At 68.6% G+C, this 57,671-nt stretch carries 48 protein-coding genes (2 of these 48 cut by a window edge); 21 read left to right on the top strand and 27 right to left on the bottom strand.

The features are described from left to right. The 5 genes from ABN028_RS10075 to ABN028_RS10055 all read left to right on the top strand — a co-directional run. Nucleotides 1-769: the end of a molybdopterin oxidoreductase family protein gene (locus ABN028_RS10075; RefSeq protein ID WP_349696411.1), read on the top strand. Its footprint begins 1,388 nt before the window's first position; 769 of the gene's 2,157 nt are visible here — the last part of the coding sequence; its start codon lies beyond the left edge, outside the window; its stop codon occupies nt 767-769. A 62-nt stretch (nt 770-831) separates the two neighbouring features. Beyond that, nucleotides 832-2,304, top strand: coding sequence for an FAD-dependent oxidoreductase (locus tag ABN028_RS10070; RefSeq protein ID WP_349696410.1), 1,473 nt, complete (start codon nt 832-834; stop codon nt 2,302-2,304). Next, nucleotides 2,301-4,955 (top strand): nitrite reductase large subunit NirB, encoded by a 2,655-nt coding sequence (nirB, locus tag ABN028_RS10065; RefSeq protein WP_349325412.1) that lies wholly within the window; start codon nt 2,301-2,303, stop codon nt 4,953-4,955. The genes ABN028_RS10070 and nirB overlap by 4 nt, the downstream gene beginning before the upstream one ends. Before the next feature lie 3 nt (nt 4,956-4,958). Further along, on the top strand, nt 4,959-5,330 hold the full coding sequence (gene nirD / locus ABN028_RS10060) for a nitrite reductase small subunit NirD (protein ID WP_349325411.1): 372 nt from the start codon (nt 4,959-4,961) through the stop codon (nt 5,328-5,330). Then, nucleotides 5,327-6,565 carry a uroporphyrinogen-III synthase gene (locus ABN028_RS10055; RefSeq protein WP_349325410.1) on the top strand — a complete coding sequence of 413 codons (1,239 nt, stop codon included), beginning with the start codon at nt 5,327-5,329 and terminating at the stop codon, nt 6,563-6,565. Before nirD ends, ABN028_RS10055 begins: the two co-directional genes overlap by 4 nt. Here ABN028_RS10055 and ABN028_RS10050 read toward each other — a convergent pair. Further along, nucleotides 6,529-7,335, bottom strand: coding sequence for a nucleoside/nucleotide kinase family protein (locus ABN028_RS10050; RefSeq protein ID WP_349696409.1), 807 nt, complete (start codon nt 7,333-7,335; stop codon nt 6,529-6,531). The two genes, ABN028_RS10055 and ABN028_RS10050, sit on opposite strands and share 37 nt — an antisense overlap. Before the next feature lie 142 nt (nt 7,336-7,477). On the opposite strand from ABN028_RS10050, the gene ABN028_RS10045 reads away from it, so the two are divergent. From ABN028_RS10045 to ABN028_RS10035, 3 genes are all read left to right on the top strand, one after another. After that, on the top strand, nt 7,478-7,966 hold the full coding sequence (locus tag ABN028_RS10045) for a MarR family winged helix-turn-helix transcriptional regulator (protein WP_349325408.1): 489 nt from the start codon (nt 7,478-7,480) through the stop codon (nt 7,964-7,966). Beyond that, nucleotides 7,963-11,820 (top strand): ABC transporter ATP-binding protein, encoded by a 3,858-nt coding sequence (locus ABN028_RS10040; RefSeq protein WP_349696408.1) that lies wholly within the window; start codon nt 7,963-7,965, stop codon nt 11,818-11,820. The genes ABN028_RS10045 and ABN028_RS10040 overlap by 4 nt, the downstream gene beginning before the upstream one ends. A gap of 66 nt (nt 11,821-11,886) precedes the next feature. After that, complete coding sequence (locus ABN028_RS10035; protein WP_349696407.1) at nt 11,887-12,903, top strand: MASE1 domain-containing protein; 1,017 nt, start codon at nt 11,887-11,889, stop codon at nt 12,901-12,903. Here the strand turns inward: ABN028_RS10035 and ABN028_RS10030 are convergent. The 5 genes from ABN028_RS10030 to ABN028_RS10010 all read right to left on the bottom strand — a co-directional run bounded on the left by ABN028_RS10030 (nt 12,873) and on the right by ABN028_RS10010 (nt 18,728). Then, complete coding sequence (locus tag ABN028_RS10030; RefSeq protein ID WP_349325405.1) at nt 12,873-14,234, bottom strand: LCP family protein; 1,362 nt, start codon at nt 14,232-14,234, stop codon at nt 12,873-12,875. The genes ABN028_RS10035 and ABN028_RS10030 overlap by 31 nt on opposite strands. A gap of 269 nt (nt 14,235-14,503) precedes the next feature. Beyond that, a complete protein-coding gene (locus ABN028_RS10025) occupies nt 14,504-15,565 on the bottom strand; it encodes a glycoside hydrolase family 26 protein (protein ID WP_349696406.1) in 1,062 nt (353 codons plus the stop codon). A 204-nt stretch (nt 15,566-15,769) separates the two neighbouring features. Beyond that, nucleotides 15,770-16,552 carry a phytanoyl-CoA dioxygenase family protein gene (locus ABN028_RS10020; protein ID WP_349696405.1) on the bottom strand — a complete coding sequence of 261 codons (783 nt, stop codon included), beginning with the start codon at nt 16,550-16,552 and terminating at the stop codon, nt 15,770-15,772. A gap of 128 nt (nt 16,553-16,680) precedes the next feature. Next, the gene (locus ABN028_RS10015; RefSeq protein WP_349696404.1) at nt 16,681-18,264 is read right to left on the bottom strand and encodes a cation diffusion facilitator family transporter; all 1,584 of its coding nucleotides are present in this window, start codon (nt 18,262-18,264) and stop codon (nt 16,681-16,683) included. After that, nucleotides 18,261-18,728 carry an ArsR/SmtB family transcription factor gene (locus tag ABN028_RS10010; protein ID WP_349696403.1) on the bottom strand — a complete coding sequence of 156 codons (468 nt, stop codon included), beginning with the start codon at nt 18,726-18,728 and terminating at the stop codon, nt 18,261-18,263. Before ABN028_RS10010 ends, ABN028_RS10015 begins: the two co-directional genes overlap by 4 nt. 171 nt (nt 18,729-18,899) lie before the next feature. Here ABN028_RS10010 and ABN028_RS10005 point away from each other — a divergent pair, with 171 nt between their 5' ends. Then, a complete protein-coding gene (locus ABN028_RS10005; RefSeq protein WP_349696402.1) occupies nt 18,900-19,895 on the top strand; it encodes a sigma-70 family RNA polymerase sigma factor in 996 nt (331 codons plus the stop codon). A 254-nt stretch (nt 19,896-20,149) separates the two neighbouring features. Beyond that, nucleotides 20,150-22,168, top strand: coding sequence for a GTP-binding protein (locus ABN028_RS10000; protein ID WP_349696401.1), 2,019 nt, complete (start codon nt 20,150-20,152; stop codon nt 22,166-22,168). Between the two features lie 45 nt (nt 22,169-22,213). Here ABN028_RS10000 and ABN028_RS09995 read toward each other — a convergent pair whose 3' ends face one another. The 5 genes from ABN028_RS09995 to ABN028_RS09975 all read right to left on the bottom strand — a co-directional run bounded on the left by ABN028_RS09995 (nt 22,214) and on the right by ABN028_RS09975 (nt 27,997). Beyond that, a complete protein-coding gene (locus ABN028_RS09995) occupies nt 22,214-22,669 on the bottom strand; it encodes a hypothetical protein (protein WP_349696400.1) in 456 nt (151 codons plus the stop codon). Nucleotides 22,670-22,748: 79 nt separating this feature from the next. Next, on the bottom strand, nt 22,749-24,371 hold the full coding sequence (locus ABN028_RS09990) for an ankyrin repeat domain-containing protein (protein WP_349696399.1): 1,623 nt from the start codon (nt 24,369-24,371) through the stop codon (nt 22,749-22,751). A 194-nt stretch (nt 24,372-24,565) separates the two neighbouring features. After that, nucleotides 24,566-26,953, bottom strand: a complete 2,388-nt coding sequence (locus ABN028_RS09985; RefSeq protein ID WP_349696398.1) for an ATP-binding cassette domain-containing protein — start codon at nt 26,951-26,953, stop codon at nt 24,566-24,568. A 178-nt stretch (nt 26,954-27,131) separates the two neighbouring features. Then, the gene (locus ABN028_RS09980) at nt 27,132-27,545 is read right to left on the bottom strand and encodes a VOC family protein (RefSeq protein WP_349325396.1); all 414 of its coding nucleotides are present in this window, start codon (nt 27,543-27,545) and stop codon (nt 27,132-27,134) included. A gap of 5 nt (nt 27,546-27,550) precedes the next feature. Then, nucleotides 27,551-27,997 carry a helix-turn-helix transcriptional regulator gene (locus ABN028_RS09975; RefSeq protein ID WP_349696397.1) on the bottom strand — a complete coding sequence of 149 codons (447 nt, stop codon included), beginning with the start codon at nt 27,995-27,997 and terminating at the stop codon, nt 27,551-27,553. Between the two features lie 246 nt (nt 27,998-28,243). Here ABN028_RS09975 and ABN028_RS09970 point away from each other — a divergent pair, with 246 nt between their 5' ends. Together ABN028_RS09970 and ABN028_RS09965 are read left to right on the top strand one after the other, a co-directional pair. Next, nucleotides 28,244-28,741: an SRPBCC family protein gene (locus ABN028_RS09970; protein WP_349696396.1), complete on the top strand. Its 498-nt coding sequence runs from the start codon at nt 28,244-28,246 to the stop codon at nt 28,739-28,741. A gap of 15 nt (nt 28,742-28,756) precedes the next feature. Continuing rightward, the gene (locus ABN028_RS09965; protein WP_349696395.1) at nt 28,757-29,335 is read left to right on the top strand and encodes a dihydrofolate reductase family protein; all 579 of its coding nucleotides are present in this window, start codon (nt 28,757-28,759) and stop codon (nt 29,333-29,335) included. A 109-nt stretch (nt 29,336-29,444) separates the two neighbouring features. Here the strand turns inward: ABN028_RS09965 and ABN028_RS09960 are convergent, their stop codons facing one another. The 8 genes from ABN028_RS09960 to ABN028_RS09925 form a co-directional block, all read right to left on the bottom strand. Further along, on the bottom strand, nt 29,445-30,164 hold the full coding sequence (locus ABN028_RS09960; RefSeq protein ID WP_349696394.1) for an alpha/beta hydrolase: 720 nt from the start codon (nt 30,162-30,164) through the stop codon (nt 29,445-29,447). Nucleotides 30,165-30,199: 35 nt separating this feature from the next. Beyond that, the gene (locus ABN028_RS09955; RefSeq protein WP_349696393.1) at nt 30,200-31,291 is read right to left on the bottom strand and encodes a phosphotransferase enzyme family protein; all 1,092 of its coding nucleotides are present in this window, start codon (nt 31,289-31,291) and stop codon (nt 30,200-30,202) included. Nucleotides 31,292-31,815: 524 nt separating this feature from the next. After that, a complete protein-coding gene (locus ABN028_RS09950) occupies nt 31,816-32,115 on the bottom strand; it encodes a DUF6247 family protein (RefSeq protein ID WP_349325390.1) in 300 nt (99 codons plus the stop codon). Between the two features lie 547 nt (nt 32,116-32,662). Then, nucleotides 32,663-32,953, bottom strand: coding sequence for a DUF6247 family protein (locus tag ABN028_RS09945; protein WP_349325388.1), 291 nt, complete (start codon nt 32,951-32,953; stop codon nt 32,663-32,665). Between the two features lie 59 nt (nt 32,954-33,012). Further along, a complete protein-coding gene (gene msrA, locus ABN028_RS09940; protein WP_349696392.1) occupies nt 33,013-33,645 on the bottom strand; it encodes a peptide-methionine (S)-S-oxide reductase MsrA in 633 nt (210 codons plus the stop codon). 132 nt (nt 33,646-33,777) lie between these two features. After that, nucleotides 33,778-35,187: a sulfatase family protein gene (locus ABN028_RS09935; protein ID WP_349696391.1), complete on the bottom strand. Its 1,410-nt coding sequence runs from the start codon at nt 35,185-35,187 to the stop codon at nt 33,778-33,780. Between the two features lie 32 nt (nt 35,188-35,219). Continuing rightward, on the bottom strand, nt 35,220-36,608 hold the full coding sequence (locus ABN028_RS09930) for a sulfatase family protein (protein ID WP_349325385.1): 1,389 nt from the start codon (nt 36,606-36,608) through the stop codon (nt 35,220-35,222). Next, entirely contained in the window at nt 36,605-37,591 is a 987-nt protein-coding gene (locus ABN028_RS09925) for a Gfo/Idh/MocA family protein (protein WP_349325384.1), read from the bottom strand. The genes ABN028_RS09930 and ABN028_RS09925 overlap by 4 nt, the downstream gene beginning before the upstream one ends. Here ABN028_RS09925 and ABN028_RS09920 point away from each other — a divergent pair. Then, nucleotides 37,590-37,754, top strand: a complete 165-nt coding sequence (locus ABN028_RS09920) for a hypothetical protein (protein WP_349696390.1) — start codon at nt 37,590-37,592, stop codon at nt 37,752-37,754. The two genes, ABN028_RS09925 and ABN028_RS09920, sit on opposite strands and share 2 nt — an antisense overlap. Here ABN028_RS09920 and ABN028_RS09915 read toward each other — a convergent pair. The 3 genes from ABN028_RS09915 to yczR form a co-directional block, all read right to left on the bottom strand. Next, nucleotides 37,751-38,548, bottom strand: coding sequence for a sugar phosphate isomerase/epimerase family protein (locus ABN028_RS09915; protein ID WP_349325382.1), 798 nt, complete (start codon nt 38,546-38,548; stop codon nt 37,751-37,753). The genes ABN028_RS09920 and ABN028_RS09915 overlap by 4 nt on opposite strands. 16 nt (nt 38,549-38,564) lie before the next feature. Continuing rightward, a complete protein-coding gene (locus tag ABN028_RS09910) occupies nt 38,565-39,512 on the bottom strand; it encodes a phytanoyl-CoA dioxygenase family protein (protein ID WP_349696389.1) in 948 nt (315 codons plus the stop codon). Between the two features lie 194 nt (nt 39,513-39,706). Beyond that, complete coding sequence (gene yczR / locus ABN028_RS09905; protein WP_349696388.1) at nt 39,707-41,233, bottom strand: MocR-like transcription factor YczR; 1,527 nt, start codon at nt 41,231-41,233, stop codon at nt 39,707-39,709. Between the two features lie 63 nt (nt 41,234-41,296). On the opposite strand from yczR, the gene yczE reads away from it, so the two are divergent. From yczE to ABN028_RS09880, 5 genes are all read left to right on the top strand, one after another. Next, complete coding sequence (yczE, locus tag ABN028_RS09900; protein WP_349696387.1) at nt 41,297-42,034, top strand: membrane protein YczE; 738 nt, start codon at nt 41,297-41,299, stop codon at nt 42,032-42,034. A 117-nt stretch (nt 42,035-42,151) separates the two neighbouring features. Beyond that, nucleotides 42,152-43,303 (top strand): cystathionine gamma-synthase, encoded by a 1,152-nt coding sequence (locus ABN028_RS09895; RefSeq protein ID WP_349696386.1) that lies wholly within the window; start codon nt 42,152-42,154, stop codon nt 43,301-43,303. A 119-nt stretch (nt 43,304-43,422) separates the two neighbouring features. Further along, nucleotides 43,423-43,821, top strand: coding sequence for a VOC family protein (locus ABN028_RS09890; protein ID WP_349696385.1), 399 nt, complete (start codon nt 43,423-43,425; stop codon nt 43,819-43,821). 93 nt (nt 43,822-43,914) lie between these two features. Then, entirely contained in the window at nt 43,915-44,244 is a 330-nt protein-coding gene (locus ABN028_RS09885) for a MazG nucleotide pyrophosphohydrolase domain-containing protein (RefSeq protein ID WP_349696384.1), read from the top strand. Nucleotides 44,245-44,478: 234 nt separating this feature from the next. Continuing rightward, nucleotides 44,479-45,360, top strand: coding sequence for an LLM class F420-dependent oxidoreductase (locus tag ABN028_RS09880; protein ID WP_349325375.1), 882 nt, complete (start codon nt 44,479-44,481; stop codon nt 45,358-45,360). A 98-nt stretch (nt 45,361-45,458) separates the two neighbouring features. On the opposite strand, the gene ABN028_RS09875 is transcribed toward ABN028_RS09880, so the two are convergent. The 3 genes from ABN028_RS09875 to ABN028_RS09865 form a co-directional block, all read right to left on the bottom strand. Then, complete coding sequence (locus ABN028_RS09875; protein WP_349696383.1) at nt 45,459-45,848, bottom strand: DUF2784 domain-containing protein; 390 nt, start codon at nt 45,846-45,848, stop codon at nt 45,459-45,461. Nucleotides 45,849-45,958: 110 nt separating this feature from the next. Further along, nucleotides 45,959-47,236, bottom strand: coding sequence for an o-succinylbenzoate synthase (gene menC, locus ABN028_RS09870; protein WP_349696382.1), 1,278 nt, complete (start codon nt 47,234-47,236; stop codon nt 45,959-45,961). A 22-nt stretch (nt 47,237-47,258) separates the two neighbouring features. Beyond that, nucleotides 47,259-48,107, bottom strand: a complete 849-nt coding sequence (locus tag ABN028_RS09865; protein WP_349696381.1) for a GNAT family N-acetyltransferase — start codon at nt 48,105-48,107, stop codon at nt 47,259-47,261. A 379-nt stretch (nt 48,108-48,486) separates the two neighbouring features. Between ABN028_RS09865 and ABN028_RS09860 the strand changes: the two genes are divergently transcribed. After that, nucleotides 48,487-52,110 (top strand): hypothetical protein, encoded by a 3,624-nt coding sequence (locus tag ABN028_RS09860; protein ID WP_349696380.1) that lies wholly within the window; start codon nt 48,487-48,489, stop codon nt 52,108-52,110. A 152-nt stretch (nt 52,111-52,262) separates the two neighbouring features. Here the strand turns inward: ABN028_RS09860 and ABN028_RS09855 are convergent, their stop codons facing one another. Next, nucleotides 52,263-53,162, bottom strand: a complete 900-nt coding sequence (locus ABN028_RS09855; protein WP_349696379.1) for a hypothetical protein — start codon at nt 53,160-53,162, stop codon at nt 52,263-52,265. 417 nt (nt 53,163-53,579) lie between these two features. On the opposite strand from ABN028_RS09855, the gene ABN028_RS09850 reads away from it, so the two are divergent. Then, complete coding sequence (locus tag ABN028_RS09850) at nt 53,580-54,539, top strand: ROK family protein (protein WP_349325369.1); 960 nt, start codon at nt 53,580-53,582, stop codon at nt 54,537-54,539. A gap of 162 nt (nt 54,540-54,701) precedes the next feature. After that, the gene (locus tag ABN028_RS09845; RefSeq protein ID WP_349696378.1) at nt 54,702-56,033 is read left to right on the top strand and encodes an AI-2E family transporter; all 1,332 of its coding nucleotides are present in this window, start codon (nt 54,702-54,704) and stop codon (nt 56,031-56,033) included. Nucleotides 56,034-56,129: 96 nt separating this feature from the next. On the opposite strand, the gene ABN028_RS09840 is transcribed toward ABN028_RS09845, so the two are convergent. Further along, nucleotides 56,130-57,671, bottom strand: the 3' portion of a protein-coding gene (locus ABN028_RS09840; RefSeq protein ID WP_349696377.1) for an MDR family MFS transporter. Its footprint extends 147 nt past the window's final position; the window shows 1,542 of its 1,689 coding nt (coding positions 148-1,689); its start codon lies beyond the right edge, outside the window — the gene reads right to left on this strand; the stop codon is at nt 56,130-56,132.

Below are 57,671 nucleotides of genomic sequence, written 5' to 3'. Positions count from 1 at the left end.
CCGCCGCCGACGGCTCCGCCCGCCGCCGGGCGAGGTCCGCACCGACCTGGAGATTCTTGCCGGCCTCGCGGACCGGCTGGGATGTGGTGGGGCGATCAACCCGGACCCGGAGCGGACATTCGCCGAGCTCGGGCGGGCGAGTGCCGGGGGAGTGGCGGACTACTCCGGCATCACCTACGCCCAGCTGGACGCCTCGGACGGTGTCTTCTGGCCGTGTCCCGGCCCGGGGCATCCCGGGACGCCGCGGCTGTTCCTCGACAGGTTCGCGACGCCGGACGGCCGGGCGCGCTTCGTCCCCGTCGAACACCGAGCGGCCGTCGAGGACATCGACGCCGACTATCCCGTCTACCTCACCACCGGCCGGGTGCTCGCGCAGTACCAGAGCGGCGCGCAGACCCGGCGGATCGACGCCCTGCATACGGCCGCGCCTGGCGCGTTCGTCGAGTTGCACCCCGATCTCGCCGAGCGGTACGGCATCGCCGACGGCGACGACGTCCGGGTGACGAGCCGCCGTGGTACGGCGACCGCACCCGCGCGGGTGACCGAGACGATCCGTGCCGACACGGTGTTCATGCCGTTCCACTGGGGTGGTGCCGGCCGGGCGAACACCCTCACCAACCCGGCGCTCGACCCCACGTCGCGGATGCCGGAGTTCAAGGTCTGTGCCGTACGCCTGGAACGCGTGGCCGGCCGTACGCAACGAGAAGCAGGCGCTGCCGCCGACGCCGGCGCCTTCGAGAAGCTCACGACAGCGGAGGTGCACGGGTGAGCGAGCGGAGCGAGCGAACCAGTGAGCACAGCACGCGGGTTCGCAGCGAAGCAAGAAACCGCGTGAGCGTTGTGGTGGTCGGCAACGGCATGGCCGGTGCGAGGTTCGCAGCGGAGCTGCGGTCCCGCGAGCCGCGCCGTCCGGTCGTGGTGTTCGGTACCGAGCCGGGTCGGGCGTACAACCGGATCCTGCTCTCCAACCTCCTTGCCGGAAAGGTGGGCGAGGAGGACCTCGCCCTGGCCGAGCCGCCCGGGGCGCTCGACCTCCGGACCGGCGTCGACGTCGACGCGATCGACCCGGAGGCGAAGACCGTGCATGCCTCCGACGGCACGACGACGCGGTACGACACCCTCGTCCTGGCGACCGGCAGCCGCGCCATCGTTCCCCCGATCGACGGGCTCTGGAAGGACCCCGAGACCCTGATCGACGGGGCCGAGACGTTCCGCACGCTCGCCGACTGCCGGCGGATCCTCGCCGAGGCGGAGCAGGCGCGCAAGGTGGTCGTCCTCGGCGGCGGCCTGCTCGGGCTGGAGGCCGCCCGTGGGCTCGCGCAGCGCGGTCTGGAGATCGAGGTGGTCCACGCCCGCGGCCACCTGATGGACCGCCAGATCGACCCGGACGCGAGCCGAATCCTCATCTCGACCCTCGCCGAACTCGGGGTGTCCGTACGCCTCGACGCGGTGACCGAGGAGGTCATCGCTACCGAACCCGGTGGTGGCGGCCGGCTGCGCGGCGTGCGCCTGGAGGACGGCACGGAGATCGAAGCCGACCTGCTGGTGATCGCCTGTGGCGTACGACCGAACCCCGACCTCGCCGCCAAGGCAGGCCTGCTGGTCAACCACGGCATCGTGGTCGATGACCGGATGCGCACGTCGGACCCGTCGATCTACGCGATCGGCGAGTGCGCGGAGCATCGCGGCAAGGTCTACGGCCTGGTCCAGCCAGCGTGGGAACAGGCCAGGGTGGCAGCGGAGGTCATCGGCGGCGGCGGTGCGCACTACACCGGCTCGCGCCTGGTCACCAGGCTGAAGGCGTCCGGGGTGGACCTCGCCTCGATGGGTGATCCGCACGTCGACGCGGACGGCGCGGAGGTGGTGACCTTCGCCGACCCGACCAGGCGTACGTACCAGAAGGTCGTCATCCGCGACCAGCGCGTCGTCGCGGCGATCCTGCTCGGCGACAGTCCCACTGTCGGGACGCTTACGCAGGCGTTCGACCGGGAGACACCGGTGCCGAGCGACCCGCGGTCGTTGCTGTTCACGCGCGGCGGTGGGCAGGCGGCCGAGCCGGGCATGGTCTCCGCGGCCACCACACTGTGCCGCTGCAACGGGGTGACCGCCGGGGCGATCGTCCGGGCCTGGATGGGCGGCGCCCGCACGCCGACCGAGGTCGTTGGGGCGACCCGCGCGAGTACCGGATGCGGGAGTTGCCGGGACACCATCGCGAGCTACGTCACCGCTCTCGCGGCCGATGCCCAGCAGGGTGGCTCGGACTCCGCCGCGTCGGCACCGCAACCGGAAGGGGTCGTCGCATGACCGGGCGGAGTGAGGACATGCATCAGGACAGCATGGGTCCGGCACGGCGGAAGCTGGTCGTCATCGGCAACGGCATGGTGGGTCAGCGGTTCGTCGAGGCCCTCCGCGCACGCGACGAGGAGGGCACCTGGCAGGTCACGGTGCTCGCCGAGGAGAGCCGTCCGGCGTATGACCGGGTGGGGCTGTCCGCCTACTTCGAGGGGACCACGCCGCAGGAGCTTTCCCTTGTCCCTGAGGGGTTCTACGACGACGATCCGGCCGTCACGCTGCGGCTCGGCGAGCCGGCGGTCGGGATCGACCGCGAGCGCCGCGTGGTGGCGACGGCGGTGGGGGAGTATTCCTACGACGCCCTGGTGCTCGCCACCGGCTCGTACCCGTTCGTCCCTCCGGTGCCGGGGCACGACCTGCCGGGTTGCTTCGTCTATCGCACGATCGACGATCTGATCGCCTTGGAGTCCTACGCCGCCGGGCGCCGGGTCGGGGCGGTCGTCGGTGGCGGGCTGCTCGGTCTGGAGGCCGCGAACGCCCTACGCCTGTTGGGACTGCGTACACACGTGGTGGAGTTCGCGCCCTGGCTGATGCCGACGCAGCTCGACGAGGCGGGTGGTGCGATCCTGCGCCGGCACGTCGAGGCGCTCGGTCTCGACGTACACACCGCGACGAAGACCGAGCGCATCGAAGCCGGTGCCGACGGCTCAGTCGCCCGCATGGTGTTCTCGGGCGAACAGAGCGGGAGCGACGACGACGTGGACGCCTCGCCCGCGATCGACGTCGACATGGTGATCTTCGCGGCCGGCATACGCCCACGCGACAACCTCGCCCGTGAGTGTGGTCTCGCGATGGGCGAGCGCGGTGGCGTGGTGGTCGACGAGACCTGCCGAACCTCCGACGACTCGATCTACGCGATCGGCGAGGTCGCCTGTGTCGGCGGGCGGGTCTACGGCCTCATCGCACCCGGCAACGCCATGGCGGACGTCGTGGCGCAACGTCTCCTCGACACCGACGGGAGCTGCGAAGCGAAGGTCGAACGCATCGACACCTCGACCAAGCTCAAGCTGCTCGGCATCGACGTCGCGAGCTTCGGCAACACGACCGGGGAGCTGGATGTCGTCTACTCCGACCCCGCCCATGGCATCTACGCCAAGCTCGCCTTGACAGACGACGCGCAGACCCTGCTGGGCGGAATGCTGGTCGGTGACGCCTCTGCCTACGCGACGCTTCGGGCAAGTGTCAACAGTCCCTTGCCGGGCAAGCTCGCCGACTTCCTGGGCTCGGGTGAGGTCAACGGAACCCTGCCTGGTACCGCGCAGGTCTGCTCGTGCCATGCCGTGACCAAGGACGAGATCCTCACCGCGGTCGGCGACGGTTGTGCGGACGTGCCCGCCTTGAAGGAGTGTACGAAGGCGGGTACCGGGTGCGGCTCCTGCGTTGTCCTGCTGAAGTCCCTGCTCGCAGAGGCCGGAGTCGAACAGTCCAAGGCGATGTGCGAGCACTTCGACTACTCGCGCCAGGAGCTGTTCGACATCATCAAGGTGCGTGGCCTGCGGACGTTCTCGGAGACCGTGGCGACGCACGGCCGGGGGCGCGGTTGCGATATCTGCAAGCCGGCGATCGCATCCATCCTTGCCAGCTTGGGAAACGGACACATTCTCGACGGCGAGCAGGCCGCGCTGCAGGACACCAACGACCACTTCCTCGCCAACCTGCAACGCAACGGGACGTACTCGGTGGTGCCGAGAATTCCCGGCGGCGAGGTCACTCCGGACAAGCTCATCGTCATCGGCGAGGTCGCCCGCGACTTCGGCCTCTACACGAAGATCACCGGTGGGCAACGGATCGACCTGTTCGGCGCGCGGGTCGAGCAGCTGCCGAAGATCTGGAAGCGGCTCGTCGACGCCGGCTTCGAGTCAGGGCACGCCTACGGCAAGGCCCTGCGTACCGTGAAATCCTGCGTAGGAACGACCTGGTGCCGTTACGGTGTGCAGGATTCGGTGGGACTCGCCGTCGCACTGGAGCTGCGCTACCGGGGTCTGCGTTCGCCGCACAAGGTCAAGGCAGCAGTGTCCGGGTGCGCACGCGAGTGTGCCGAGGCCCGGAGCAAGGACGTCGGCGTCATCGCCACCGAGAACGGCTGGAATCTCTTCGTGGGCGGCAACGGCGGCTTCAAGCCGCGGCACGCGGACCTGTTCGCCACCGACGTCGACACCGAGACACTGCTGCGCTACATCGACCGGTTCCTGATGTTCTACGTCCGTACGGCCGACCGCCTGCAACGCACGGCGACCTGGATCGAGAACATGGACGGCGGCCTCGACCACCTGCGCGAGGTCATCATCGACGACTCCCTCGGCATCTGCGCGGAGCTGGAGGAGGCGATGGAACGCCATGTCGAGAACTACGTCGACGAATGGCGCGCGACCATCGAGGACCCGGACAAGCTCCGCCGGTTCGTTTCGTTCGTCAACGCGCCCGACACCCCGGACCCGTCGATCCAGTTCGTGAGCGAACGCGGGCAGCCGATCCCGTCCGACTCGCCCACCCTCATCGCCGGACCCACGCTGAACATCGGTGCGACCAACGCAGAGCACGCCCCGACCAACGGAGGGCGTGGCCCGGCCGGCCGCGTCGAGACGTCCGCAACAGGAGGTTGACAGATGACCGCAGTACTCGGAAACGGGACGCAGAGCCTTGTCCGGCAGTGGGTTCCCGTGTGCAGGTACGACGACCTGATCCCCGAACGCGGTGTCGCGGCACTCGTGGGTGAGGTCCAGGTCGCGATCTTCCGTACGTACGAGGGGGAGGTGTACGCCGTCGGCAACGCTGATCCGTTCTCTGGTGCGTGCGTCATGTCGCGCGGCATCGTCGGCAGCGCGGGCACGACGCCGACCGTGGCGTCGCCGATGTTCAAGCAGGCGTTCGATCTGCGGACCGGCCAGTGCCTGGCCGAGCCCGGCGTCGCCATCCCGGCGTATCCGGTCTCGTGCGAGGGCGGCATCATCAGTATCGCCGTCGAGGGTCCGTCGTGACCACGACCGACCCGGTGGCACCGGTGGCGGGCTCGATCGGGCCGCAGGGCGGTTCGCAGGGCGCCCCCGGCGGCGCGTCGGATGCCGTACCCCATGGTGGGTCCAAGGGTGGCAGGGATGGGCTGAACGAGCTGCCCCCGCTCACGGGGTTCACCGTCGGGGTCACCGCCGCCCGACGACGGGAGGAGCTGGTCGCGCTCCTGGAGCGCCGAGGTGCACGTGTGGTGGAGGCACCCGCGATCCGGATCGTCCCGCTGTCGGACGACCAGGCGCTGCAGAAGGCGACCCGCGCCTGCGTGGTCGGTGGGCTGGACGTCGCTGTCGCGACCACAGGGATCGGCTTCCGCGGCTGGATGGAGGCGGCCGAGAGCGCGGGTCTCGCCGACCGGCTGTACGCCACGCTGACCGACTGCAGGTTGCTCGCCCGTGGGCCCAAGGCACAGGGGGCGATCCGCGCCGCCGGCCTCGCCGAAGAGTGGTCACCCGCATCGGAATGCCTGAGCGAGGTGCTGGAACACCTGCTGGCGGGTGGCGTACGCGGGCTGCGGATCGCGGTGCAGCTTCACGGTGAACCCCTGCCGGACTTCGTGGCGGCGCTGCGGGCCGCCGGCGCGACGGTGATCGAGGTGCCCATCTACCGCTGGGTCCTACCGGAGGACGTGTCCCCGCTGGTACGACTGGTCGAGCTGATCAAGCTGGGCTACGTCGACGCCGTGACCTTCACGAGCGCTCCGGCGACGGCCGCGCTGCTCGAGGTGGCCGGCGCGGACCGGAACGCGGTCCTCGACGCGTTCCGCGGAGACGTGCTCGCGGCCTGCGTAGGACCCGTTGCCGCCGGACCGCTCCTCCGCCATGACATCCCGATCGTGCAGCCTGCGCGCGCCCGGCTGGGCGGCCTCGTCCGGGCACTGACCGACCGGCTGCCCACCCACCGGACGCGTACCGTCGATGTCGCGGGGCACACTCTGGAGATCCGCGGCCATGCGGTGGTGGTCGACGGCGCGATGAGGACGCTCGCCCCCGCGCCGATGACGTTGCTGCGGGTCCTCGCCGAGCGCCCCGGATGGGTCGTGTCGCGGGCCGAGCTGTTACGTGCTCTGCCGCGAAGCGCGGACGGGCACGCCGTCGAGATGGCGATCGCGCGGCTGCGGGCAGGACTGGGGGACTCGCGGATCATTCGTACGGTGACCAAGCGGGGTTACCGACTCGCCGTCGAAACCGCGGAGGTCTCCTGAGCGGAGCGGTCGACGTCGACCGTGCCTGCCAGCACGAGGTCTGCGCGGGTGCGCGTGGCCGCGATCAGCTCGGCGTTGCGTTCGTCGCTGCCGAGTGCCCAGGCGCGGGCGTCGTCCGGTGACTTGCCGTACGCCTGGTGCCGGGCGATCAGTCGTTCATGACGTACGTCGGCCGGCGGGTCGAGAAACCACACCTCGTCGAGGAGGGTACGCACGGACGACCAGGGCTCGGCGGTCATGAGCAGGTAGTTGCCCTCGGTCACGACCAGTCCGACGTCGTGGTGGACCCCGATCGCCCCCGCGATGGGTTCCTCGATCTCCCGGTGGAACCGAGGCGCGTAGACGAGTTCCTCGCGCTCGTCCCGTAGCCGTCGGAGCAGGGCGACGTAACCGGCCGCGTCGAACGTGTCGGGCGCACCCTTGCGGTCGCGGCGACCCAGGCGGTCGAGCTCGGCGTTGGCGAGATGGAATCCGTCCATCGGGACGTAGTGCGCGGCGTGCTCGCCACCTCGTTCGACCAGCGCCGTGACGAGGCCGGTCGCGAGCGTGGACTTCCCCGCACCGGGCGCGCCGACGATGCCGAGGAGGGTGCGGGTGCGGCGCCCGGCGGCGTCGCACGCGAGCGCCTCCGCCCGGTCGACGAGCTGCTCGAAGCGCAGCGGTGCGGCGCTTGGGTCGTTCACGTCGGTCGCGTCGTTCCCATCGGTCGCGTCGGTCGCGATCTCGTTCCCGTCGTCGGGTTCGAACGGTGGTGAGGGTGTGAGGTCCACGGGTCCCTATCCTCGCCCTTCGTCCGTCGGGTGGCCAGCTCCTGCCAACAGCCGGCACACGCGGCCATAGCGCCACAAAACGTTCATGATCACCGGGGGAGTGTTCGCCGGGTTGGCGACAAGATGGTTAAGCTATGGAACTGTGTCTGAGGAAGAACCATCGGGAGCGGTCGACGCGGAGCCGTCGGTCGAGCGGGCCGTCCGCACCCTCGTCCGGGTGGCCCGCCTCTTCAAACGCGCCGACGCGGGCCTCAGCCTCGCGCAGTTCCGCACCCTCGAACTCGTCTCACGCGGCACCGAGCGGTCGACCCAGATCGCGAGCCGGCTCGCCACCAGCAAACCCGCGGTGACGGTCGTCGTCGACGGGCTGGTCGCGGCCGGGCTCCTCACGCGCAGCAGCCTGGCCGGTGATCGGCGGGTGATCCGGCTCGCCCTCACCGACGAGGGCCGTGCCGCTCTCGCCCGCGCCGAACGCGCCTACTGCGAACGGCTCGAGCCGCTCCTCGACGAGGTGTCCGACCGCGACCGCCTGCTGGCGCTCCTCGCCGAACTCGATGACGTGATGGACGCGCGTTGGGCCACCCGCCGCAGCCCCGCACCGACCACCCCGGAGGTATCGCACACCAGATGACATCAGCCACCGCGACCGAAGCCAGTACGGCCACGACCACCAGTTCATCCCAGTCAGCATCTGGCCCCGGCGGCACGTCGGCCGCCGGATCCGGGCGTACCGACTCCGACCGATGGATCCGCCGGCTCGCGGCCTACTGCCTGAGGTCGAAGTGGCTGGTCTTCGTAGCCTTCGGCGGCGCGATCGTCGCGATGGCGGCCCAGGCGTTCGTTCCGCTCGTCCAGCGGCACATCGTCGACGACGTCATCCTCACCGACCGGTCACCGATGCTGCCCTGGGTCGGCGCGCTGCTCGGCCTGGGCCTGGTGACCTTCGGAGCGGGGTTCGTCCGCCGGTACCTGGGTGGACGGCTTGCGCTCGACGTGCAGCACGCGATCCGCGGTGACCTGTTCAAGGCGTTGCTGCGGCTCGACGGAGCGCGGCAGGACGAGCTCCACACCGGCCAGGTGGTCAGCCGGTCGATCAGCGACATCATGCTGGTGCAGGGTCTGCTGCAGATGCTGCCGATGCTGACCGGCAACATCCTGCTCTTCGTCATCTCGTTGGTCGTCATGGCATGGCTGTCGCCATTGCTCACCCTGGTCGCCCTCGCCGTCGCACCCGCGCTGCTCCTGATCGGCTACCACAGCCGTAGCCGCCTCTTCCCCGCCACGTGGGAGGCGCAGCAACAGGCAGCCGAGGTCGCCGGCATCGTCGACTCCGCCGTCTCCGGCGTACGCGTCGTCAAGGGATTCGGCCAGGAACGCCGCGAGCTGTCCCGGCTCGAGCAGCAGGCCCGGCGGCTCTTCGCGTCGAAGCTGCGGTCGGTCCGGCTGAACAGCAGGTACGGCCCGACGCTGCAGGCGGTCCCGCTGCTCGGCCAGGTCGGCATCCTCGCCCTGGGCGGGTGGCTCGCGATCCAGGGCCAGATCACGCTGGGCACGTTCCTGGCGTTCTCGGCCTACCTCGGTCAGCTGATCGCACCGGTCCGGATGCTGTCGAACTTCCTCGTCATGGGCCAGCAGGCCAGGGCGAGCGTGATCCGGGTGTTCGAGGTCATCGACTCTGAACCGCTCGTGCTCGAGAAGCCCGACGCGATCGACCTTCCGCAGGGTTCAGGAGCGGTGGAGCTGCGCGACGTGACGTTCGGCTATCTCGAGTCCGACCCGGTGCTGCGCGACCTCTCGCTCGAGGTGGCGCCGGGGGAGACCCTCGCACTGGTGGGCACAGCGGGTTCGGGCAAGTCGACCATCTCCCACCTGCTGCCGCGGTTCTACGACGTGCAGCGGGGCAGCGTGCGGGTCGACGGCTACGACGTACGCGACGTGACGTTCGCCTCGCTGCGGTCGCGGATCGGCCTGGTCTTCGAGGACAGCTTCCTCTTCTCCGACAGCGTGCGCGCCAACATCGCCTACGGCCGGCCGGACGCCACCGACGAGCAGATCCGGGCCGCGGCCGCCGCAGCCGAGGCGACGGAGTTCATCGACGAGTTGCCCGACGGGATCGACACGGTCGTGGGCGAGCGCGGCCTCACGCTGTCCGGCGGCCAGCGGCAGCGGGTGGCCCTGGCGCGGGCGTTGTTGAGCGACCCGACGCTGCTCGTGCTCGACGACGCGACGTCCGCGGTCGACCCCGAGACCGAGGCCGAGATCCACACCACGTTGCGCCATGTCATGGCCGGGCGTACCACGATCATCATCGCCCACCGCCAGTCGACGCTGCAGCTCGCGGACCGCATCGCCGTGCTCGACGCCGGGCGGCTCCGCGACGTCGGTACGCACGAGGAGCTCACCGAGCGCTGCGCGTTGTACCGGTTGCTCCTGTCTGGTCCGGGCGACGACGCGGAGGGCGTCGACGCCGGTGAGCTGGAGGCGTTCCTCGCCTCGGAGACGTCCGCCGACGGGATCCGTTCGCCGTGGATACGCACGACACCGGAGGAGCCGAGCCACCTCACCCGCGTCCAGACGCCGACCGGACTCGGCGGTGGCTTCGGTGGCGGAGGCGGCCGTGGAGGCGGCGGCGGAGGCGGCGGCTGGCTGGCGAGCATGCCGCCCACACCGGCACTGCTGGAGAAGGTGGCGAAGCTCAAGCCGGCCACCGATGTGCCGAAGGTGAGCGTGGCCGACGCCGCGCAGCCGGACCCGGGCTTCTCGTTGCTGCGTACACTTCGGCCGTTCCGGACCCCGTTGCTGCTCGCGCTGCTCTTCGTGGCGCTCGACGCGGTGGCGACGTTGTGCCTGCCGCTGCTGATCCGGCACGGCGTCGACGCGGGCGTGACGCGGGATGCCTTCTCGGTGGTGCTCATCGCGGCGGCGGTGGCTCTTGGCGTCGTGATCGCCGACTGGTCCATCATGATGGCGCAGACCCGCGTCGCCGGCCGGACGGGTGAACGGGTTCTCTACTCCCTGCGGGTCAAGCTCTTCTCCCATCTGCAGCGGCTCGGTCTCGACTACTACGAGCGCGAGATGGGCGGCCGGATCATGACCCGCATGACGACCGACATCGACGCGTTGTCGTCGTTCCTGCAGACGTCGTTGCTCACGGCGGTGGTGGCGATCCTGCAGTTCGTCGGCGTCCTCGTCGCGCTGGTGTGGATCAACGCCGAGTTGGCGCTGGCGGTCCTGGCGCTGATGCCCATCCTCGTCGTCGCCACGCTGATCTTCCGGGCGAAGTCGTCGGTCGCCTACCAGGAGGCCCGCGAGCGGATCAGCGTCGTCAACGCGGACCTGCAGGAGAACGTCGCCGGTATGCGGGTCTCGCAGGCGTACGGACGCGAGGACCACAACGCAAACCGGTTCGATGCCAAGAGCGAGGCGTACCGGGTCAGCCGGCTCCGGGCGCAGCGCTACATCGGTACGTACTTCCCGTTCGTCCAGTTCCTCAACCTGGCTGCGGCGGCGGTCGTTCTCGGCGTCGGTGCCGGGTTGGTGCGCAATGGCGCCTTGACGGCCGGTGCGCTCATCGCGTACCTGCTCTACCTCGACCTGTTCTTCTCGCCGGTGCAGCAGCTGTCGCAGGTCTTCGACGGCTACCAGCAGGCGCGGGTGGGCCTGCGGCGGATCGGGGAGTTGCTGCGTACGCCGACCTCGACGCCGGAAGCCCCCGGTGCGACGAAGATCGAGGCACTCTCCGGTGAGGTCGTCCTCGACAACGTCCAGTTCCACTACGACAACGCGACCGGCAACGCCCTGAACGGCATCAACCTGACGGTGCGCGCAGGCGAGACGGTCGCGCTGGTGGGGGAGACGGGTGCCGGGAAGACGACGCTCGTCAAGCTGGTGGCGAGGTTCTACGACCCGACCGGCGGCGTCGTCCGCGTCGGCGGGCACGACCTGCGCGACCTCGACCTCGCGTCGTACCGGCACCGGCTGGGCTACGTCCCGCAGGAGCCGTTCCTCTTCCCTGGCACCGTTCGCGACGCGATCGCCTACGGACGTCCGGACGCCACCGACGCCGAGATCGAGGTGGCGGCCCGCGCCGTCGGCGCGCACGGCGTGATCGCCAGGATGCGCGACGGCTACTACCACACCGTGGGCGAACGCGGCCGCAACCTGTCGGCCGGGCAACGCCAGCTCATCGCCCTGGCCCGGGCCTATCTGGTCGATCCCGACATCCTGCTGCTCGACGAAGCGACCGCCGCGCTCGATCCGGCGACCGAGGCGCTGGTGATCCGGGCGACCGAGACGCTCACCCGGTCCCGCACCACGCTGCTCATCGCACACCGGTTGACTACAGCCGAACGCGCTGACCGGATCGTCGTCCTCGACCACGGACGAGTCGTCGAGGACGGTACGCATGCCGACCTGTTGGCGGCGCGCGGTCGATATGCCGGACTCTGGGCGGCGTATGTCCGGGGTGAACAGATCGTCGCCTAACCGCGCGGCCTTTGGCGGCAATTGTCTCCCACGACAAGGAAACTGCAGCCGCGTAGTATCGCCGGTGTGACAGACGGGTCAGTGCTAAAGCGTTATGTCACCACGTTCGCGCCCGCATTTGTCGTGGGTGTCGCCTATTATGCCGCCGCGAGAATCGGCCTTCTCCAGGAGCTTGTCAACGGACAGGTCACGCCTCTGTGGCCGCCTACAGGGATCGCTCTCGTGGGTCTGCTGCTCTTCGGCCTGCGCACCTGGCCCGGCATCGCCGTTGCCGCCCTTGTCGTCAATATGTCGGTCGGTCCGATTGCTGCCGCCGTTGCGATTTCGGTCGGCAACACCCTCGCACCGGTGTGTGCCTACTTCCTGTTGCGCAGGGTCGGGTTCCGGGTCGAGCTCGACCGACGACGCGATGCACTCGCCCTGATCTTCCTGGCCGCGATGGTGGGGATGGCGGTCAGTGCCACCATCGGTGCCGGCGCACTGGTGCTGACCGGCGTGGTTTCCCCGGCCGACTTCGCGGCCACGTGGTCGGTGTGGTGGACCGGCGACGCGATGGGTGTGTTGGTCGTGGCGCCTTTCCTGCTGGCGCTGCGGGCCGTGCGGACCGTGCGGGCCCTGAGAGAGATCCGGTTGTGGCGTTGGATCGAGTTCCTGGCACTGCTGGCCGGCACCTTCGTCGTGACCGCGGTCGCCACCCGTACCACGCCGAACGTGGTGTTCCTGGTCTCACCGTTCCTGATCTGGGCGGCGTTGCGGTTCCAACTTGCCGGCGCCGCGCCGTGTGCGCTTGTCGTGTCCGTCGTCACCATCCAGGCGGTCGCCAGTGGGTCGGTGCCGTTCGCCGACACCGACCTGCTCACCAGCATGGTCATCCTGCAGGCGTTCAACGCATCGGCGGCGTTGACCGCGCTGATCCTCGCCACGATCATCGCCGAACGGAATCAGGCGTACGCCCAGGTGGAGCTGGCGTGCGTGCGACTTGCCGAGGTCGTCAGCCAGCTCGACCGGGGCCGGTTGGTGACAGCGCTGATCCCGCCGGTCAGTTCGCCCACCTATGAACCGTCCTCAGGAGCGGACGAGTAGCCGGGCCGGGGTCGCGGCGTCGATGGTCCACCCTTGTCCGGGTGGTAGGCACAGGCGTTGTCGAGAGAGTCCGTGATCGACGACTTCGACTTCTTCGTCGTGCTTTCCTTGATGGCGTTCTGGACCAGCTCATGGATCTGCTGGTAGTCCGGGTTCGAGGGGCGGATCACCTCGTTGGTGAAGGCGATACTCGTCACGTCCGCGCCTTTCACCTTCCAGGCCAGATCGGCGAACGCCGGCAACAGGTCGTGCGGAATGTCGGTGGAGAAGAGGTCTCGTGACGAGGCGGCGAGTGCCTCGTACCGGGTGAGGACCCTGAGCGGATCCGCCTGGTCGATGATCGCCTTGATCACGCACCGCTGGCGGCCCATCCGCTGGTAGTCGTCGGCGCCATAGCGCCCACGCGCGAACCACAGTGCGTCGAACCCGTCCAGGTGTTGGTTCGGCCCCTGCTCGATCCAGCCGCCGGGAACCAGGCCCGCGTCGGCCTCGCCGCCCATGGCCACCCGATGGTTGACGTTGACGGTGATCCCGCCGAGAGCGTCGATGAGTTCCTTGAAGCCCTCGAGGTTGACCATCGCGTAGTAGTCGACGGGAACTCCGAGTGCGCCGCTGACGGCCAACTTCGTCGCGTCCGCCCCGGGATTGTCGCTGTCGAGGAGATCAGGGTGCTGCGCGGGGACGTTCCGGTAGACCGAGTTGATCAGCCACTCCAACTCGTTGCCCGGGCCGGCGTACGTGCCGTTGGGGTAGACCTGGGCGGGTGCCGATCCAGCGGGGAACGGGATCTTCTGCAGGTTGCGCGGGACGCTGAACATCACGGTGGCGCCGGTCCTGGTGTCGATGCTGGCGAGGATGATGGTGTCCGGTCGTACGCCGGACCGGTCCGGCCCCGCGTCGCTGCCGAGCAGGAGGACGTTGACCCGGCCCTGGTCCTTCCATGGGTTGCCCACGGCGCGCGGCGCGGTCGTCGGCCGGGTGGCGCTCTTACTCGTCGAGCCGGCGAAGACGTGCTCGACGAGGTCCTTCTGCACCCACGCGTACCGTCCACCGACGGCGAACGGAACCGCGATCATGGCGACCAGGACCGTGACCACGCCGATGGCCGCGATGCGGTGCATGACACTCATCCCCGACGGTCGCAGGACGAGATAGGTGGCCACGACGGTCGCCGCCCACGCGAGCCCGATGAGCGGGAGCACGATGGCCAGCAGCAGCAGGGTGTCTGGCCGGAGGGCCAGGTGGACGATCGCCCGCGGCTGGGTCAGTGCGAAGTAGCCGACGACGGCGCAGAGTGAGACGAAGACGAGGAGAATCGATGCGCCGGTCACGCGCCGTCCTGCCGCCCACAAGCCACTACCTGGAAGGATCGCGCCGACAAGGAGGTGACGCATTGTCGGGGCGATGGACTTGGGCGCGTTTCGAGACCGATCCCGGTTGGAATTGTGCGACGAAGTTCCACTGTTGTTCGGTGCTGGTTCGCGCATACTTCATCGTCACAGTGGCGCGAATTCGACTCAGGGATTTCTGAGAATTGAGCAGTAATTCGGCGGCTGGTAGGGAATAGTGTCGGTGCTTGTAACAGGGTCAAAGTTGCGCATCAAGGATTGAAATAGGCGCGCAGTCCGGCGGCACGATAAGCCGCCAGCGCCGCCGCAGAGGAGTCTATCCGAGTTGCGCCGACAGTCCGATCTGATCCGGAATTCCAATAGACGAACGCTTTTACCCGCGGCCAGTCCGCGGCCCGCATTCCGAGCTGGAGGAGAAGCTCTGCTTTCGCCTGTGGACTACCTGGCTTCTCCGCGACTCCCCATTCGGCGAGCATGAGCGGCTTGTCCGGTGCGAACTGGGTGGCCCAGGTGTAGAAGCCAGGCCACTCCGGATGGGTGGCGAAGCGCCGGTCCATCAGGTCCGAAACACCACCCCAGTACTGTCCGGTGCCGAAGGCATAAGGGTCGTACGCAATCCAGTCGACGACGTCATCGCCGGGATACAGGTCTCGATACCAGGGCTGGACTCCCCATTGTGGGAGTCCGATGTAGTTCATCACCAGGACGAGGTGGGACACCCCGCGTCGCTCCAGTCGGGTGACGACGTGGCGGTACATCGCACGGTAGTCCGCTGCCGTGTAACCGGACCCCTCGGTCGGGTCGACTTCGTTTTCCGGCTCATGGTGAACGGCGAAGAAGAACGGCCGGTCGTAGTTCTTCTTGATATGCGCCGCGAGCCGGTCGAGTTCGACGTTCGTCGCCCCTCTGGAAACGTCGTACCAGCTGCGTCCCGCCTCGGGTTTGTAATTGATGAGGAGCAGGCGTTCCTTTCCGGGCTCGTCAGCCAGGGCGATTTCCTGACTCGTCGGAAAAAGCTGGCCCGCCCGGTGGTAGAAATGCGCGATGTTGACGGTCCGGTCGATCTGCCTTTCGTAGTCGACCAGAGCCTCCGGCCAGGTTTCGCCGGCGACGGGATTGGCGGCGACTCCCCACCAGGCGCCGCAGGTTGGTACGAGCTTCTCTTCGATGCCGCATGAACTGTTGACCGACACGGTGGCGGTCGCAGGCGGTCGGGCAGGCTTCGTCGGTGCCGGCTGCTGGCACGCCATCGACGCGGCGAGCTCGCCGGCGACGACCACCGCGGTCGTGACCTTTCCGCGTACGTCGGCCATCTTCGGGGTAGGTCAGCTCCTTCGAGCAGGTCGAGCACATCGCCGGCGGGCATGGTCGGACGGGCCTGGGCGCGAAGCGCCCCCAACCCGCAGCGGCGGATCGGGGGCGGTTCGTCACGTATGGACGGAAAACATAGCGTCCGAGCAGCGGCAGAGGAAGACCAGACGATCGAGAAGGTCCGGACAATCCGGAAGTCGCCGGCCTCAGACCGTGCTGGCCCCGAGGGCGTCGAGGATGGCCGCCTCCACCGGCCGGGCGCCGCCACGGTCCAGGAGTCGAAGCGACTCGAGGAGTGCGACGCCCGGTTGGGCGATGACGCGGGGAGTTGTCCCGCGGTGCGGCCATGATGCAGCGTGGACGACGAAGGGATGGCAGAGGTAGACGTCTCCCGCGGCACCCGTCGCGTGTACGACCGGCCGCTGCGTGCTCGCCTCGTCGACCAGTGGACTCAGGGTCTCGCCGTCAATCCCGGCGTCTCCGCCCCGCGCCAGGACCCGGGCGGCGTCGGCATGTGAGCCGGCACGGAGCCTGGTCGGTGCGTCGTCGAGGCCGACGTCGGTGAACAGGAAGATGGCGAGGAGGCCGCGGTCTCGGCTGCGGATGTTGGTCCGCCAGGTGTCATCGACCGGGAAACTGGACTCGACATGCCACCCGGCATCCCCAGGGTCAGCCGGGTGGGGAAAGCGCACCGGGACCGTTCCTCCGATGCCGGACCGTTTCCACCAGGTGTCGCGGCCGAGGAGTTGGTCGTAGGCCTCCCACAGCGGCTGGGTGGTACCCGCCTCGGTGAAGGGGCCGCCCTCCGGGCAGTTGATGCGGGCGACCGGAGACGTCCACGTCGCGGGGTCGTCGCGTCGGATGCCCTCGCCAGCCAGTTCGGTCCAGATGACCTCGAGACAGGCGTCAACCGTGGGTTGCGGTACGGCGGCAGACACGCGGACGAACCCGTCCCGCACGAAGTCGGCGGTCTCGTCGTCGGACAGCATCGTCACTACCCTGCGGGTGGCGCCCGCATGGCGTCAAAGGGATTCGGCTTGGTGTCCGGTTGTGAAGGTCGGACGGACCTGGACCTCGCGAGGCGATGACGACTGGAAGCAGCTGCCTGTCAGCGGCGTCAGGCATGGGTGTCATGCTCATGATCGGCATGCCCGACGGGCTCGAGTTGGAAGGTGGAGTGCTCGACATCGAAGTGTCCGGCGAGACATGCCTGCAGGGCGTCCAGCAGCTGGGGCGCGTGCCCGTCGTGGAAACATCCGGCCTCGACGACGACATGCGCCGACAGCACCGGCAGGCCGGACGTGACGGTGTGGACGTGCAGATCGTGGACGTCTCGCACGTGGTCGACCCGACGGATGTGCGTACGAATGTGATCGAGGTCGAGCTCTGCCGGCGCCGCCTCGAGGAGGACGTCGACCGCCTCGCGGAGCAGGCGCAGCGCCCGAGGGACGATGACGAACCCGATCGCCATCGAGACCAGCGCGTCGGCACGGGTGAAGCCGGTGACGGCGATCACCCCGGCCGCCACGAGCACACCTACCGATGTCGCGCTGTCGGTGGCCACCTCGAGGAACGCTCCGCGCAGGTTGAGGCTCGCGGTGCGCGCCCGGTAGAGCAGCGCCACGCCCACCAGGTTGCCGGCGAGTCCGATCGCTCCGAACACGGCCATCCCGCCCGGTTCGACGGCGGTCGGCTCGAGGAGTCTTCGTACGCTCTCGAGGAGGACGTAGCCACCAATGAGGGTCAGCATCAGACCGTTGGCGGCGGCCGCGAGGATCTCCGCACGTGCCCAGCCGAACGTGTGGTGACCGGCCGCGGGACGGCTGGCGAGGAGCGTCGCACCAAGCGCCAGCGCCACGCCGCCGGCGTCACCGAGGACGTGACCGGCGTCGCCGAGCAACGCGAGGCTCCCGGTGAGGAACGCGCCGGTGACCTGAATCGCGAAGATCGCCAGGGAGATCGCGAGTGTCGCTGCCAGTAACCTCCGATGGCGCCCAGTCGCCGTCACGCCTTGAACCCCATGGCTGTGGTCGTGGCCGCGATCCGTTGCCGACGCGCGTGGAGCCTTGCCGTCGTGGACGGGTGCTCGGAACCGGCCGACCCCGGGAACGAACCGCCCGACCCGCGCCGTGTAGGCGTCGTAGTCGGCGCCGTGGACGCGACGCAGGTACGGCTCCTCGCTGCCGCGCACCTGCCGCTGGACGGTGATCAGCAACCATGCCCAGCCGGCGACGGCGAGCACGTTGGGCACCGCGAGAACCAGCCCGGCCGTGGCGACGAGTCCGGCGGTGAAGATCGGGTTGCGTACGAGCCGGAACGGTCCCGTCGTCACCAGGTCGGTGCGTTCGGTCTCGGCGACGCCGATGCGCCACGACCGGCCCATTGCCAACTGGGCGGTGAAGACCGCGGCGATGCCGACGCCCGCGAGGGCCAGGCCGGTGAGGCGTACCGCCGGCGTGTCCAGAATGGGCAGTGCAGGAAGGCCCGCCAGCTCGGCGACCGGTGCGGCCGCCAACACCAGCAGCGGGGCAAGGGTGCGCAGGCTGGCCCACCACCGCACGCGACCACCCACCGATCCGGAACGCCTGGGAGGTCGTACGCCTGTGTCGCCGGTACGCAGCAGCTGGATCAGCCCGCGGACGCCGACGACGAGGACAGCGGCCAGGGCGTAGCCGGACAAGGCGAGGACGCTGAACCTCATGGCTTCTCCCGGCGTCGGCGTCCGGGTCGGCGTGGGCGCCCGACTCGAACACCTCTGGCGGCGCTATCCGTACGTTCGGGGTGGAGGGCGTCGGTGTGTTCGGTATGGGCGACCGCGAGGTCGAGGAGCATGCGTACATGTGCGTCGGCCAGCCGGTAGTACGCCATCCGACCGTCCCGGCGGGCCGTGACGACCCGGTGGGCGCGCAGCAGGCGCAGTGCATGGGACGTTGCCGACTCGCTCAGTCCGGTCACGGCGGCCAGGTCGCAGACGCACAGTTCGCCGTCCAGCAGGGCGAGGAGCAGCCCCAGCCGGCCCGGGTCGGAGAGCAGTCCGAACACGTCGGCGGTGTCGACGAGCGCGGTCTCAGCCGGCATCCGTCCCACGACCGCCGCGACCCTGGGTGCGTCGACGACGCGAGAGGTGCAGCTGTCGTTCGCCTCAACCTGCGGTGTCGGCGTCACGGCCAAGCCCTCCGGGTCGACCTCACGGTCGAGCCCTGATCATCTGAATATCTGTTCATACATCGAGGCTAGCCCACCTGACGACAGTCGTGTCAAGCGCCCGCTCTCCTTCGTAACCTTGAGGTCGGTGCCCGGATGAGGGCGGCGTGGCGCGGCCGGGCGAGGGGCGGGATGGACGATTCCACCGCGGCGGAGCTCCTGGTCGCGGCCAGGGCTGGTGACGACGATGCCTTCGACCGCCTGGTCCGACCGCTGCGAGGCGAGCTGCACGCGCACTGCTACCGGATGTTGGGCTCCGTCCACGATGCCGACGACGCCGTACAGGAGACGCTGCTGCGTGCGTGGCGCCATCTGGAGCGATTCGAGGACCGTGGCTCGGTCCGGTCGTGGTTGTACAAGATCGCGACCAATCGGTCGCTGACCCTCATCGAGCGTCGAGGTCGCCGCGAGCTCCCCACCGATCTGAGCCCGCAGGCCGCACCGCTGGCCGAGACGGCATGGGTGGAGCCGTATCCCGACCAGCGACTCCGCTGGAGCGCTGAGCTGAGCCCGGAGGCGCGTGCCGTCGCGCGGGAGAGCGTGGAGCTCGCGTTCGTCGCCGCGCTCCAACACCTGTCCGCGTTGCAGCGAGCCGTGCTGCTGCTGCGCGACGTCCTGGGGTTCGCGGCGCGGGAGGCGGCCGATCTGCTGGACACCTCCGTCGCCGCTGTCAACAGCGCCTTGCAGCGGTCCCGGAAAGTCCTCGAGGGGCTCCTTCCGGATGCCACCCAGCAGGCGACGCTGGACGCGATGGACGACGCGACGCGTCGCGACGTCGTACGCCGGTACATGGCCGCGTGGGAGGCCGGAGACGTCGATGCCATCGTGGCGATGCTGACCGACGACGCGAGGTACTCGATGCCGCCGCTGCCCACGTGGTACGAAGGCCACGACGGCATCCGCGCCTTCCTGGTCGAGGGGCCGCTCCGCGACCGCTGGCGCTTCCTACCGGCCGAGGCGAACGGTCAACTGGCCTTCGGTACTTACATGTGGGACGAGGCGAGGGCTGTCTTCGTCCCCGGTGGCCTGGACCTGCTCGCCCTGCGCGGAACCAGGGTCGCCGAGGTGGTGTCGTTCCTCGACGCCGACTTTCCGGCGTTCGGTCTCCCGGCCGAGCTGGCTGACTGAGCCGGCTGGCTGAGGCGGACTGAGCCGGCTGACTGAGCTGGCTGGCTGAGGCTGACTGAGCCGGCTGACTGAGCTGGCTGGCTGAGGCTGATCGGTCCGTCCGCGCCGGGGGCGCCCCGAAAATCGGTTGCCGTCGTGGCGATCGTCTGCTTCTCTCGCCGGGAGAGTTGGTCGACCAGGGAGAACGAAGATGCGGCAGGCGTTCATGTCCACCCCGAATGGATTTGTTGTCTATCCAGAGGACATGACGCTTCGTGAGCACGTTGAACCTGGGGATCCTGGCGCATGTAGACGCCGGTAAGACCACCCTGACCGAGCGGCTGCTCTTCGCCGCCGGCGTCATCGACAAGATCGGCAGTGTCGACGACGGCAGTACCCAGACCGACACGTTGGCGCTGGAGCGGCAGCGCGGCATCACCATCAAGTCCGCGGTGGTGTCGTTCGTTCTCGACGATGTCACGGTCAACCTGATCGACACGCCAGGACACCCGGACTTCATCGCCGAGGTGGAACGGGTGCTGAGCGTGCTCGACGGCGCCGTGCTGGTGATCTCTGCCGTCGAGGGGGTGCAGGCGCAGACCCGCGTATTGATGCGGACTCTTCAGCGGCTGCGGATCCCGACCCTCATCTTCGTCAACAAGATCGACCGCGGGGGAGCGGGCTACGACCGGATCCTGAAGTCCATCGCCGAGAAGCTGACCCCGGCGATCATCCCGATGGGGACCGTCGACGACCTGGGCACCCGTCGCGCCGGTTTCCTGCCCTTCGCCCCGTCCGACGCGGAGTTCACGGGCAGGCTTGCCGAACTGCTCGCCGAACACGACGAGGCCCTGCTGGCGGCGTACGTCAACGACGAAGATGCGGTGTCGTACGCCCAACTGAGCGCCACGCTCGCCACCCAGACCGGACGGGCGCAGGTGCATCCGGTGTACTTCGGCTCGGCGATCATCGGCGCGGGCACGGAGGCGCTGATCGCCGGCATCACCGAGTTCCTGCCCGCGGTCGGCAGTGACAGTGATGGCCGAACCGACGATGCCGACGCAGAGGCAGAGGATGACGGACCCGTTTCGGGCACCGTCTTCAAGGTCGAACGCGGGACAGCCGGGGAGAAGATCGCCTTCGTACGCATGTCCACCGGGACGGTACGCACCCGAGACCGGCTGCGGTTCGGCCGGGACAAGGAAGGAAAGGTCACCGCGATCCGGGTGTTCGACCGCGGGTCCGCCGTCCAGCGGGCGTCGGTGACGGCCGGCCGGATCGGAAAGCTCTGGGGGCTCGCAGATGTCGAGGTCGGCGACCAAGTAGGCGAGTTCGGAGGGGTTTCGGAGTCCGGCGGCAATGCGTACTTCGCCCCACCCACGCTGGAAACGGTCGTCGTGTCCCGCAGCCCCGGTGACAAGGGCGCCTTGCATGTCGCACTCGCTCAGCTCGCAGAACAGGACCCGCTGATCAATCTGCGCCAGGACGACGTGCGGCAGGAAATGTACGTCTCGCTCTACGGCGAGGTGCAGAAGGAGGTCATCCAGGCAACGCTGGAACGCGACTACGGCATCGACGTCACGTTCCGCGAGACCACGATGATCTACATCGAAAGGCCGGTGGGCGCCGGCACGGCCGTCGAGCTGTTGGGCAAGGAGGGCAACCCGTTCCTGGCAACGGTCGGGCTGCGCATCGAGCCGGCGCCGATCGGCGCCGGCGTGGACTTCCGGCTGGACGTCAAGCTGGAGTCGATTCCCCTCTATGTCTACAAGACGGTCGAGGAATTCCGGAAGGCGCTCGACAAGACCGTGCGGGAAACGCTGCGCGAGGGCATTCACGGGTGGGAGGTCAGGGACTGCACGATCACGTTGACGAGTTCCGGTTACAACTCACCGGGAAGTACGTCGGGAGACTTCCGCAAGCTGATGCCACTGGTGCTGATGAGCGCACTCCAACAGGCCGGAACCGTGGTGTGCGAGCCGGTGCACCGCTTCCACCTCGACATGCCCGCGGACACGCTCGGTGCGATCCTGCCGGTCCTCGCCCGGCTGCGTGCCGTGCCGGACACACCGACCATTCACGGGGTGTCGGGCACGTTGGAGGGTGAGATCCCGGCGGCGCAGGTGCATGAGTTCCAGCAGCAGGTGCCGGGACTGACCCGCGGCGAAGGCGTACTCGAGTCCTTCTTCGACCACCACCGGCCGGTCAGCGGTGCGCCTCCGACCCGGCCACGGACGGACAACAACCCCTTGAACCGCAAGGAGTATCTGCTCCACGTCCTGCGTGGGGTCTAGTACTACAGCCGCACGGCTGTAGTACAAGCGACCTTCCGCGGGATTCTACGCAGCGCTGCACTCGCCTTCGTCCTCGCCGGACGGCGCGGCCACGCGCTTCTGCCTCACCGGCCACCGGCAGGTGAACACCCGCCATGCGAAGTACGCACCCATCAGCAACCAGATCGCACCCGCGGTGCCCTCTTCCAGATTGCCGCGCTCGCCACCTGGGTCGACCGTCAACGAGATGAGGTAGGCGACGATGACGGTGAGGAGTGAGCTGGCAAGCGCGAGCCCGATGCCGGCGGCGATTCGTGCGACGATGTGCCCGCGGAACGCCCCACCGACGTAGATCCCGAAGCCGAGGATTCCCGCGAGGATGCCGTATCCGCCCTCCTGGAGTTCGGGCACGTAGGTGTTGGCGGCGAAGTACACGATCACCATGACGACAAGGGCGGCGCCGCCGACGACAGCAGTCGCCGCGCAGATCCCCAGCAGTACTCGGCTTACCCACACGGTCAACGACACTCCCTGGAGTTCCTTGTGCGCCGATGGATGGAGTGCCCAACGTACCCGCCACGATCGGGGACCGGTCCCGACGTCACTCGCCTCTCCCCGCGGCCAACAGGTCAGCCATCTCCTCGTCATGCGCAGCGTGGCGGGCCCAGCCCTCCGCGGTGGCGTTGTAGCGATGATCCCTGATGGTCATGTCGATGCCATGAGCGATCAGGAATGTCGCCGCGGCGACGTTGTGGTTCACCGCGCACTCGTGCAGGATGCTGGCCGGCTCGTGCGTGCCCCAGCGGGTGTTGATGTCCGCTCCGTGCTCGAGCAGGAACGCGGCGATCTCGAACTGCCGGTTCACGCATGCCCAGGCGAGCGCGACGTCGAGTATCTGTTGCACGTTGCTCGTACCCCAGCCGAGGTTCGCCCGCGTCCGCGGACTGTTGGCGGGGAAGTGGTCGTGGGGATTACCCAGCGCGGGTCGGCCGGCGTCGTCGAACCAGCGCCTGACGCGAGCAATGTCGCCCACACCCGCCGCGTGTGGCAGGTCATCGGGCACCGGCCAGACGCGGGTCAGGAGGGGAATGAGATGAGCGTTCCCGTACTCCAGTGCGGACACGAGCGCCCGCGACGGCGGCGGCGTGGGGCGGTGGAGCACGGCGGGATCGAGATCGAGAAGGTGCGTCATGAACGCGGCGCGATCGGTCCACGCGGCGCGGTCGAGCAGCTGAACCTGAAGCTCGACGTACGAGTCGCCGAGCAGGTAGGGCTCGCTCTGGAACCAGCGGGTGAAGGCGGACAGGTCATCTGTATCCATCGCGCGCGTGAGCTGGACCAGGATGAACGCGCGCCAGGGTGAGGTGGCTGCCGCGTTCACTTCAGGACTCGCTGTCTCGATCTCCTGTCCACACAGGAACTCGACGAAGGCGGAGCGGCCCTGCCAGCGGTCGATTCGCTGGCCGAGATCGTTGTCGAGGGCGATGCAACGGTCCAACAGCACGGATGCGACGGCATCGTGGTTGAACCGGCAGGCGCACAGGAATGCCTCGTTCACCACGGATCGATCGTCGAGGTTGCCGTGGGCTGCGCGCATCGCGCCCGGTTCGTCCAGGCACGTACGGACGCCGTCGAGGTCACCCAGTGCGGCGAGAAGGGGAAGCGTCCGCGGGAGCACACCCTTGTCCCACAGGAGTTGAAGCATCCCCGCGGCGCGCGTCCTGATGACGCGCTCCCACACCGAACGCTCGACGACAGCGCCGGCATCGATGAGGACTCCCGCGCACCCCGGCCGGTTGTACATGTCTTCTCGGATCGGGTCGGTGTTGTCGTTGGCGAACGAGGTGGAGGCGTCGAGCAGGGTGTCGCCGAGATCATCGCGCCAGGACAGCAGGGCCGGGTACTCCGCGGTCAGCCGCTTCAGGTGGGCGACGTCATTGTCGTGAATGGCCCGCCTGGCCTGGACTGACGCCCATTCGAGGCCGCTTCCCGAGCGTTTGAGGACTTCCTCGCGAAGATCGTGCCAGCCGGCAAAACCGTACTCACGCGCAAGCACCAACTGGGCGTCACGCTGGGAAAGTGGCAGGCCGATGTCCGCCACCGCTGAATGCGCACGTGCGACCGCCTCCTCGTTACCGGCGGCAGTGTCGCGAGCGAGTCTCTTTGCCTGCTTGCGGATCGACTCCAGAGATGGTCGGACCGGCAGGCTCTTCGGCGTGGTCATGGCGACCTCCTTTCATGAATCGCCTGTGTCCCGCTGATATCAGGCTGAAAGAAGGTGCAGAGCACGCTACTCGAGATCGAGACAGGTGGGACAGTTCCCTTGCCGCGGGCTGGAGGCGCCCTGTGAGCGCGCTGTCAGCAGTATTGACGGGGTGCCGGGCCGCTGTCAACGCACGTGGACATACGACGCCTCGGTCAGGTGCCGACGTAGGCCGCGAGGTGCTCGCCCGTGAGGGTGGCGCGAGCGGCGACGAGAGAGGCCGGCGTGCCCTCGAAGACGATCCGGCCGCCGTCGTGGCCGGCGCCGGGGCCGAGGTCGATGATCCAGTCCGCGTGCGCCATGACCGCCTGGTGGTGCTCGATGACGATGACCGACTTGCCTCCGTCGACGAGCCGGTCGAGCAGGCCGAGCAGGTGCTCGACGTCGGCCAGGTGGAGACCGGTGGTCGGCTCGTCGAGGACGTAGATGCCGCCCTTGTCCCCCATGTGGGTGGCCAACTTGAGCCGCTGCCGCTCGCCACCGGAGAGGGTCGTGAGCGGCTGGCCGAGGCTGAGGTAGCCGAGACCGACGTCGGCCAGGTAGCTCAGGATCTTGTGTGCCGCCGGTGTTTTCGCCTCACCGGAGCCGAAGAACTCGTCGGCCTCGGCCACCGGCATCGCGAGCACTTCGGCGATGTTCCGGCCGCCGAGCGTGTACTCCAGCACCGCCGCCTGGAACCGCTTCCCCTCGCACTCCTCGCAGATGGATTCGACGGTGGCCATGATGCCCAGCTCGGTGTAGATGACGCCGGCGCCGTTGCAGGTGGGGCAGGCGCCCTCGGAGTTGGCGCTGAAGAGCGCCGGCTTCACGCCGTTGGCCTTCGCGAACGCCTTGCGGATCGGCTCGAGCAGTCCGGTGTAGGTCGCCGGGTTGCTCCGTCGCGAACCGCGGATCCCGGTCTGGTCGACCAGCACCACGCCGTCGCGGCCGATCACCGAGTCCTGGATCAGTGAGCTCTTGCCGGAGCCGGCGACGCCGGTGACCACGCAGAGCACCCCGAGCGGGATGTCGACGTCCACGCCCTGGAGGTTGTGCGTCGACGCGCCGCGGATCTCCAGCGAGCCGGAAGGTGGACGCACCGATTCCTTGAGGGTCGCCCGGTCGTCGAGATGGTGGCCGGTCGTGGTGTCACTGCGCCGTAGCCCTTCGACGGTGCCCTCGAAGCAGACGGTGCCGCCCTCGGTGCCGGCGCCGGGGCCGAGGTCGACTACGTGGTCGGCGATGGCGATGGTTTCGGGCTTGTGCTCCACGACGAGTACGGTGTTGCCCTTGTTCCGCAGTTGCAGCAGCAGGTCGTTCATCCGCTCGATGTCATGGGGGTGCAGGCCGATCGTTGGCTCGTCGAAGACGTAGGTGACGTCGGTGAGCGACGAGCCGAGATGGCGGATCATCTTGGTGCGCTGTGCCTCACCACCGGAGAGGGTGCCCGCCGGCCGGTCGAGGGAGAGGTATCCCAGCCCGATCTCGGCGAACGAGTCGAGAAGGTGTTGCAGCCCGGTCAGCAGTGGCGCCACCGACGGCTCCTTGAGCTCCCGGATCCACTCGGCCAGGTCGCTGATCTGCATCGCGCAGACGTCGGCGATGTTCTTGCCCCTGATTTTCGACGACCGCGCCTCCGGGCTGAGCCGGGTCCCGTCGCACTCCGGGCAGGTCTGGAAGGTCACCGCCCGCTCGATGAACGCGCGGATATGCGGCTGCATCGCCTCGACGTCCTTGGAGAGCATCGACTTCTGGATCTTGGGGATCACGCCCTCGTAGGTGAGGTTGATGCCCTCGACCTTGATCTTGGTCGGCTCCTCGTAGAGCAGCTTGTGGAGTTCCTTCTTGGTGAACTTGCGGATCGGCTTGTCCATGGGCAGGCCGGCTCCGCCGAAGATGCGGCCGTACCAGCCGTCCATGCTGTAGCCGGGGATCGTCAGCGCACCCTCGCTGAGCGACTTGGTGTCGTCGTACAGGGCGGAGAGATCGAAGTCGGTGACCGAGCCCATTCCCTCGCAGCGCGGGCACATGCCGCCGAGACGGTTGAAGGTCGCCTTCTCGGCCTTCGTTTTCCCGCCGCGCTCGACGGTGATCGCACCGCTGGCCTTCACCGAGGGGACGTTGAACGAGTAGGCGTTGGGCGACCCGATGTGCGGTTTCCCGAGCCGGCTGAAGAGGATGCGCAGCATCGCGTTGGCGTCGGTGGCCGTGCCGACTGTGGAGCGGGGGTTGGCACCCATCCGTTCCTGGTCGACGATGATCACCGTCGTCAGGCCTTCCAGTACGTCGACCTCCGGCCGCGACAGTGTAGGCATGAACCCCTGCACGAAGGCGCTGTAGGTTTCGTTGATCATCCGTTGCGACTCCGCGGCGATCGTGCCGAACACCAGCGAGCTCTTGCCCGAGCCGGAGACGCCGGTGAACACCGTGAGCCGGCGCTTCGGGAGCTCGACGCTGACGTCCTTGAGGTTGTTCTCGCGCGCACCCTGCACGCGGATCAGATCGTGAATGTCGGCAACGTGCAGCCCAGGCGCCTGCCTGTCCGTCTTCTTGGCCTTGCTCATCGTGTCTCCATCTGTGAGGCGGGGGCGCCTTCGGCGTCGCCTGGCTCGATCCAACCAGCTTCGGGCAGTACGTCTGGTACTTCATGTCTCGGGTGCGGTGCGTCGCCCGCCGCGCCGCTTGGCGGCATACGGCAGCACGACAAATTCGGACCGGTCAACAGCAGCAAGGCCTGACGGGTCAGCGGAGTTCCTGGATGCGGATCAGGTTGCCGGCGGGATCGCGGACGGCGCAGTCGCGGACGCCGTAGGGCTGTTCGGTGGGTTCCTGGACGATTTCGGCGTCGCTGGCTTGGAGTCGGGTGAAGGTGTCGTCGAGGTCGGGGGTGGCGAGGTTGATGCCGGCGTAGGTGCCTTTGGCCATCATCTCGGTGATGGTCCGGCGCTCGTCGTCGGTGATGCCGCATCCGGGCGCGGCGGGCGGTTCCAGGACGATGGAGGTGGCGGGCTGGTCGGCCGGGCCGACCGTGATCCAGCGCATTCCGTCGTATCCGACGTCGCCCCGGACTTCGAAGCCGAGGGTGTCGCGGTAGAAGGCCAGGGAGGCGTCCGGGTCGGTGTGTGGGAGGAAGCTTGCGTGAATGGTGATGTCCATGGTGGTCACGCTAGATGCGGTTCGGGGGTCGGTGCTTCTCGATTCCTGATCGGTCTGGTCACCTGTTTCGCCACGCACGGCGGCATCCCAGTCGTGCGTGCCGCCTGGCGCCGGTAGACGCTGGGGGGCACGCCGACCAGTTCGGTGAACCGGGTGCTGAAGGTGCCCAGTGAGGCGCAGCCGACTGCGAAACAGACCTCGGTGACGCTGAGATCGCCACGACGCAGCAGCGTCATCGCGCGCTCGATGCGCCGGGTCATCAGGTAGCTGTACGGTGACTCACCGTAGGCGAGCCGGAACTCGCGGCTGAGGTGCCCGGCCGACATGTGCGCGCCGCGGGCGAGCGCCTCGACGTCCAGCGGCTGTGCGTACTCCCGGTCGATCCGGTCGCGGACGCGGCGCAGCCGCCCGAGGTCGTGCAAGTGCTGCGCCGCGGCGGGTCTGCTCGTCACCTACGAAATCGTGCCACGTCGCACCGGAGTCGCCTAGCGCCCCTGGTGTCCCACGCCGCTCTGCGTCCGCTCTGGTCGGTCTGCCCGTTTTCGTCCTCGAACCGTTCAGGCTGCCTCGATCACCACCGGCGTCCCAGAAAGCCCTCAAAGATGTCCGGGAGGCGGTGTCGGATCGGGGCTGGGGTGTTCGTGGAAGGGGTGAGCGGCGCCCAGAGGGGCGCGGCCAAACCACAGGAGATGATCGGGATGTCAGCGGAGAACGTGAGCGCCACCCTGACCGTCGCCTTGCCCGCCGCGAGGGTGTTCGCGGTGCTGGCGGACCCGACGACCCATTCTGCGATCGATGGCACCGGCTGGGTTCAGGAACCTGTCGACAGGGCGCCGCTGACCGAGGTGGGGCAGATTTTCCGGATGGGCATGTACCACGCCAACCATCCGGACGGCGGCTACCAGACAGCCAACAAGGTCCACGTGTTGGACCCGCCGCGCGCCCTTGGCTGGCTGACGGGGTACGACCCCAAGGGCGACGGTCACCTGGAGTTCGGCGGCTGGATCTGGCGTTACGACCTGGCGCCGCTCGGTCCGTCCGAGACCGAGGTCACGCTCACCTACGACTGGTCGGCGGTGCCGCAGTACATCCGGGAGTACCTCCAGTTCCCGCCGTTCGGTCCTGATCATCTCGCCAACTCGCTGCACCACCTGGCCGAGCTTGCCGCACTTGTCGCACCAACGTCCCGGACCTGAGGAATGGAGAGCATCATGACCGCTACCTACACATTCGACGTCTTTTCCACCCTCGACGGCTTCGGCGCCCACAGCGGCGACTGGGGCGGCTACTGGGGCAAGCAAGGTCCCGAGTTTCTCGACCGTCGCCTTGCTTTGTACGACCGGGAGCAGCGGATGGTCTTCGGGGCCAATACGTATCGCGCGCACATGCAGATGATGGCCTCGGGCATCGAGGAGTCCGAGCTGAGTGACCCATGGGTCACCCGGATGAGGGGCCTGCCGGCAACGGTGGTGTCGACGACACTCGAAGGACCGCTCGACTGGCCGGACGCGACCGTCGTGAGCGGCGACGCCGTCGACGTCGTTGCCCGGCTCAAGGAGGAGTCCGAGGTGCCGTTGCGCTCGCACGGCAGCCTGTCGTTGAACCAAGCGCTGATGGCCGCCGGCCTGGTCGACCGCGTCCAGGTGACGGTCTTCCCGGTGATCTGCGGTCAGACCGGGGAGGACCCGGTCTTCGGGGGTGCGGCCGACTTCGACCTCGAGCTGATCGAACACCGGACGCTCGACGGCCACACCCAGGAGCTGATCTACCGGCCCACCCTGCATGGCTGAGTCCGTCCATGCACCCTCACCCCGTCAAGCAGCCGACCTGACGTGGAAGGTCCCGCTGACCGACATGCCGACCGGTCTCATGCGTCCAGTGCCTTCGAGCGCGATTGCTTCAGCGTCCAAACGCCCAGGCCACCATCAGGGGGAGCTCGGCCTGCCAGAACGGGTCGCCGTGGTTACCGACCCGCTCGGTCATCACGACGTCCGCACCGGCATCGCGTAGCGCGTCCGCCCACCGGGTCGCGTTCTCACAGAACCACGGCTCCAGTGTGCCGGCGACGAGGTAGGTGCGCGGAAGCGGGCTCGGCATCTCGGCCGGCGGGCGGTAGCCGCCGCCCGGGGAAGCGGAGAAGACCGCGCCATAGATGTCCGGATGCCGAAGCCCCATGGCGAGGGAGAGCTCTGCACTGGCCGACACGCCGCACACCGCGGTGCGTTCGGCCGGCAACGTGATGCCGAAGTGCGACCGCACCCAGTTGCGGACGTCGGAGACGAAGAAGCTCTCGTGGGCCGCGAACCGGTCGGCGTCGAACGGCGGTGAGTACTCATGGATGCGTACCATCTCATCCTCATCGTCGGTCCGGTAAGCACCGACGATCATCGTGGGCGGTACGTCGGCCGCCTCGAGGTCACCGCCCCACTGCGAGATCAGCTGACCGTCACCGGCGAACACGACTGCCTCCGGCGGATCCGGCGGCACGTACACCGTGACCTGCCGCCCGCCGTCGTAGTCGAACGTCTCGGTGACGAGCTCTCCCGCTATCCGATCAGCTGAAGCTGGTTTTGGCGCCACTTCGGCACCAGCAGGCCCTACGGCTGCTTCGTCATCCATTGATCGCACCTCGATCCTTGAGAGTTGGTACAGGTCTATCGGCGACACGCGTCTCTGACAGCGGCTGCAGTTGCGCTGATGTGCTCCCACCAGTCCTCGCCACGGCCCGGTTGTCGACCGCTGCCGTAGCCGAAGCACGCGAGGTACATCGGTCGCACGTACATCACGCCCTCGAGCCGCTCGAGCTCGTCGTCGGTCAACTCGACGTGCTGGCAGTACGCGCGCACGGCAGCGTCGATCCACGCGGCATTGTTCCGGGTGCCCCACATCAGATAGGCGAAGTCGGCAAGGCGCGGGCCACGCCCCGAGGCCTTCCACTGGATCGCGACCGGCCCACGCTCGCTCACGATCACGTGGTCGTGGGCGTGGAGGAGGTTGCCGTGGACCAACGCCTGCGGAAGGCCGTGTCCGTCGTCCGCTGAGCGCACCCGGGTGCGGAGTGGCTCGAATGCCTTGCGGCCGGTCGCCGCGACCTTCGCCTCGGCGACATCGAGGAACGAGAGGGCGGCGAGCACGTCCTGACGCGGACTGCCCTCACGGGTTGGGTCCTCACCGCTCGCCCCACCGGGGCGGCTGACGGACTCGTCGAGCGGCAGCGCGTGCAGCCGGCCGAGCAGGTCACCCATGATGGTGAACCTCTCGGTATCCGTGGGTCCCCTCGCCGTGCCGAGCTGACCGCCGGTGACGAACTGCGTGACGAGGACCGATAAGCCGTCGAATACGGACGCCGCCTCGTCGACCGCGAGCCCCTCCGCCGGGTAGTGCTGCCGCTCCAGGAACCGCAGGATCGCCGCGTCGCCCTCGGCGCCAGCCCGAGGGCGAGCCGGCGGAAACACACGCGCAACCCACGGGCCGCCGTCGCCGCGCTCGACGCGGAAGACGTGATCGTTGTGGTGGCTGACCTTCGTCGCCGCGACGGCGTCGACGCCGTAGTGATCCCTCAGATGGACGAGCAGGCGCCTAGCGATGGGCTCGTGAAGCGCGTCGGAGCGCCCGTCGTCGGTCCAACGTCGCCAGGCGAGCCGCCCTTCGACGCCCTCGAGGTCGGTGAGCGCTTCGGTGTAGAGCTGGCCGTTCTCCTGCGCGTGGCGCCGGACAACCTTCTTGAAACTGCCGTCCTTCGTCATGGCCAAGCCTCCTCATGACACCCCCGTCCCCCAGCGACGCGGTGTTCAGAGATGGCCTGTGACATCGACGACAACGACGACCGAGAGGCAGTTCCCCTTCGCCGAATGGAACCCCAGCTGGGGCGGACGTTCCACGGCTCGGCGACCGGTCGGCGCCGTGGCGGCATTGTTTCCGGCAGGCGCAGCCCGAGTCAAGTACTCGGTCGCATATCGAGGCACGTCCCGCTGAGGGCGCGCGGAGCCTCGCGAAGATGCGCCCGCTGCAAGAAATCTAGCCCGCCCAGAGGATGTCAATGATCCGCAGAGTCTCGGTCTGCTCGTGAACGACGAAGGTCAGCATTCCCTGATGTCTGAACCAAAGAATGCGACTCGCACCGCCGACTGCCCTGGGCGCTCCGGCACCGCGTCCCAGGGATCCTCGAGAAGCTGAAGAAGACGCTCGAGCAAGGGGCCGTTCCGCACGTCTTCGGGCAGGCCGTTCAGCTCGTAAAGTGCACGCCCATGGAAGCCATCGAACTTGTGGGTCACACCCGGCCTTTCCAATCGGCGGGGGTGTAACGAACAAAGGCGTCTTCGCGCCCGTGGATGGCGTCTTGTACCGCCTCCTCATATCCCGGCCGGGCGTATGCGATCGCGCGCAGGCGCCACTGCCGCAAGAGACGACGCACTTGCTTGAACCGTTCAAGATCGTGAGCGGCGTCGAGGGCCTGATCGTACTCTGCCCGGAACTGGGCACGATGTGGCGGCGGAAGTAGTTCGAAGATCGCGGCCGGGTCGTCGCCGGGATCTTGCCGCCCGACAGCATCGAGGAACTCGACGGTCATGGGCACAATCTACAGGGACACCCAGGACGGCGCCCTCCATGGGAAGCACTGATCCAGATGGACGGAACAGCGGTCGCGTCGAGGCCTCCTCAGCCGTCGGTGTGCGCGACACCGATCGGGCAGGCGACACCGGTGGAGTGCACCGGGCAGCAGCCGTTCGGCACCTTGTGGAGGTACTGCTGGTGGTAGTCCTACCGCTCAGGAGGTAATACGCACGGGTTTCTTGATCTCCGGACCGGTTCGGCAGGTCCCGGGTTGGACGGCGTCCGGCAAGGTGGTATCGCGATGGCCTGCACGGCTCGGTTAGCCGACCCACGTTACGTTGAAGATCGTAATGAGCTCAGTGGCCTCGTCGACCTTGAAGTACATGATGCCGAAGCCACCGAAGGTCGTATGGCGGAACTCGGGCTGATCCATGTATAGAACGCGCGCACATCCCACGGTTCCTCGATCAGCTCGACGGTTCTGGAGACCAGTGCATCAAGTGCCTTGGTTGGCAGTCCCTTCATCTCCGCCAGTGCAGCCACGTGGAGCTCCACGCGATAGGTCACCGGCCGTCAGCCCAGCCCGGAAACGCCTCGTCCATCGGCACGAACTCGTCTCGCCGATCCTCGCGCACGGCACGTTCTGCTTGCTCGAACGCGGGACTGGAGACGGCGATCGCGTGCAGCCTCCATCTGCGCAACAACTCTTGGAGCTGACTGAATCGCCAGACCTCGTGGGCTGCATCGAGGGCGCTGTGATATTCACTCAGAAACTGCGCATGCCACTTGTCGGGGAGCGTGCGCAAGATGTCGGCCGGGTCGTCCCCGACCTCGTGGAGCGGCTCGGCCGTCATGCCCTCATGCTATCCCTAGATGGTCTGACATCCGGAGATATCGGACAGGCGGCACCATCTCAGGCCTCCCCTTGACCCACGCCGATCGGGCAGGCGACACCGGTGGAGTGCACCGGGCAGTAGCCGTTCGGCACCTTGTGGAGGTATTGCTGGTGGTAGTCCTCGGCGTAGTAGTAGTCGCCGAGCGGGGTGATCTCGGTCGTGATTGCGCCGTAGCCGGACTGGGCGAGCGACTTTTCATACGCCTGCTTCGACGCCTCGGCGGCGACGCGTTGCTCGTCGCTGGTGACGTAGATCGCGGAGCGGTACTGCGTGCCGACGTCGTTGCCCTGGCGGTAGCCCTGGGTCGGGTCGTGGTTCTCCCAGAAGATCTTGAGCAAACCGGCGTAGGAGATCCGCTCCGGGTCGAAGACCACCCGCACGACCTCGGTGTGGCCCGTGCGGCCTGAGCAAACCTCCTCATACGTCGGGTTTGGCGTCGTTCCACCCGCATATCCGGAGGAGGTCGACCACACACCAGGCGTCTGCCAGAAGAGCCGCTCGGCACCCCAGAAGCACCCGAGGCCGAAGACCGCGACCTCATAGCCTTCGGGAACGGGACCTTCCAGCGGCGTGCCCAGCGTCGCGTGGGTCGTGGGCACAGGGAACGGCCGCTCGGCCCGGCCCGGCAAGGTCTCCTGTGGCTTGGGCATCTCACGCATACGGCCGAACAGTGCCATGGTCAGGCCTCACTTTCCGGTGACGGCGATCCTTCCTTCAGCGTAACGACCCGCTGCGACACCGGGACGTCGTGATCGCCGCCTCGGACTCCACATCCTTGGTGGTCAGCGACGGGTCGCCGTCCGTCCGCGGCGATGCATGAAGAAGTCGTACGGCAGGCCGAGACCCTGCTCGGGTACGGGATCGGTCCGGCCGGCCAGCAGGCTCGATCGCCGGCGGTCGAGTTCAGCTGACATCCGGGCGAGATCGGCTGGGCGCCGAAGTGCCTGGTCGCACCGTTCCGCCGGATCGTCACGCAGGTCGAAGAGTCGTGGCGCGGGATCGCGTGGCCGGCCGTAGAGATCGGGCAGAGGGAGACCGGCCGCGTCCGCGGCGTACGGCACGATCACCTTCTCCGTGGTCGTACGCAGCGCCGCCGACGCCTGCCGCGTCGACTCCACGGACACGACGCTGGAACGGATCTCGCTCGCCGATCCGTTGATCAGGGGCACCATGCTGCGTCCGGTCAGGTCGTACGCCGGCCTGGGGATGCCGCTCAGCTCACACAGAGTGGGCAACACGTCCTCGTGCGAGACCATGCCGTCAACCCGACCTTGCCCCGGGCCGGATCGGTCACCCGCCGGCAGTTTGAGGATCATTGCGAGCCGGGTCACGGCGTCATAGAGACCGTGATGGTCGAAGTAGAGGCCGCCCTCGCCGAAGCACTCGCCGTGGTCGGAGACCAACAGCAGGAGCGTGTTGTCCCAGCTCTGATGTGCCTTGAGGCCGTTGATCAACCGGCCGATCTGGTGGTCGACCTGGGAGATCTCACCGTCGTACTGCGCGAGAACGTACGCATAGTCGTCCGGATGGCGCAGGTTCATGTCGGCGAGAAACGCTTCGTAGTAGTCGGGATGGATGGCGCGGACCTGCGCCATGTCGACGGCCGGCATGCCCTGTGGCCCGGGGGGCATCTCGCCCGGCCGATAGTGCATCTCGTCATACGGCGGCAACGGGCCGTAGGGCGTGTGCGGATCCCAGTAGTGGATGAACAGCAACAAGGGCTTGTCGCGGGGCTTGGTGGCGAACTCCAACGCCCGGTCGGTCAGCTGCGTGCTCTGGTCGCCGAACGGTTTGTAGAGGAATCCCGAGTAGTGGTCGTAGCCTCGGGCGAACCACGTGCCCTTGCCCAACCCCTGCACGACGAGGTTGTCAAGCGCCACTGTCACATAGCCGGACTCCTTGGCCAGTTGGGGGAGGAGCTGGATGTCCTCGTCGAGATGCACCTGCGCCGGATGCGTGACCACCCTGTGCTGGTAGGGGTGTAGGCCAGACAACAACGTGGTGAACGACGGCGTGGTGGGGATGCCGGCCGCGTACGCCTGGTCGAAGACGACCGACTCGGCTGCCAGGGCGTCGATCGCTGGGGACGTCGCGATCGGATAGCCGTAGCAGCCGAGATGGTCCGGGCGGAGCGTGTCGACCGCGACGATGACGATGTTCGGCCGGCGGTCCACATTCTCGTCGTCGTTCACCGGAGGTACCGCTTGTGCACTGTCATGTGGGGCTACCGGGGTGCGTTGAGTTCGTTCGGGTCGGGAATTCCGGCCGCCTGGCCCACCCGCTGGGCGAGTGGCGTCGCGCCCGGGCCGACCTTCTCGTCGGGTTTCGGTGTCCCGATGTTGGTCGCGCACATGCCCTGGTCCGCGACCGGATCGGAGTCGCGGCCGGTCTCGGCGAGCCGTTTCGCCAACCAGGCGTCGAGAACTCCCTCGAGCTCCGCCACGACGTCCGGTCGGTCTTCTGCGATGTTGTTCTGCTCGCCCGGATCGGCTTCCAGGTCGAACAGTTCCTTCATCGGCCGGCCGTGCCGATCGGGTTCGATCGACCGGATGAACTTCCAGCGGTCCGTACGCACGCCCCGCTTGACCTGCCAGGTGGCCTCGGAGAGGAACACCTCGGTGTAGTTGGCGTCGCGGACGCCGTAGATGGAGGGAAGCAGGCTGATCCCTTCCATGCCTTCGGTCTGCGGGATGCCGACCAGGTCGAGCAGGGTCTGCGTGACGTCGAGGTTCTGCACGAGGCCAGGAACGCGACGGCCCGCCGGCAGCTTGCCGGGCCACGACATGATCAACGGGATGTGGACGTTGCCCTCGTAGAGGCCGTGGTGGTCGAAGTAGCCCAACTGCTCGTTGAGGACCTCGCCGTGGTCGGCGGTGATCACCACGATGGTGTCGTCCTTGACCGGCTCCAGGGCCGCGAACACCTTGGCGAGATAGCTGTCCATGTAGCGGATCTCACCGTCGTACAGGTTGATCACGTGTTCGGCGTCGGTGACCCCCGGCATCCAGTCGTGGAAGTACCACTTGAACGGCTCCCAGGTCCACGCCTCGTCCATGCTGTGGTTGGCGGGATCGTACGGATCGCGATCGCCGTCGGTGTAGAGGTCCTCGTAGCCCGGTGGCGGGAGGTAGGGCGTGTGCGGGTCCCAGTAGTGCAGGAAGAGGAAGAACGGCCGCGGATCGGCCACCACCTCCTCGATCGTCGGGAGCGCGAGGTCGGTGACCGTCTCCGCCTTGCGCAGCACGGTGGGATCCGACCGGTCCCACTGGTAGGTGCGGTAGTGCTCGAAACCTCTGCTGAAGTGCCGGTTCATGTTGTCGACGGCCGCGGTCACGTAACCGTTGTCGGCAAGGATCTCCGGCAGGAGCTTGATGCCGTCCTTGATCGGCACTCCGCCGCCGATGTTGACGATGTCGTGGGTGATGGCCTCCTTGCCGGAGAAGAGCGTGGTGAAGCTCGGGTGGGTGGGGATGTTCGGCGCGTAGCAGCGTTCGAAGACCACACCGGCGTTGGCGAACGCGTCGAGGTTCGGGCTCGTGTCCCGGTGGTATCCGTAGCAGCCGAGGTGATCCGCGCGCTGGGTGTCCAGCGCGATCAGCACGATGTTGGTCATCCGGCGACCTCCTCGACCGTGCCACCTTCGAACGAACGGATCGCCGCCTCGATGACCTCCTGCGCGGCGAGACCGTCAGCGCCCGAGCCATCGAGCGGACCGCCGGCCTGGACCTGGGAGACGAAGGCGTTGATGCGGTTGGAGAACGTTTCGCCGAAGCCTTCCATGCCGCCCATGATCGGGTTGTCGACCACCAGCTTCTCCGGCGACTCGCGGGGGAAGAACTCCAGGCGTTCGAAGACGTTCTCGATCACGAAACGTCCCTTGCTGCCGGCGACTTCGCAACGCTCGATCGGGTGGTAGCGGCTCGCGTCGTAGCTTCCGGTCAGGTGCCCGACGGCGCCGCTGGCGAACTGCACGTTGATCGAGGCGTTGGACCAGATGGCGCGGCCCGGTCCCTTGTGCAGGAACGCCTGCACCTTGCTGATCGGTCCACCGAAGTAGCGCATCACGTCGATGGAGTGTGGATGCAGCGCCCGCAGGTGGAACCATGGCGAACTCTCGTTGGGATTGTTGATCCAGAGCGCCATGTTGACGAAGAGGATGTCGCCGAGTTCGCCGTCCTCCTGCAGTTTCTTCGCCCGCGCGGCGGCCGGGGTGAAACGGTGGTTGAGGTTGACACCGAGAAGGACGCCGGCATCCTTCGCCGCCTGAACCATCTCTCGCGCTTCGGTGAGATTGTTGGAGATCGGCTTCTCGACGAGGACGTGTTTGCCGGCCGCGATCAGCGCCATGGTCGGGGCGTGGTGGTGGCCGCCGTTCTCCGGCCCGGCGGTGGCCACGCTGACGGCGTCGAGTTCCTCGGCGTCGATCATTTCCTCGAGACTGTGATAGGCCGGTATTCCGTACTGCTTGCCTACCGGGTCGACGCGTTCGGGCAGCAGGTCGCAGACCGCCACGAGTTCAGCATCAGGGTTGTTGGTGTAACAGCGGGCGTGGTTCTTGCCGATCCCACCCAGCCCGACGATACCTACCCGGAGCATGGGCCCTCCCAATCTGTTGGCACTGGACGTCTGGATACTGGACGTGTCGACGCTGGACGTCTCGATCCTGATCGCGTCGATCCTGAGTATGCCGGCGCGGCTCTTGTCGGCGCGGGTGGTGCGTGCGTTGGTCCTGCCACGCATCCCGTGCGGTATCCACTAACCGGCATTGATCTCCTGCAGGCAACGGTGGAGATATCCGCGGCTCTCGGCGGCGATACTGCTCGCCTGGGCGGGGGAGTACGAACCGGCGCCGATCACCTCGAGGTTGAGCGGCCCGTCGTAGCCCACCTCGGCGAGGGCGCGCAGGGTGGCCGGGATGTCGACCGTTCCGCGCCCGGGAATCTGCGTCGGCGGCGGACCGACCTTCTGCTCCCGGCTCGCGCAGTCCCGGAAGTGTGAGGTGACGATCCGTTCACCCCAGCTCTTCGCGATGTCGTCCGGGTTTTCGTCGGCCCGGAACAGGTGACTCGGGTCGAAGTTGAGCCCCAGCGCGGGATGGGTCACCTCGGAGGTCAGCCGCAAAGCGCTCGCGCCGTTGTAGATCGCCTGCCCCACATGGGGTTTGACGGCAAGCGTCAGGGAGTACTCCCCGGCCAGTTCGGCGAGCGTGGCGAGGTGGGCGATCGCCTGCTTCGTGGACTCCTCGTCGCCGGTCTTGCCGCCAGAACCGACGTTGACGATCGGGATCTCGAGCCTGGTCGCGAGGTCGAAGATCCTTTCGAGCCGGTCGCGGTCGGTGGTGGCGGCTTCGATCGCCGTGGCGGTGAGGCCGTTGTCGCCGAGCAGGGTGGTGAGGCGTTTGATGGCGCCGGTGTCATTGTCGGGGGAGATGTGCTCGCACATGCCTTTGATCGCCGCGAACTCGACGTAGGAATATCCGGCGAAGGCGATCGCCTCGACCGCGGATTCGACGTCGACGGACGCGAACAGGACGGTATTGCATCCCAGCTTCATGGGACAGCATCCTTTCTCAACAAATTCGATCCTTCTGCCATCGGATGGATTCGTCCCATTCGACATAGCGCAACGGAAGATCGCGCCAGTACCACGTCGACTCGTCATCGGGCCAGGTGGCATAGATCTCGTCCCACGTCGCGACACCGCAGTGCACGTCGAGGGCACGTCGTTCGATCACCTCGTGCAGGGGCTGGTAGCGGAAGTCGCAGGAGAGGCGAACCCGGTCGGGCTGGCCGTTGGGCAGCGCCTTGTGCACAGTCCGGCTGGAGAACGTGAGCACGTCGCCCGCCTCGAAGTCCCCTTCAGCCCATGTCAGGTCGAGGTTGCAGAGGTAGGCCTCCAGCCCGCCGGCCCCGTCCGCGGCCTTGTAGGACAGGAGCCCGTCATGGTGCGAACCGTCCAGCACGGTGAGGCCGCCGAGGCTTCGCGGGCAGTCGCCCAGCGGAAGCCACGCTGTCCATACGTTCGGGCTGCCCTGGACGTGGATGAAGTCCTGGTGCGGTGGGGTGGGGTTGCTGTCGCCGCGCGGCACCATCATCCGGGCGATGTTGCGAGGGTGCCGGAGGACCGGCGCGTCGAAGAGTGCGGCGTACAACGCCTGCAGTCGTGGGTGGTCGGAGAGTTGGTGGAACTCCCGCACGTGTTGCGCGTCGCGGTAGGCCGCCGGTGTCACGCCGACACCGCAGAACTCCGTCTCGGCCGGATCTTCGCGTTCGTACGCAGGGACGTCCGCGATCCCCTCGCCGACTGGTGTGCCCGGAGCGAGCCAACCGTGTCGGTCGATGATCTCGAGGAACCGCTGGCGTACGTCGAGGACCGCCGAACGAGGCAACAGCCCGCGCAGGAAGAGGTAGCCGCGCTCGTCGGCGCGGGCACGCAGGGCGGGCGGGTCGCCGAGCAGGTCGGAGGAGTCGAGGAACGGCGTCGTACGCGTCGGGCCGGTGGTCGTCGGGGCCGTCATCGAACGCTCCGGGGTCGGGATCGGTCGCTCATGGTCGCGCCAGGAACGGGTCGGAAGAAAATCGTTTCATCCAGCGTCGAGGGAGGTACGCCGCGAGTACATGGCCTGACCGGTCTTGGCAGCCGGAGTTCGCGTGGACGAACTTCGCCCTTCTGAGACCTCCACGGTGCGTCGGCGACGACCGACGCTGGGTCTCAGGTGACGACGGGCGTGAGGTCGGCCGCGGGCCGGTGCGGACGTCCGCCTCGGGGGCGACCTCGCCGCTGGTCGGGCCGCGCGGCGAGGGTGGCGGACACGTCGGCCAGGCGCACGACCGCCTCGGCGAGATCGGTTTCGGGCAGTGCGTAGGGCAGGCGCAGGAACCGCTCGAACGCACCATCCGTCCCGAATCTCGGGCCCTCCGCCAGCCGCACGCCCTGCTGGCCGGCGAGCACCGCGAGGGTGCTGGACACCGGGGCGTCGAGCTCGCACCACAGGCTCAGGCCACCGGGCGGCAGCTCGAACCGCCAACGCGGCAGGTGAGCGGCCAGAGCCTCGGCGAGTGCCGCCCTTCGGCTGCGTACCATCGATCGCCGCTCGGTCAGGATCGGCCCGTGCCGCACCATCAGCTCGGCGGCGGTCAGCTGGCTGAGGATCGACGTACCCAGGTCCGTCACCGCGCGGACGCCGAGCAACGTCGGCACCAGCGACGCCGGCGCGCGGAGCCAGCCGACCCCGAGGCCACCCCAGTAACACTTGCTGGTGCTGCCGACGAGGAGGACCCGGTCGTGCCGGTCGTACGCGGCGAGCGGGTGGGGCATGGAGTCCGGCTCGACGTCGAGGGCGAGGTCGACCAGTGTCTCGTCGGCGACGGTGAGAGTCCGGGTCCGCGCGGCGGTCGCCGCGACCCGCTCGCGCGTGCTCGCCGACATCAACAGGCCGGTCGGATTGTGGAAGTCGGGAACGAGGTAGGCGAGCCGCGGCGCGGACTGGCGCAGCGTCGCCTCGAACATCGCGACGTCCCAGCCGTCGGGGCGCAGCGGGACCGGCACTGCGCGGGCCGGCACCTGGCGGATCGCCTCGAGGACGTTGGGGTAGGTGGGGTGCTCGACGAGGACCCGATCGCCCGGACTCACGAACGCCCGCAGGATCAGCGCGAACGACTGCAACGACCCGCCGGTGACGAGGATCTGGTCGGGAGTCGTCGGCAGGCCCCGTTCGGTGTAGCGGTGGGCGAGCAGCTCACGCAGGTTCGGCACACCGAGCGGGGTGTAGCCGTGGCCGCGGAGGTAGGTCGGCAGGGCGTAGGTGGCGGCCTCGACGGCCGCGGCCATCCCGGGCGGCGCGGGCAGCGCGGCCGCACAGAGGTCCAGGGCCTCGTCGTCGGGATCGGCCGCGGGCATGATCGCCCCGCCGCCGGGTCCGAGGCCGCCGTTGGTGCGGTGGGTGGTGCCTGGCGCGCCGGCGCCCGGGGGCACCTGGATGCGGCTCGCCGCGCCGCGCCGGCTGGCGAGGAAGCCGGACTCCCGCAGGACGCCGTACGCGGCGGCGACGGTCGTGCGGCTCGCACCGAGCGCGCGGGCGAACTCGCGCTCACTGGGCAGCCGGGTGCTCGGTGGCAGCCGGCCGTCGAGAACCAGGAGGCGGATCCGGTCGGCGAGCGCGCGGTAGGAGGGCCCGCCGTGATGCCAGGAGCCGAGCATGTCGACGAGCTGGTTCGCCGTCGCGGAGCGATCCAACATGCATGCCACTCTCACACGACTGGCTCTGGAATACCAGGCCAGTTGTGGGTGAGGATCGCAGACGTGCCCGCTGAGTCCCGCAATGTCAATGACAAGTCCGCACACAATGCCGCGCCCATCTCCGCCCATGCGGTCGAGTTCGCGTCGAGCCCGCTCGCCGCTCTCCGTGAGGGTCGGCTGACCCGCCGGTTCGTGCAGCTCTTCCTCGGCCTGACGCTCTACGGCGCCTCGATGGCGTTGATGATCCGTTCGACACTCGGCCTCGACCCCTGGGACGTGTTCCACCAGGGGCTCATGGAGCACACGCCACTGTCGTTCGGGGTGATCGTGATCATCATCAGCGGTGTCGTGCTGCTCGCCTGGATTCCGCTGCGGCAGGTGCCCGGGATCGGCACCGTCTGCAACGCCGTCGTGATCGGGATCGTCGTCGACGCCACCTTGCTCGTGCTGCCGGCACCGGAGTCGATGGCGCTGCGGATCGTGTTCATGGTGTCCGGCATCGTGCTCAACGCGGTCGCGGGCGGTGCCTACATCGGTGCGCGCCTAGGCCCTGGACCTCGCGACGGGCTGATGACCGGGCTCGTCCGGCGCACTGGACGATCGGTCCGGCTCGTACGTACGGTCATCGAGGTCACCGTGCTCGCGATCGGCTGGCTGCTCGGTGGCACGGTCGGTGTGGGGACGGTGCTCTACGCCGTGAGCATCGGCCCACTCGTCCACATCTTCCTCCCGCGGTTCACGGTGCCGGCACCCGTGGCCAGCGCCTCCGCGCTGGACGAGCGGCAGCGAGCCGTTGGATGAGCGTGTCCCTGTGGCAGCGAGCCGTTGGATGAGCGTGCCCCTGGGCAAAACCGTCTCATGGGTCGGCATTGCCGGGCGATGGCCGCTCCCGGACGTCGCGCTGGGTAGCCTCAGGCCATGAACGAGCAGCACCACGGCTTCGAGACTCTGGCGATCCACGCGGGCCAGGAGGCCGACCCCGCGACCGGCGCGGTGATCACCCCGATCTTCGCCACCAGCACCTACCGCCAGGACGGCGTCGGCAAGCCGCGCCAGGGCTATGAGTACTCGCGTACGCAGAACCCCACCCGGGCCGCGTTGGAGGAATGCCTCGCCGCGCTCGAACACGGCGCCCGCGGCCTCGCCTTCGCCAGCGGCATGGCAGCCGAGGACACCCTCCTGCGTACCCTCTGCAAACCCGGCGACCACGTGGTCATCCCCGATGATGCCTACGGCGGCACCTACCGGCTCTTCGCCAAGGTCGCCGAGCCGTGGGGCCTCGCGCACACACCCGTCCACGTCGCCGACGTCGACGCCGTACGTGCGGCGCTCAGATCCCGGCCGACCGCGCTGCTGTGGGTCGAGACGCCGACCAACCCGCTGCTCGCCGTCGCCGACATCGCCCGACTCGCCGAGGTCGCCCACGAGGCCGGCGCGCTGCTCGTCGTCGACAACACCTTCGCCTCGCCCTATCTCCAGCAGCCGTTGACGCTCGGCGCCGATGTCGTCGTCCACTCCACGACGAAGTACGCGGGCGGCCACTCCGACGTGGTGGGCGGCGCGCTGGTGACGGCCGACGCGACACTGGGTGAGCGGCTTGCGTACGGCCAGAATGCGATGGGTGCGGTGGCGGGCCCGTTCGACGCGTGGCTGGTGCTGCGGGGGCTGAAGACCCTGGCCGTACGCATGGAACGCCACAGCGACAACGCCGAGCGCATCGCCGCGTACCTCGCCGGCCATCCGAAGGTCGGCCAGGTCCTCTATCCGGGCCTGCCCGAACACCCGGGCCACGAGGTGGCGGCGAAGCAGATGCGGCGGTTCGGCGGGATCGTGTCGTTCCGGCTGGCGGGTGGTGCCGCGGCCGCGATCGAGGTCTGTGAGCGGACGACCCTCTTCACCCTCGCCGAGTCCCTCGGTGGCATCGAGTCGCTGATCGAGCATCCGGGACAGATGACGCACGCCAGCGCGGCCGGGTCGCCGCTGGAGGTGCCCGACGACCTGGTGCGGTTGTCGGTGGGCATCGAGACAATTGACGACCTCCTCGACGATCTGGCGCAGGCGCTCGGCTGACCGGCAGTGCCCGTTCGGCTGACCCGGCCTGCCCGTTCGGCTGACGCGCGTGGCACGAACCCGCTGGAGTGCCGAGGTGCGAACCGCCGAGATGGCCTCATGCTGCAGGAGGAACGACGATGAGTGAGAGTACGCCCGCGAGCCCGAACCCGCTGGCCTGGTGGGAGATCCAGGTCCCTGATCTCGACGTGGGTCAGGCGTTCTACGGTGCAGTCTTCGGCTGGACGTTCGAGCCGTTCGAGGACGGCTTCGTGGTGGCGAAGACGGCCGACGGCACGATGGTCGGCGGGCTCGACACCTCCGCCGGTGACGCCCCTCCGGCGGGCCGCCGCGTCCACGTGTACTTCCGGTCCGACGACCTCGAAGCCACCCTTCGTGCGGTCCAGGCGGCGGGTGGCGCGGTGGTGCAGCCGCGGACGCTGATCTCGCAGGAGTACGGCTGGTTCGCGACGGCCGCCGATCCGTCGGGGCTCCAGTTCGGTCTGGTCACCGACAAGCCCGCGGGCTCGACGGCATGAGTGAGGGCTGAGGCCCACTCCTACCGTCCACGAGCGTCCCCGGCGGCGGATTCCTCTGCTGGCGTTCGGCCACCACCCTCTACGCTTGCGCCGGTGACGATCAACGACCTGACGGCGCGGGCGATGCGGGTCCACGCGCTGTACGACGAACTCAACCACCGGCAACGCGGCCGCACCTGGAACCGGGAGGAGTTCGTCCTCGGATTCATGGGCGACGTCGGGGACCTCGCCAAGCTCACCATGGCGGCCGAGGGTGCGCGCGACATGCCGGGGGGCCGGGCCGCCCTCGGGCACGAGCTGGCCGACTGTCTCTGGTCGGTGCTCGTTCTCGCCCGGCTCTACGACGTGGATCTCGACGCGGAGTTCGAGCAGATGACGGCGAAGCTCGCCGCTTCGCTCACCGACCGTCTGCGCGAAGGCTGAGACGGCCTCTGATCAGGCGCGGGAAACCGGGGTCAAGCCCGGCACGGACCGCACGGTTCCCGTACATGATCATGGCGCGAGGGTGTCCGGACCATGGCGAGGGTGGCGGTTGGCCTGGGGCGGCGGCCCGCTTTCCACGTCCCACCAGCGAGTCGGCACAGGTCGTTCCGATGGTGTCCACGACCGCCGCTCGTGCGTCGCACGAGGTGGCTGCCGCGCGGTATGACTAGCTCCATGACGAGCCCCACCACCCCCCAGAACCCGCTGCGGATCGGCGTCAAGCTCGCCCCGCAGCACACCACCATCGACGAGCTCCGCGGCGTATGGCAGCTGGCCGACGAGGCCGGATTCGACAGCGTCTGGAACTTCGACCACTTCGCGTCCATCGGCAGCGACGACCCGTCGGGTGACGTCTTCGAGGGCTGGACCCTGCTGGCCGCGATGGCCGAGGGCACCAGCCGGGTACGCATCGGCTGCATGGTCAGCGGCAACACCTACCGGCACCCAGCCGTACTCGCCAAGATGGCGGTCACGGTCGACCACCTGTCCGGCGGACGGCTGGACTTCGGCCTCGGCGCGGCGTGGGCGGAGGTCGAGCATTCCATGCTCGGCCTGCAGTTCGGGACCGTGGGCGAACGCATGAACCGGTTCGAGGAAGCCTGCGAGATCATCACGTCTCTGTGGACCCAACCGACGACGACGTTCGCCGGCAAGCACTACCAACTGTCCGACGCCCTCTCCAACCCGAAGCCGGTCCAGCGTCCGTACCCTCCGTTCTGGATCGGCGGCAGCGGGCGCAAGCGCACCTTGCGGATCACGGCGAGGTACGCCGACGCGTGGAACGCCGCGGGTGGGTCGATCGAGGAGATCGCCGAGCTGTCCGGGGTCCTCGACCAGCACTGTGCGGACGTGGGACGCGACCCCGCCGCGATCCGGCGCACGGTGCAGGTCCGGTTCGGCGAGAACCTGACCGACCCGGCGGACCTCCTGCCGGTCGTCGAGTCCTACGCCGGAATCGGGATCGGCGAGGTGATCGTCGTCCTGCGCGGCGGTGACGCTGTGGCGCGGGCGGAGAAAGTCGCGACCGTCCTCCCACGGCTGCGGTCGATCGGCTGACCGCGCAGGTGTGACGGTGCGGCCGGGTCGTCGCTACCGCCCCGGGCAGCAGTACGTATCCGCAGGGACCTGTCCGAAGAATCGGTATCCATCACCGTTCAGCGAGTTACGGACAAGTCTCTTCGCCGCGGGATCCGCCGGCGCCGCCACCGCAGGGTTGCGACGGTGCACGACCACAGGGCCAGCGACAGGGCGAGGAACCTGAGACCGCCTGCCAGCTGCTCGGGGTAGACGACGCCGGTGAGGTAGTGGTCGATGAACCCTCCCCGCAGAAGGGGTTCGCCTGCTCTGCCGCGTGCCCAGTTCTCCGTCGCGGTGAGGGGGCAGGCGAGCGGAACCAGCGTGCCGACCAGCCCCCAGCACACCGCAGCCAGATGAGGGCCGATGGCGCCAGGCCAGCGCCAGCCAAGAAATCCGCCGAAGATGACGTAGGCCATGAAGGCGAAATGCGCGGTGGCGGCGGCCACGACGAGGGCCCGGAATCCCATGGCAGCCACCTCCAGCCGGCTGCGAGACCGAGAGCACTCTCTCCACTATCGCACCGCGGGCGTGAGGTGCGGTGGCCGCGCCGCCGCCACCTTCGCGATCGCGTTCATGATCACGGGGGAGGGCGCAGAGTGAACGTGTCGCCGGCAAGGGAGCGGATCAGGTCCTCGTCGACGTCGTGGCCCAGCCCCGGGCGGTCGAGCGGCACCGGCACCTCTCCGTCGTACGCCCGGATCGGCGGATCCACCACGTCCTGGGTGTAGTACTTGTCCGAGCCCGAAACGTCACTGGGCAAGGCGAAACCGGGCAGGCTGGCGAGCGCGACGTTGGCCGCGCGCCCGATCCCGAACTCGTGCATCCCCCCACACCAGACCTGCCACCCCCCGGCGACCGCGCGGTCATGCGCACGTCGTGCCGGCGTGATCCCACCCATCCGGGACACCTTGATGTTGAGGATCTTCGCCGCATCGAGCGCCATTGCCGTGTCGAGCTGATCAAGGTCGTCGATGGACTCGTCCAGGCACAGTGCGGTGTCAAGACGCGCCTGCAGGCGTGCGTGCGCGGCCAGGGCTCCCGGCGCGAAGGGCTGTTCGATCAGCAGCAGGTCGTACGCGTCGAGGGCCTGGAGCGCGTTCAGATGAACGGGATCCTCGTCGTACGCGCCGTTGGCATCGACCTGCAGCGCGAGATCGGGATAGGTGCCGCGGACCGCGCGGACCGGCTCGGTGTCCCACCCGGGTGCGATCTTGAGCTTGATCCGCCGGTATCCGTCGTCGAGATGGTGGCTCACCTGGGCGAGCAGATCGTCGACGGTGGGTTCGATGCCCAGGCTGACGCCCGCTGGCGCGCTGGTCCGGGTGCCGCCCAACGCGCTCGCGAGCGACATGTCCTCCCGCCGGCACGCGAGATCCCAGCAGGCCATGTCGAAGCCGGCCTTGGCGAAATTGTGTCCCCGGATCCGCGCCCACGCGAGGTCGGCCTCCCACGGCGTCGTCCACCGGTGCGCGAGTACGGCAGGTGCAAGGTGGGTGGCCAGCATCCACCAGCACGTGTCGACCGTCTCCGCCGAATAGAACGGATCGCTCGGCGACGCGATCTCGCCCCAGCCCACGAAGCCGGCCGTGTCTTCGAGTCGGACCAGGATGTGTTCGAGGTAGGACTTGCGGTGCGAGCTCGTCTCGAACTCGTGCACCAGCGGCAGGCGGACCCGGAACGCCTCCACGCCGACGAGGGGAACCGCCGCGCTGTCGTTCGTCGGTGCCTGGCTCCTCGGGTCGGGTGCCTTGGCCCCCTGCGTGGTCGGCTCGGGTGCCGTCGGATCCGGGCTCTCTGGCTTCTGGCTGCCTGGTTTCTGGCTGGCTGGTTCCGGTGTGGCTGGGTCCGGGCTCATCGGGTCGTCCTCCGTAGCTGGCTCACGGTCGTTGCGTCCTGTCGCCGGTGGCGGAAGGTGAGCCCGGCGCGGCAGGCGTGAGACCGATGCTCGCGGATGCCGGCCGGAGCCGGTACCACGCCGAGTCCGTGTCGTCGGCCCGGCACGACACCCCGACGTATCCCTGGCCCAACGTTCGTTCGAACGCCGTACTCACCGCTGTCCGCACCTGCTTCGCACGGTCCGGTTCACGCGCGACGTCGGACCACGAGCGCGGAATACCGATCAGCATGTCCGTGCCCTCCCGGACGAGTTCGCCCCATCCGGGCAGGCGGGTCGGAACCTGGTCCACGGCCGGTGGCGACGGCGGCCCCGCAAGGTCCCACTCCACGATCAGCCGGTCGCTCGGGTGGCCGTGGTCGCGCCCCATGTCCTCGACACCGTAGAGATTGGGGACGAACCACCTCGCCCGTGCCCCCAGGACGTCGAGGTTGAAGTGCCCGTTACCGGCGCGAACCGGATCGTAGGACCAGCGCATGGTCGTGATTCCGGTGCCGAGGACGTACGCGCGTTGGCCGGACTTCAGCGCCCGACCGACCCCGCGCCCCTGCCACTGCGGATGCACCACAGCGGCCTGCGAGTAGTGGTAGACCTCACCCGAGGTGGCGTCCTTCCCCACGAATCCGTACGCGAAGCCAACCAGCCGCTCGCCGTCGAACGCCCCGATCACCGAACCACCGTTGCGGCGCAGTGCCCAGAGCAGCCGCGGGCTGACGGCGGGCGCGCTCGGTCCGAGTTCGAGGACAGCGCGGTAGAGCTCGACGCTCGCCTTCATCTCCGCCGGCTGTTCGAGCGGACGGACCGTGAGGGAGGGCCCGGCAGCGGTGTCCATGAAGCTGATGCTTTCACTGGCCGCGAACGCGGCGCCGACGCCCCGCCCTGCCGACGCCCCGGCCTGCCGACGTCCAGGGCTGCCGACGTCCAGGGCTGCCGACGTCCCGGCCTGCCTCGTCGGTCGGTTGACGTCCCCGACTCGCCGCGCAGACGGCGCGGAAAAGAATCGGTGACACGCCGGGCGTGGTGCCACCACTTCGGGGCTTGGCCATGAAATCCTCAGCCGCCGCTCGGTGTGATCCATCCGCCCCCGCCAGCCGATGTCTTTGTCGCACCACTCCGCTAGGCTTCGCGGCGATCTGTCCTGTTCGCGATCCGACCGCCGGTCGGGGTCGCCCTGAGGGCCAACGCGACACCCGTCGGCACGGAGGACGACTGTGGTCACGAGTGAGTCCCGGCTACGCGGAGCTCTCGACCTGCTGTTCACCGACAGGCCCGTGCTGGATGTCTACTCTCACGGGCCGTGGGCGGTGCCCGATGGCCTCCTCGACGAGGCGGCGGCCCGCATCGACACCCTGGTCGCCGATCGGCGATCGGCACAGCTCACCCTCGGCAAGCAGCCCGGACTGCGCACCCCGACCCCCGCCGTCGTCGCCGACGTCCTGGGCATGGTGGCGTTCCTCTGCGGTGACGCCGCTGTGCGCGCCGGCGTATGTCGCCGCGTTGAACACGACCTGGTCGAGCGCTTCCGGATCCATCCCGTCATCGAGGCCGAACCCGACCGCCGCTGGGTGGCACAGGGATCCTCCTGGCGGCCGCCCGGCCGGAACCTCTTCCAGGCCGCCGGAGACGACCGCGCCCGCCGCACGGTGGCGCTCGACCTCACCACCGAAGCGCTGCAAGCCCTCGACGGTGTCGTCCCACTGAACGAACGTCGGCAGGCACTGTTGCATCTGTACGACGAGGCACGACGCGACGCCGACCTGCTCGAGGCAACCCTCACCACGCCGTACGTCCGCTCCGAGTGGGGCCGGCTCGAGGAACGCTGGGCCGAGCTCGCCGGCGACGACCTGGTGGCCATCCTGCCGGAGCTCACCGGACCGGTCGGCTACCTCAGCTGGATCGTCGACGGCTGGATCGCGGCACACGAGCGACTCGGCACCCTTGTCCCGGGCGGCGGCGACTCGACCCAGGCGTTCGTCTCGTTGCTGATCCAGGCCGGTATGACCGAGGCTCCTGCCGAGCTCGCGGTCGGGGTCCGGGGCGAGCTGTACTCCCAGGTGCAGCAACAGTTGCGCGTCGTCCTGCGGACCTGGAACGCCGAGGCCTGGCGGCGCCGGGTCCGCGACTGGCTCGCGAGGGCGCTCGTCGCCGGCGAACTCGAGCTCAGCCGCGCCTGGCTCGACCTTTCCGTACGCCTCACCGGCGCGGTCCAGGGTCTCCCGGGTGCTCCGGTGACCCCCCGCCCGTGCCTCGTGCCCGTCGACTGTTTCCAGGAGGACGTACGCCGGCTCTTCCGGGTACGCCGGGTGCGGCACCCTCTCACCGGATCCAGCTCGGTGGCGGGGTGGGTGGCGGCTGATGACGCGTTCCCTTTCGGCGTTCAGGCTGGCGGTCGGCTGCCCGAGGAGGAGTTCGCTGGCGAGAGTCTCGACTCAGGCCCGTCCCCGGGGGAGCGGCCGGGCGATGAGGTCGCCGTCGAGCAGGCGGCTGGAGAAGGGGCGCGTGCGCAGGAGTCGGCCGCGGCGTCGGCTCCCCAGGAGGCAGGTGCGCGGGACTCTGCTACGCGAGGGGCCGCTGTCCGGGAGTCGGCCAGCGACCAGCCGATGAGTGAGGGCGCTGGCGCCCGCCGGGACCATGCCCCGGCGGAGCGGGCCTCACTCGACCCGGCTCCGGTGGAACCAGGCCGGGTGGAATCAGGCTCGGTGGAACCAGCCCCGGTGGAACGAGCCCCGGTGGAACGAGCCCCGGTGGAACCAGCCCCGGTGGAACGGACTCAGGGAGACGTTCCTGGGGAACCCGTCGAAGCGGACCGGACTGGCGCGAGCCGAGCCGACGGTTCGGCTGCCGAGGGGCACCCGACTGGAGCGGATCCGGACCAGATCACCGCTGGGCACGACCTGCCAGAACACCCCGACCACCCCGCAGCGTCGGAGCGGCCCGCACGACCGGACCAGCCGGCCAGCGCGACACCGGCCATGCAGCCAGACCAGCCCGCGCGGGTCGAGAAGGAAGGCGATGCCGGAGCTCCTGCACGTGCTGGACAGGTGACGCCTCCCGAACGGCCAACGCGATCCGAGCAGCAGGGTCAGGCTGGTCAGACCGCGTCTTCGGACCCGGCAGCGGCCGACACCGCAGCAGGCCCTACCGGCGTAGCTCAACCGGAACGAAGCACCCGCGAACCGGCCCAGACCGAACGTGGCCGACGCGCCGTCGCTGGTCGTCAGTCCATCGCGGAGTCGGAGGCGGGGACATCGTCCGTCCCGCCCGAGCAGATCACGGGAGCCCACGCCAAGCCCATGCCACCTGAGGGTGGCGACGCGACCACGGTCTTCTCCCAGCAGATGCTCGGACTGATCGGGCCGTCGACCCCTCCGCAAGGACGCCGAGCGAACGAGTCTGGGCGAGGCCACGCCGACACTGGTCCGCACGGGGCATCACACGGCGCCGGATCAGAACACGACCAGCACACATCCTCCGAGGCTGTGGCCGGTCCATGGGGGTTCGAGGCGTTCGCCAGTCACGGCCAGCACCCCGACAGTCCTGGCCCGGACCACCAGCGCAACGGGGTCCGGACACCGGCCGACCGGTCCGCTGATCCGATTCCCCCGCACGCCGGTGGACAGGGAACCGGTGGACAGGGAACCGCCGGACACGGCGGCGCCGGGGTCTCAGGGGGTCACGGTGGCTATGGCGGCACGGCCGGCCGGGGCGCACCGGCCAGTCAGGGCGGCCCCGACGTACAGAGTGGGCCCGACGTACAGAGTGGGCCCGACGTACAGAGTGGGCCCGACGTACAGAGTGGCGCCGGTGACCAGCTCGGCTATGGCGCCCAACGCGGCTCTGGTAGCCAAGCAGGCTCTGGCGGGCCGGCTTTCCCCGCTCCCGTGGCTCCGCCCGCGAGCCCGGTCGGCAGCCCGAGCAACGACTTCGCGTGGTACAACGCCACACCGCCCGGCGACTACCGTGAACCGGTCGAGGTCGAGTCTGAGCCCGCCGACTACGCCATGTGGACGCGTCGCGAGCCGACAGGCCCGCGCGCCCAGGTGCTGGCCCTGATCGACAGCATCGTCGGCCAGCCTGCCCTGGTCACCGCACTTCGTGAGTCGGTCGCCGCGCCCGAACAGGACCTGCGTCTCCTCGTCGCCGGACCACCCGGCACCGGCGAGGGCATGACCGTCGACGTGCTGTCGAAGTTGGTGACGGCGCGCGGGTTCGACGGCACCGCCATCACGATCACGTATGAGCATCTCGCCCGGCTCGATCCCACGACGGCCGTCGGGCAGTTGCGTGAATGGGTGGACGGTTGTCTCGGCGAACGCCTGCTGGCCATCGAAGACCTCGACCAGATCATCAGCGACGGCGCCCGTGGTGCGGCACTGGCCGAGGAACTGCACCGGCTGATCAGCATCTGCGGACCTGACCTGCAGGTTGTGGTGTTCACCGGGCCCGACGGATACCGCCGTCTGGTCGACATCAACCCGGCGCTCGCGGCATGGTGGCGGGTTGTCCGTACCCGTGACTTCGACGCGGGTGACTACGCCACCATCTTCGGGCGGGTCGTCGAGCAGCGGGGCGCGGTCGCCACGGACGATGCCGCCCGGCGGGCGGGTGACATGTTGGCCGCCACGCCTGCCGAGGGCCAGCTTCGCAACGCCAGGTTGGCCGCCTACCTCGCCGAGATGGCTATCGACGCGGCGCGCAGGCGTACGGACGGGTCGTCCCCACCGATGGTCGACCTCGCCGACCTGCCACGGTTCGAGTCCGAGCCACCGCCACCTCAGCACGTCGCCGACGGTCCCCAGCCTGGGGCATACTCCCGACTCGGCCGGTTGCGCTGACCCCGCCGAGGTCCGCTCGGCGCTTGCCCCAACGGCACGGCGACGGGCTGGCGGAGTCGCAGGACGGAACGCCTCGCTCGGCACCCCCACGATTCGCCCGGTGGTCGGAACGTGCGTGACAGCCGGGTGGGGGATGACCCCGGCGAGCTGTCTCAGTACTCCGGCGAGCATACGCCGAGCAGGTTCGCCCAGCTCTCCGCCAGGCGTACGGAGAGAAGCTGCGAGCGGCTGCCGTCTCCACTGTCGAAACGCAGCTTGAGCGTCGCCGGACCTTCGATGGGTGCCGAGCAGTCGTGTGGCGCGAAGCGCAGCCGGACCGTTCGTTCGCGGCCGACCGGGATCTGCCGGTCGGTGTCGGGCGACGCGGTGACGTTGTTCAGGTGGATCCATCCGGCCGGGAGGTCAGCGGCGCGGAAGGTCAACGGTCGACCGCCACCGTTGAAGACCTCGAGCGCGACCGACACCCCCTCTGGGCCAGGCGTCACTTCCTGCCCGACGAGCCGAGGAACTCCGCGCCCAGGGTGCTGGTCGCACACCGCAGGTGTGAGGTCGTAGAGGGTTCCCGCCGACACGTCCATCGTGTCCGCCGCGCCGACGAACGGCCTGACCAGCATCGGAAGGGTGATCTCCGTGGCCTTGGCAGCCCGGGCCGGCACACAGTCGGTGACCTGCCAGGTCAGGGAGAGTGTCGTACGACCCTGTGCGGGCAGTTGGATCGGATTCTGTGCATGCACGGGGTGGCGGGCGGTGTCCCGAGCGCCACGGAACTCCATCCCGGCCAGTGGCGGCAGGTCCGGTGTGATCTCGAGGTGGTCATCGCCGCTGTTGGTGAGCTGGATGTCCAGCTCGACCGTGTAGCTGTCCAGGAAGGCCGCCGGTGCCGCTTCGGCGCGAACGGCGGAGCTGGTGAGACGGGCGAACAGCAGCAGACCCGCCACGAGGAGTACCAGGGCGACGGCGACCGGGCGGGCCCAGCCGGGACCGCGGCGCGGGGGATCGACCACCTCGGCCACGTCGGGTGAGGCGTCGCGCCAACCGCTGTCCCATGCCATGGCACCCGTCCCGTTCCAAGAGCCCGACTGGATCAACGAGCCCCTACCGACAAATGAGCCCGGCCCATCGATGTACCTGTCGTGATCGGTGTACCCGTCTCGATCTATCGGAGCCGTTTCGATAAGGAGGAGCCGTCTCGATCAATGGAAGCCGTCTCGATCAATGAGCACAGTGTCGTCCTCCTGACAAGGGTCGTGGCAGCACCCGGCAAGATTGCTGGCATGACCGACGACACCTCCGGAGTTACCAGCGAAGGCACTTCAGGCCAGGGCGCGACTCATCGGCCCGACCAGAACGACCCCGGCAGCCCCACCGAACGGCCCGCCGACTCCAGGGGGCCGGATTCCCGGTCGCCGGATTCTGGGTCGCCGGATTCTGGGTCGCCGGATTCTGGGTCGAGCACCGGTGCCGGCCGGATGAGGGACGAGTCGGCCGCCCCGGTGCTCGCCGTGGACATCGGGGGTACGAAGATCGCGGCCGGTCTCGTGTCCGCGCAAGGCGACGTCCTGGTCAGCGACCGGGCGCCCACCACTCTGGGTCCTGACGACGGTGACCTCGCCATCTGGGAACGATTGCATACCTTGTGCGAAAGCGTTCTGGACGCTGCCGGGCGGCCGGCCATCCAGGGCGTGGGCGTAGGTTGTGGCGGTCCGATGCGCTGGCCCGCCGGCGTGGTGTCGCCGGTGAACCTGCTGCCCTGGCGGGACTTCCCGTTGCGGGATCGGTTGAGTGCTGCCTACCCAGGCGTGCCGGTCCGGGTGCACAACGACGCGGTCGCCGTCGTCGTGGCCGAACACTGGCGGGGCGCCGGTCGCGGAGTGGCCAACATGCTCGGCATGGTGGTGTCCACCGGCGTCGGTGGTGGGCTCGTACTCGGCGGCCGGCTCATCGACGGCCGCAGCGGCAACGCTGGCCACGTCGGCCACATCGTCGCCGACCCGACCGGGCCGGAGTGCGGCTGCGGGGGGCGCGGCTGCGTCGAGGCCATCGCTCGAGGGCCGGCGCTCGTCACGTGGGCCCGCCAGCAGGGCTGGCGCCAGGACGACGAGGCGGCAACGGCCAAGCATCTCGCCGACGACGCGCTGGCCGGCGACAAGATCGCGCGGAAGGCGTTCGAACGCGCCGGGCATGCGGTCGGTATCGGCATCGCGTCGGCCGTCGCGCTCTGTGACCTTGAGCTCGTGGTGGTCGGTGGCGGCGTCTCCCAGGTGGGCGGCCTGCTGTTCGAGCCGCTCGAACAGAGCCTCCGAACGTACGCCAGGATCGAGTTCGCCCGGGACGTGGTTGTCAGGCGCGCGAGTCTGGACCAGAACGCCGGCATCGTCGGAGCGGCCGCGTTCGTCCTGGCGGGCGATCAGTACTGGACCCCCGGATGACCGACCGGGGTGACCGGCTGGGATGACTGACCGGGATGACCAGCTGGGGACCGGCTGGGATGACCGGCTGGAGTGACGGCCGGGAGTACCAACCGGGTGACCATCCTGTGGCGAGCTCGGCGCGCCGCGTTCCGGGTGTTCGTTCCCGGGTAGGAGCCCGGCATGATCACCGGGAGGGCTGGTTGGTGGGGTCGGCTGCGTCGGGTGGCGGCGCGCCTGTCCGGCCGAGCGGGCCGCCGGCCGAAGGCCCCCGCCCGTCGCGGTGGCGAGGGCCCCACCCGTGACGTGGACGCTGCCCGTGACACTGGCCCCGCCCGTGACACTGGCGCAGCTCCCGTTCCTCCCACAGACGCTGGTCCTGGTCCTGGTGATGTGGAGCGCCGGGCACAGACCACGAGCACGGCCGCACCGCGCGGCCGCGAGGTGGACATCCCACACGGCGTTCTCGTGGCCAGCGAATGGTCGTGGCGCCTGCTGTTGATCCTGGCCGCCGCCGGGGTGACGGGCTACTTGCTGCTCCAGATCAGCATCATTGTCGTACCCGTGCTGATCGCGGCCCTGGTCACCGCGCTGATCGTTCCGGTCACCGACTGTCTGCACCGCTCCGGGCTGCCGCGCGGGGTCGCCGCCGGTCTGACCCTGCTCGGCCTCATCATCGTCGTCCTCGGTCTGCTGGCGCTCGTCGGCCAACAGGTCGCGACCGGTTACCAGGGGCTCTACCGCCAGGTTGTCGACGGGATCGACCAGGTACGTATCTGGCTCATCCGCGGTCCGCTGAAGTTGTCAGAGGCCGAGATCGACAACGCTTTCCAGTCGTTGGGCGAGCTCGTCACGACGAACCAGCTCACCGAGGGTGCCCTCCGAGTGAGTACCACGGTGGGTCACGTGGTGGGCGGGCTCTTCCTTGCGCTGTTCACGACGTACTTCATGCTGTACGACGGCGAACGCATCTGGCGCTTCCTCGTCGGCTTCTTCCCGCGGTCGGCGCGCGTCCTCGCCGACTCGTCGGGGCGGCGCGGATGGGTGTCGCTGACTGCGTTCGTCCGGGCGACAGTGATCGTCGCGTTCGTCGACGGGGTGGGCATCATGATCGTCGCGCTGGTCCTCGGCCTGCCGTTCGCCGTTCCCATCGGGGTCCTGGTGTTCCTCGCGTCGTTCGTTCCGATCATCGGTGCGCTCGTGTCGGGGGCGGTCGCGGTGCTGGTCGCGCTCGTCGCGAAGGGACCGTTCGTGGCGCTCATCATGCTCGGCGGCGTCCTGCTGGTACAGCAGCTGGAGGCGCACGTGTTGCAGCCGTTCCTGCTGGGAAGGTTCGTCCGGCTGCATCCGGTGGCGATCCTGTTGGGAATCGGTGCCGGTGCCTACCTCGCCGGCATCGCGGGTGCGCTGTTCGCCGTACCCCTCGTGGCGGTCCTGAACGGCATCGTCCGGCACCTCGCGCAGGAGCGTACGACCGCGGAGACGCGACAGATGCCGGCGCCACCGCCAGGTTGACCCGCGATCGCCACCCGTCGGCCCATGACAGCGATCGGCGGGCCCGGCGGTCACTAGCCGCGCGGACCCGCCGACTGTTGCTGGGGCGCGCTGCTGCTAGCGGGAGCGGGCCATTTCGGGTTCCGTGCCGCCCTCGGGTGCCGAGCCGCCGGCCGTCGGTTGGCCGGTCGCGAGGGGGAGCTCCTTCAGGAACAGCACGATGACGAACGCAGCGAGCGCGAACGGCACGCCGGCGAGGAAGACGTCGTGCAGGGAACGTACGAACGCCTCGATCACCGGCTCCTTGAGCGCCGGCGGGAGGTTCTGGATGGCGGTGACGTTCTGGGTGGCGCCCTCAGGGATCTGCGCCGCAGCCCGCGCGGGCAGTTCCTCCGCCAGGTGGGTCGACAGCCGACTGGTGAGGATGGCCCCGAACATCGCTGTGCCGATCGCTCCGCCCATGGTCCGGAAGAACGTCACCGAGCTGGAGGCGGTGCCCATGTCGCGCATCTGCACGGAGTTCTGGACAGCGGTCATGATCGTCGCCATCGTGAGGCCGAGCCCGAATCCGACGACGTAGGCGTAGAGCCCGATCGTCCACAACGACGAGTCCGCGTGGAGGCGGGACAGGAGCCACACACCGAACGCGATGATCAGGCCGCCCATGACGGGGTAGATCTTGTACTTCCCGTTGCGGGTGATGAGCTGGCCGGATCCGATCGAGGACGTGAAGATTCCCGCGACGGTGGGGAGCATCGCCAGCCCGGAGGCCGTCGGCGACATGCCCTGGACGACCTGCAGGTAGAACGGCAGGTAGATGATCGTGCCGAACATCACGAACCCGGCGAGCAGCCCGAACGCGTTGCTCACGGTGAAGACCGAGTTGCGGAAGAGCCGGAGCGGGATGATCGGCTCGGAGGCACGCGACTCGACCAGGACGAAGAGCAGGACGAGCACGACACTCGCCCCGAGCAGGGCCAGCGCCCATCCCTCGGTCCAGCCGGCCGACTCGCCCCGCCACGACAGGTACAGCAGCAGGCAGGACACCGCCGCCACGATGGTGGCCGCGCCGAGGTAGTCGATCTTGTGGTTGCGCCGGATCTTCGGCATCCGCAGGGCGTACGACGTGACGACCAGCGCGGCGGCGCCGATCGGCAGGTTGATCCAGAAGATCCACCGCCAGCCCGGGCCATCGGTGAACCATCCGCCGAGCAGAGGTCCGGCGACGCTGGAGACGCCGAATACGACGCCGAAGTAACCCTGGTACCGGCCGCGTTGGCGGGGCGGGATGATGTCGCCGATCACCGCGAACGCCAGCGCCATGAGGCCTCCGCCGCCGAGGCCCTGGATGGCCCGGAAGGCGACGAGTTCGAGCATGTTCTGCGAGAGCGCCGAGAGCACCGAGCCGACGAGGAACGTCCCGATGGCCGCCTGGAACATCGGTCGGCGGCCGTAGAGGTCGGAGATCTTGCCCCACAGCGGAGTGGATGCCGTGGACGTGAGGAGGTAGGCGGTGACGACCCAGGACAACTTGTCGAGGCCGCCGAGTTCGCTGACGATGCGGGGGAGTGCCGTACCGACGATGCTCTGGTCGAGTGCCGCGAGCAGCATGCCGGCCATCAGGCCGCCGAGCACGATGAGGATCTGCCGGTGGGAGAG

Source organism: Actinopolymorpha sp. B17G11, assembly GCF_040196095.1.
GTDB lineage: Bacteria > Actinomycetota > Actinomycetes > Propionibacteriales > Actinopolymorphaceae > Thermasporomyces.
The sequence above is the reverse complement of the archived record's forward strand: the minus strand, read 5'-3'. Positions and strand labels throughout refer to the sequence as shown.

What these genes read in the sequence shown, in the direction of transcription:
- ABN028_RS09950 (WP_349325390.1), bottom strand. Translation starts at nt 32,115, where the DNA reads ATGACCGTCGAGTTCCTCGATGCTGTCGGGCGGCAAGATCCCGGCGAC.
- ABN028_RS09945 (WP_349325388.1), bottom strand. Translation starts at nt 32,953, where the DNA reads ATGACGGCCGAGCCGCTCCACGAGGTCGGGGACGACCCGGCCGACATC.
- ABN028_RS09865 (WP_349696381.1), bottom strand. Translation starts at nt 48,107, where the DNA reads ATGGACACCGCTGCCGGGCCCTCCCTCACGGTCCGTCCGCTCGAACAG.
- nirD (WP_349325411.1), top strand. Translation starts at nt 4,959, where the DNA reads ATGACCGCAGTACTCGGAAACGGGACGCAGAGCCTTGTCCGGCAGTGG.
- ABN028_RS09925 (WP_349325384.1), bottom strand. Translation starts at nt 37,591, where the DNA reads ATGCTCCGGGTAGGTATCGTCGGGCTGGGTGGGATCGGCAAGAACCAC.
- ABN028_RS10015 (WP_349696404.1), bottom strand. Translation starts at nt 18,264, where the DNA reads ATGAGGTTCAGCGTCCTCGCCTTGTCCGGCTACGCCCTGGCCGCTGTC.
- ABN028_RS09895 (WP_349696386.1), top strand. Translation starts at nt 42,152, where the DNA reads ATGAACGAGCAGCACCACGGCTTCGAGACTCTGGCGATCCACGCGGGC.
- yczR (WP_349696388.1), bottom strand. Translation starts at nt 41,233, where the DNA reads ATGTTGGATCGCTCCGCGACGGCGAACCAGCTCGTCGACATGCTCGGC.
- ABN028_RS09910 (WP_349696389.1), bottom strand. Translation starts at nt 39,512, where the DNA reads ATGACGGCCCCGACGACCACCGGCCCGACGCGTACGACGCCGTTCCTC.
- ABN028_RS10005 (WP_349696402.1), top strand. Translation starts at nt 18,900, where the DNA reads ATGGACGATTCCACCGCGGCGGAGCTCCTGGTCGCGGCCAGGGCTGGT.
- ABN028_RS09980 (WP_349325396.1), bottom strand. Translation starts at nt 27,545, where the DNA reads ATGGACATCACCATTCACGCAAGCTTCCTCCCACACACCGACCCGGAC.
- ABN028_RS10020 (WP_349696405.1), bottom strand. Translation starts at nt 16,552, where the DNA reads ATGCTGTCCGACGACGAGACCGCCGACTTCGTGCGGGACGGGTTCGTC.
- nirB (WP_349325412.1), top strand. Translation starts at nt 2,301, where the DNA reads ATGACCGGGCGGAGTGAGGACATGCATCAGGACAGCATGGGTCCGGCA.
- ABN028_RS09890 (WP_349696385.1), top strand. Translation starts at nt 43,423, where the DNA reads ATGAGTGAGAGTACGCCCGCGAGCCCGAACCCGCTGGCCTGGTGGGAG.
- ABN028_RS09930 (WP_349325385.1), bottom strand. Translation starts at nt 36,608, where the DNA reads ATGACCAACATCGTGCTGATCGCGCTGGACACCCAGCGCGCGGATCAC.
- ABN028_RS10040 (WP_349696408.1), top strand. Translation starts at nt 7,963, where the DNA reads ATGACATCAGCCACCGCGACCGAAGCCAGTACGGCCACGACCACCAGT.
- ABN028_RS09990 (WP_349696399.1), bottom strand. Translation starts at nt 24,371, where the DNA reads ATGACCACGCCGAAGAGCCTGCCGGTCCGACCATCTCTGGAGTCGATC.
- ABN028_RS09875 (WP_349696383.1), bottom strand. Translation starts at nt 45,848, where the DNA reads ATGGGATTCCGGGCCCTCGTCGTGGCCGCCGCCACCGCGCATTTCGCC.
- ABN028_RS09880 (WP_349325375.1), top strand. Translation starts at nt 44,479, where the DNA reads ATGACGAGCCCCACCACCCCCCAGAACCCGCTGCGGATCGGCGTCAAG.
- msrA (WP_349696392.1), bottom strand. Translation starts at nt 33,645, where the DNA reads ATGCCCAAGCCACAGGAGACCTTGCCGGGCCGGGCCGAGCGGCCGTTC.
- ABN028_RS09955 (WP_349696393.1), bottom strand. Translation starts at nt 31,291, where the DNA reads ATGACGAAGGACGGCAGTTTCAAGAAGGTTGTCCGGCGCCACGCGCAG.
- ABN028_RS09855 (WP_349696379.1), bottom strand. Translation starts at nt 53,162, where the DNA reads ATGGCATGGGACAGCGGTTGGCGCGACGCCTCACCCGACGTGGCCGAG.
- ABN028_RS09920 (WP_349696390.1), top strand. Translation starts at nt 37,590, where the DNA reads ATGGGCCCTCCCAATCTGTTGGCACTGGACGTCTGGATACTGGACGTG.
- ABN028_RS09965 (WP_349696395.1), top strand. Translation starts at nt 28,757, where the DNA reads ATGACCGCTACCTACACATTCGACGTCTTTTCCACCCTCGACGGCTTC.
- menC (WP_349696382.1), bottom strand. Translation starts at nt 47,236, where the DNA reads ATGAGCCCGGACCCAGCCACACCGGAACCAGCCAGCCAGAAACCAGGC.
- ABN028_RS09850 (WP_349325369.1), top strand. Translation starts at nt 53,580, where the DNA reads ATGAGGGACGAGTCGGCCGCCCCGGTGCTCGCCGTGGACATCGGGGGT.
- ABN028_RS09985 (WP_349696398.1), bottom strand. Translation starts at nt 26,953, where the DNA reads ATGAGCAAGGCCAAGAAGACGGACAGGCAGGCGCCTGGGCTGCACGTT.
- ABN028_RS09845 (WP_349696378.1), top strand. Translation starts at nt 54,702, where the DNA reads ATGATCACCGGGAGGGCTGGTTGGTGGGGTCGGCTGCGTCGGGTGGCG.
- ABN028_RS09970 (WP_349696396.1), top strand. Translation starts at nt 28,244, where the DNA reads ATGTCAGCGGAGAACGTGAGCGCCACCCTGACCGTCGCCTTGCCCGCC.
- ABN028_RS09915 (WP_349325382.1), bottom strand. Translation starts at nt 38,548, where the DNA reads ATGAAGCTGGGATGCAATACCGTCCTGTTCGCGTCCGTCGACGTCGAA.
- ABN028_RS09960 (WP_349696394.1), bottom strand. Translation starts at nt 30,164, where the DNA reads ATGGATGACGAAGCAGCCGTAGGGCCTGCTGGTGCCGAAGTGGCGCCA.
- ABN028_RS10025 (WP_349696406.1), bottom strand. Translation starts at nt 15,565, where the DNA reads ATGGCCGACGTACGCGGAAAGGTCACGACCGCGGTGGTCGTCGCCGGC.